The sequence below is a fragment of the Streptomyces sp. NPDC005761 genome, assembly GCF_040630635.1.
Taxonomy (GTDB): domain Bacteria; phylum Actinomycetota; class Actinomycetes; order Streptomycetales; family Streptomycetaceae; genus Streptomyces.
Map to the genome: position 1 here is coordinate 115,008 of NZ_JBEXXX010000014.1, position 51,968 is coordinate 166,975.

General features: G+C 70.4%; 41 protein-coding genes and 1 tRNA gene (1 of these 42 only partly in view). 26 read left to right on the forward strand and 16 right to left on the reverse strand.

What is annotated here, in order from left to right; all coding sequences use genetic code 11:
* Positions 1–874: the 5' portion of a pseudouridine synthase gene (locus ABZ434_RS16120; RefSeq protein WP_359136083.1), read on the reverse strand. The gene continues 62 nt to the left of window position 1, outside the view; the window shows 874 of its 936 coding nt (coding positions 1–874); it begins with the start codon at positions 872–874; its stop codon lies off the left edge, out of view.
* Positions 875–1,086: 212 nt separating this feature from the next.
* Between ABZ434_RS16120 and ABZ434_RS16125 the strand changes: the two genes are divergently transcribed.
* Entirely contained in the window at positions 1,087–2,133 is a 1,047-nt protein-coding gene (locus ABZ434_RS16125) for a rhamnogalacturonan acetylesterase (RefSeq protein WP_359136086.1), read from the forward strand.
* Positions 2,134–2,207: 74 nt separating this feature from the next.
* Here the strand turns inward: ABZ434_RS16125 and ABZ434_RS16130 are convergent, their stop codons facing one another.
* Positions 2,208–5,093: a glycoside hydrolase family 2 TIM barrel-domain containing protein gene (locus tag ABZ434_RS16130; RefSeq protein WP_359136089.1), complete on the reverse strand. Its 2,886-nt coding sequence runs from the start codon at positions 5,091–5,093 to the stop codon at positions 2,208–2,210.
* A 370-nt stretch (positions 5,094–5,463) separates the two neighbouring features.
* A tRNA-Leu gene (locus ABZ434_RS16135) sits at positions 5,464–5,548 on the reverse strand.
* Between the two features lie 183 nt (positions 5,549–5,731).
* Here ABZ434_RS16135 and ABZ434_RS16140 point away from each other — a divergent pair.
* From ABZ434_RS16140 to ABZ434_RS16150, 3 genes are all read left to right on the forward strand, one after another.
* Positions 5,732–7,066 carry a M20/M25/M40 family metallo-hydrolase gene (locus ABZ434_RS16140; protein ID WP_359136093.1) on the forward strand — a complete coding sequence of 445 codons (1,335 nt, stop codon included), beginning with the start codon at positions 5,732–5,734 and terminating at the stop codon, positions 7,064–7,066.
* 151 nt (positions 7,067–7,217) lie between these two features.
* Positions 7,218–7,451, forward strand: coding sequence for a chaplin ChpH (gene chpH / locus ABZ434_RS16145; protein ID WP_123528131.1), 234 nt, complete (start codon positions 7,218–7,220; stop codon positions 7,449–7,451).
* 138 nt (positions 7,452–7,589) lie between these two features.
* Positions 7,590–8,348: a chaplin gene (locus ABZ434_RS16150; RefSeq protein ID WP_359136095.1), complete on the forward strand. Its 759-nt coding sequence runs from the start codon at positions 7,590–7,592 to the stop codon at positions 8,346–8,348.
* Positions 8,349–8,408: 60 nt separating this feature from the next.
* Here the strand turns inward: ABZ434_RS16150 and ABZ434_RS16155 are convergent, their stop codons facing one another.
* Positions 8,409–8,597 carry a DUF5703 family protein gene (locus ABZ434_RS16155; RefSeq protein ID WP_136328229.1) on the reverse strand — a complete coding sequence of 63 codons (189 nt, stop codon included), beginning with the start codon at positions 8,595–8,597 and terminating at the stop codon, positions 8,409–8,411.
* A gap of 47 nt (positions 8,598–8,644) precedes the next feature.
* On the opposite strand from ABZ434_RS16155, the gene ABZ434_RS16160 reads away from it, so the two are divergent.
* The gene (locus ABZ434_RS16160; RefSeq protein WP_359136099.1) at positions 8,645–9,304 is read left to right on the forward strand and encodes a hypothetical protein; all 660 of its coding nucleotides are present in this window, start codon (positions 8,645–8,647) and stop codon (positions 9,302–9,304) included.
* 144 nt (positions 9,305–9,448) lie between these two features.
* Here the strand turns inward: ABZ434_RS16160 and ABZ434_RS16165 are convergent, their stop codons facing one another.
* A complete protein-coding gene (locus ABZ434_RS16165; protein ID WP_359136102.1) occupies positions 9,449–11,668 on the reverse strand; it encodes a helix-hairpin-helix domain-containing protein in 2,220 nt (739 codons plus the stop codon).
* Complete coding sequence (locus ABZ434_RS16170) at positions 11,665–12,648, reverse strand: aldo/keto reductase (RefSeq protein WP_359136105.1); 984 nt, start codon at positions 12,646–12,648, stop codon at positions 11,665–11,667. Before ABZ434_RS16170 ends, ABZ434_RS16165 begins: the two co-directional genes overlap by 4 nt.
* A gap of 140 nt (positions 12,649–12,788) precedes the next feature.
* Between ABZ434_RS16170 and ABZ434_RS16175 the strand changes: the two genes are divergently transcribed.
* Positions 12,789–13,838 (forward strand): LLM class F420-dependent oxidoreductase, encoded by a 1,050-nt coding sequence (locus ABZ434_RS16175; RefSeq protein WP_359136108.1) that lies wholly within the window; start codon positions 12,789–12,791, stop codon positions 13,836–13,838.
* A 243-nt stretch (positions 13,839–14,081) separates the two neighbouring features.
* Positions 14,082–14,870 carry a ferritin-like domain-containing protein gene (locus ABZ434_RS16180; protein ID WP_359136111.1) on the forward strand — a complete coding sequence of 263 codons (789 nt, stop codon included), beginning with the start codon at positions 14,082–14,084 and terminating at the stop codon, positions 14,868–14,870.
* Positions 14,871–14,894: 24 nt separating this feature from the next.
* Here ABZ434_RS16180 and corA read toward each other — a convergent pair whose 3' ends face one another.
* Complete coding sequence (gene corA / locus ABZ434_RS16185) at positions 14,895–15,881, reverse strand: magnesium/cobalt transporter CorA (protein WP_359136114.1); 987 nt, start codon at positions 15,879–15,881, stop codon at positions 14,895–14,897.
* Between the two features lie 233 nt (positions 15,882–16,114).
* Between corA and ABZ434_RS16190 the strand changes: the two genes are divergently transcribed.
* The 5 genes from ABZ434_RS16190 to ABZ434_RS16210 all read left to right on the forward strand — a co-directional run bounded on the left by ABZ434_RS16190 (position 16,115) and on the right by ABZ434_RS16210 (position 22,865).
* Positions 16,115–16,837, forward strand: coding sequence for a histidine phosphatase family protein (locus tag ABZ434_RS16190; protein ID WP_359136116.1), 723 nt, complete (start codon positions 16,115–16,117; stop codon positions 16,835–16,837).
* A 106-nt stretch (positions 16,838–16,943) separates the two neighbouring features.
* The gene (locus ABZ434_RS16195; RefSeq protein ID WP_359136119.1) at positions 16,944–17,534 is read left to right on the forward strand and encodes a DUF3090 domain-containing protein; all 591 of its coding nucleotides are present in this window, start codon (positions 16,944–16,946) and stop codon (positions 17,532–17,534) included.
* Entirely contained in the window at positions 17,498–18,337 is an 840-nt protein-coding gene (locus ABZ434_RS16200; RefSeq protein ID WP_359136122.1) for an SCO1664 family protein, read from the forward strand. Before ABZ434_RS16195 ends, ABZ434_RS16200 begins: the two co-directional genes overlap by 37 nt.
* Positions 18,338–18,474: 137 nt before the next feature.
* Positions 18,475–19,704, forward strand: coding sequence for a cysteine--1-D-myo-inosityl 2-amino-2-deoxy-alpha-D-glucopyranoside ligase (gene mshC, locus ABZ434_RS16205; RefSeq protein ID WP_359136125.1), 1,230 nt, complete (start codon positions 18,475–18,477; stop codon positions 19,702–19,704).
* Positions 19,705–19,814: 110 nt separating this feature from the next.
* Positions 19,815–22,865, forward strand: a complete 3,051-nt coding sequence (locus ABZ434_RS16210) for an NPCBM/NEW2 domain-containing protein (RefSeq protein ID WP_359136128.1) — start codon at positions 19,815–19,817, stop codon at positions 22,863–22,865.
* A gap of 63 nt (positions 22,866–22,928) precedes the next feature.
* Here the strand turns inward: ABZ434_RS16210 and ABZ434_RS16215 are convergent, their stop codons facing one another.
* Positions 22,929–23,963, reverse strand: a complete 1,035-nt coding sequence (locus ABZ434_RS16215; RefSeq protein ID WP_359136131.1) for a PAC2 family protein — start codon at positions 23,961–23,963, stop codon at positions 22,929–22,931.
* Positions 23,964–24,220: 257 nt separating this feature from the next.
* Here ABZ434_RS16215 and ABZ434_RS16220 point away from each other — a divergent pair, with 257 nt between their 5' ends.
* The 5 genes from ABZ434_RS16220 to ABZ434_RS16240 all read left to right on the forward strand — a co-directional run bounded on the left by ABZ434_RS16220 (position 24,221) and on the right by ABZ434_RS16240 (position 30,077).
* On the forward strand, positions 24,221–25,558 hold the full coding sequence (locus ABZ434_RS16220) for an L-fuconate dehydratase (RefSeq protein ID WP_359136133.1): 1,338 nt from the start codon (positions 24,221–24,223) through the stop codon (positions 25,556–25,558).
* Complete coding sequence (locus ABZ434_RS16225; RefSeq protein WP_359136136.1) at positions 25,555–26,334, forward strand: SDR family oxidoreductase; 780 nt, start codon at positions 25,555–25,557, stop codon at positions 26,332–26,334. Before ABZ434_RS16220 ends, ABZ434_RS16225 begins: the two co-directional genes overlap by 4 nt.
* Positions 26,335–26,464: 130 nt before the next feature.
* Positions 26,465–27,505, forward strand: coding sequence for a sugar ABC transporter substrate-binding protein (locus ABZ434_RS16230; RefSeq protein ID WP_359136139.1), 1,041 nt, complete (start codon positions 26,465–26,467; stop codon positions 27,503–27,505).
* A gap of 2 nt (positions 27,506–27,507) precedes the next feature.
* Positions 27,508–29,028, forward strand: coding sequence for a sugar ABC transporter ATP-binding protein (locus ABZ434_RS16235; protein WP_359136142.1), 1,521 nt, complete (start codon positions 27,508–27,510; stop codon positions 29,026–29,028).
* The gene (locus ABZ434_RS16240; protein WP_359136145.1) at positions 29,025–30,077 is read left to right on the forward strand and encodes an ABC transporter permease; all 1,053 of its coding nucleotides are present in this window, start codon (positions 29,025–29,027) and stop codon (positions 30,075–30,077) included. The genes ABZ434_RS16235 and ABZ434_RS16240 overlap by 4 nt, the downstream gene beginning before the upstream one ends.
* Before the next feature lie 97 nt (positions 30,078–30,174).
* Here the strand turns inward: ABZ434_RS16240 and ABZ434_RS16245 are convergent, their stop codons facing one another.
* From ABZ434_RS16245 to ABZ434_RS16265, 5 genes are all read right to left on the reverse strand, one after another.
* Positions 30,175–30,846 carry a FadR/GntR family transcriptional regulator gene (locus ABZ434_RS16245; protein WP_359136148.1) on the reverse strand — a complete coding sequence of 224 codons (672 nt, stop codon included), beginning with the start codon at positions 30,844–30,846 and terminating at the stop codon, positions 30,175–30,177.
* 210 nt (positions 30,847–31,056) lie between these two features.
* The gene (locus tag ABZ434_RS16250; RefSeq protein WP_359136151.1) at positions 31,057–32,670 is read right to left on the reverse strand and encodes a glycerol-3-phosphate dehydrogenase/oxidase; all 1,614 of its coding nucleotides are present in this window, start codon (positions 32,668–32,670) and stop codon (positions 31,057–31,059) included.
* A gap of 5 nt (positions 32,671–32,675) precedes the next feature.
* The gene (gene glpK, locus ABZ434_RS16255) at positions 32,676–34,217 is read right to left on the reverse strand and encodes a glycerol kinase GlpK (RefSeq protein ID WP_359136154.1); all 1,542 of its coding nucleotides are present in this window, start codon (positions 34,215–34,217) and stop codon (positions 32,676–32,678) included.
* A 56-nt stretch (positions 34,218–34,273) separates the two neighbouring features.
* On the reverse strand, positions 34,274–35,065 hold the full coding sequence (locus ABZ434_RS16260) for an MIP/aquaporin family protein (RefSeq protein ID WP_359136157.1): 792 nt from the start codon (positions 35,063–35,065) through the stop codon (positions 34,274–34,276).
* A gap of 230 nt (positions 35,066–35,295) precedes the next feature.
* Entirely contained in the window at positions 35,296–36,078 is a 783-nt protein-coding gene (locus ABZ434_RS16265) for an IclR family transcriptional regulator (protein ID WP_359136206.1), read from the reverse strand.
* A gap of 220 nt (positions 36,079–36,298) precedes the next feature.
* On the opposite strand from ABZ434_RS16265, the gene metH reads away from it, so the two are divergent.
* The 3 genes from metH to ABZ434_RS16280 all read left to right on the forward strand — a co-directional run bounded on the left by metH (position 36,299) and on the right by ABZ434_RS16280 (position 42,588).
* Entirely contained in the window at positions 36,299–39,811 is a 3,513-nt protein-coding gene (gene metH, locus ABZ434_RS16270) for a methionine synthase (protein WP_359136161.1), read from the forward strand.
* 118 nt (positions 39,812–39,929) lie between these two features.
* Entirely contained in the window at positions 39,930–40,631 is a 702-nt protein-coding gene (locus ABZ434_RS16275; protein WP_359136164.1) for an HAD family phosphatase, read from the forward strand.
* Between the two features lie 361 nt (positions 40,632–40,992).
* Positions 40,993–42,588, forward strand: coding sequence for an ABC transporter substrate-binding protein (locus tag ABZ434_RS16280; protein ID WP_359136167.1), 1,596 nt, complete (start codon positions 40,993–40,995; stop codon positions 42,586–42,588).
* 48 nt (positions 42,589–42,636) lie between these two features.
* Here ABZ434_RS16280 and ABZ434_RS16285 read toward each other — a convergent pair whose 3' ends face one another.
* Positions 42,637–43,308 (reverse strand): response regulator transcription factor, encoded by a 672-nt coding sequence (locus tag ABZ434_RS16285; protein ID WP_359136170.1) that lies wholly within the window; start codon positions 43,306–43,308, stop codon positions 42,637–42,639.
* A 9-nt stretch (positions 43,309–43,317) separates the two neighbouring features.
* Positions 43,318–44,163, reverse strand: coding sequence for a PD-(D/E)XK nuclease family protein (locus ABZ434_RS16290; RefSeq protein ID WP_359136208.1), 846 nt, complete (start codon positions 44,161–44,163; stop codon positions 43,318–43,320).
* A 172-nt stretch (positions 44,164–44,335) separates the two neighbouring features.
* Between ABZ434_RS16290 and ABZ434_RS16295 the strand changes: the two genes are divergently transcribed.
* From ABZ434_RS16295 to ABZ434_RS16305, 3 genes are all read left to right on the forward strand, one after another.
* Positions 44,336–45,586 carry a site-2 protease family protein gene (locus tag ABZ434_RS16295; RefSeq protein ID WP_359136173.1) on the forward strand — a complete coding sequence of 417 codons (1,251 nt, stop codon included), beginning with the start codon at positions 44,336–44,338 and terminating at the stop codon, positions 45,584–45,586.
* A gap of 61 nt (positions 45,587–45,647) precedes the next feature.
* Entirely contained in the window at positions 45,648–46,553 is a 906-nt protein-coding gene (locus ABZ434_RS16300) for a tRNA (adenine-N1)-methyltransferase (RefSeq protein WP_359136176.1), read from the forward strand.
* Positions 46,554–46,807: 254 nt separating this feature from the next.
* The gene (locus tag ABZ434_RS16305; RefSeq protein ID WP_359136178.1) at positions 46,808–47,395 is read left to right on the forward strand and encodes a hypothetical protein; all 588 of its coding nucleotides are present in this window, start codon (positions 46,808–46,810) and stop codon (positions 47,393–47,395) included.
* A 40-nt stretch (positions 47,396–47,435) separates the two neighbouring features.
* Here ABZ434_RS16305 and ABZ434_RS16310 read toward each other — a convergent pair whose 3' ends face one another.
* Complete coding sequence (locus ABZ434_RS16310) at positions 47,436–47,747, reverse strand: ferredoxin (RefSeq protein ID WP_350992589.1); 312 nt, start codon at positions 47,745–47,747, stop codon at positions 47,436–47,438.
* 240 nt (positions 47,748–47,987) lie between these two features.
* Here ABZ434_RS16310 and arc point away from each other — a divergent pair, with 240 nt between their 5' ends.
* The 3 genes from arc (at position 47,988) to ABZ434_RS16325 (ending at position 51,842) form a co-directional block, all read left to right on the forward strand.
* The gene (gene arc / locus ABZ434_RS16315; protein ID WP_359136181.1) at positions 47,988–49,754 is read left to right on the forward strand and encodes a proteasome ATPase; all 1,767 of its coding nucleotides are present in this window, start codon (positions 47,988–47,990) and stop codon (positions 49,752–49,754) included.
* Between the two features lie 237 nt (positions 49,755–49,991).
* Positions 49,992–51,503, forward strand: coding sequence for a depupylase/deamidase Dop (gene dop / locus ABZ434_RS16320; RefSeq protein WP_359136184.1), 1,512 nt, complete (start codon positions 49,992–49,994; stop codon positions 51,501–51,503).
* Between the two features lie 120 nt (positions 51,504–51,623).
* The gene (locus ABZ434_RS16325; protein WP_359136187.1) at positions 51,624–51,842 is read left to right on the forward strand and encodes a ubiquitin-like protein Pup; all 219 of its coding nucleotides are present in this window, start codon (positions 51,624–51,626) and stop codon (positions 51,840–51,842) included.
* The last annotated feature ends 126 nt before the right edge of the window (positions 51,843–51,968 follow it).

Sequence of the window (51,968 nt, forward strand, 5' to 3'; positions counted from 1 at the left end):
CCGGGTCGGTGAACTCCAGGAGCCTGGCCAGGAGTTGCAGCGGACGCGAGAAATCGTCCGGCGCACCCTCCGCCTCGACCACGGGGTAGACGGGGTCATGGACGAGCGGCAGCCCGAGGCTGTTCATATGGACCCGCAGCTGATGCGTGCGCCCGGTGGCGGGCAGCAGCCGGTAACGGCCGAGCCCGCCCCGGTGCTCCAGCAGCTCGATCCGGCTCTCGCTGTTCGGCTCGCCGGGCTCCTCGCGGGCGGCGATCACCCCGCGCTCCTTCACGATGCGGCTGCGCACGGTGCGCGGGAGCTCCAGCCGCGGTGCGTACGGTGCCACCGCCTCGTACTCCTTGCGGACCAGGCGGTCGCGGAACAGCGTCTGGTACGCACCCCGCTCCTCCGGTCGCACGACGAAGAGGACGAGCCCCGCGGTCAGACGGTCCAGCCGGTGGGCGGGCTGAAGCTGTGGCAGCCCCAGCTCGCGGCGGAGCCGGGCCACCGCGGTCTCGGTGATGTGCCGGCCGCGCGGAGTCGTCGCCAGGAAGTGCGGCTTGTCCGCGATGACCAGGTGCTCGTCCCGGTGGACCACGCCGACAGGGAAGGGGACGGGCTCCTCCGGCGCGAAGTCCCGGTGGAACCAGAGATACCGGCCCGCCGTGTACGGCTCGTGGCCCGTCACCGCGCCCCGGACGGAGACGAACCGGCCCCCGGCCAGCATGGCGTCGACCCGCTCCGCGCCGATCGCGTCGGCGAAGCGCGCCAGCAGATGATCACGGACCGTCGGCCACCGCCCGTCGGGATCCACCGGGAGCAGTACGCGGACGGGGTCGACCCCGTCGCGCTGGGGCAGCGGCGACGGCGGAGGCTTCGCGCGCCCTCTCATCGGGGCCCGCCGGACGCCTTGGTGCTGGTTCTCATGGTTCCCGGCATCCTTCCACAGCGGCGGGGGCCCACGGGCAGCCGCGGGCGGCAGGGGCCGGGGCGCGAGGAACTTCCCTGGACTGAAAGGATTCAACGAAGTCGGGCCAGGGGTAGAAAGCGCTTGCGGTGCAAAGGGAGCCCGTACCGCACCCGCATCTCCGAAGGAGCCCCGCCATGCCCGCTGCGCGCAGAACCGGCCCTGCCCTGCTGACCGCCGTGTCCGCCGTGGTCGCCCTCGCCGCACCCGCCGCCGCCGGCGGGACCGCGCCCGCCCCCGCCGGCTGCACCGGAACCGCCCCCGTGATCTGCCACTTCGACGTGGCGCCCGGCACCTACCGCGTCACCGCGCGCATCGGCGGCGCCACCGAGGGCCGCACGACCGTCACTGCGGAGACGCGGCGTACCGTGCTCGGCGAGACGCCGACTGCCGCCGGGCGACAGGTGATCCGTACCTTCACCGTCAATGTGCGCGAGCCCGAGGGGGAGCCCACCGGGGCCGGCGGCAGCGCCGGTCTCGACCTGACCTTCGGAGGCCCGGCCCCGCTCCTCGACGGCCTGCGCGTGGCTCCGGGGCCGCGCACGCCGCAGCTCTTCCTGATCGGCGACTCGACCGTCTGTGACCAGCCGGGCAGCCCCTACACGGGCTGGGGGCAGGAGCTTCCGCAGTATCTCCGGGCCGGCCTGTCCGTTGCCAACTACGCCGACTCCGGCGAGAGTTCGCAGACCTATCTCGACCAGCCCCAGCTCTTTCCCACCGTCCGCCCGCTGATCCGCCGGGGCGACACCGTGCTCGTCCAGCTCGCCCACAACGACAAGCAGACGACCGAGGCGGACTATCGTGCCAATCTCACCACCATGATCGACGCGATCCGTGCCGAGGGCGGCCGGCCCGTACTGGTCACCCCGGTCGTCCGCCGCTGGTTCAACGCCGACGGCACGCTGGACAACGGGACCGCCCTGCTGGTCAACGGGCTCGGTGTCGACCTGCCCGCGCAGATCCGACTCCTGGCCACCGAGCACGGCGTACCGCTCGTCGACCTGACCGCGCTCACCCGGCAACGCGTCGAGGAACTGGGCCCCGACGCCTCCAAGGCGCTGTACCTGACCGACGAGAAGCGCGACAACACGCACACATCACAACGCGGCGCGACCGAGTACGCGGCCCTGGTCCGCGACGCCCTGCGCGACCAGCACCTGCTGCCGGGCCGCCTGTTCCGCTGACCGAAGGCCCCTGCCCCGGCCCCGCCCCCGCCCCGGCCGGAGTCGGGGGCTGGGGCTGGGGCCCGGGGCCGGGCTCAGCCCAGCGGCGTGAACACGAACGAGAACTCGGCCGGTGCGGCGCCGAGCCGATACTCCGGCAGTACGCCCGGCCCGCACGACTGCGAGCCGATGCCCTGGAGCGCGTGGTCCAGATTGACCCAGACGTGGTCCCCGGCCACCAGACCGGGCCTGTGCTCCGCCGCGTCCAGCTGCTCGCTCGTCCAGCGCCGCGCGGTGAACCAGAACGGTGCGCCGCCCTCGGCCCGCAGCCCCGCACCGCCGGTGTCCGTCAGCTCCGCCCAGCGGACGTCGGCCCGGGCCCCGTTCTCCTGGGGCCTGACGTACGGGGTCTGGAGCGCGTCCACCGAGCTCTTCCACGTCCCGAGCATCGCGGCGGCCCGGGTGTCCGGGTACGCCTCACCAGGTCCGCCGCCGGACCACCGCGCATCGCCGTACGCCGCGGGCAGCCCGAACCGGATGCCGAGCCGGGGCAGCGGCACCCGCCAGTCGCCCTCCGGCGCCACGGACACCGTCAGCCCGAGCCGGTCCCCGGCGGCCGTCCACCGGTACGTGGTCCGCAGCCCCAGGTCCCACCCCGCCGGGGCCACCCGGGTCCGCACGGTCAGCGCGGCCCCGTCCGTCCCGACGGCATCGGTCCTGTGCCGCATCCGGTGCAGCCCCAACTCCCGCCAGCGCAGCCCGTACCGCTCGTCCGGCTGCCATGGAGCCCCGTTGTCGTTGTCGGTGGGCGCCCGCCACACATCCAGCCGCAGCCCTTCCACCGCGAGATCCCCGATGCGCACCGGCGACCCGGTCGCCGCGTCGAAGACGCCCGGCCCGAGGGTGATCACGCCACCGGAGCGCAGCGGCCGGTCGCCGGCCGCCGGAGCCGGGGCGGCCTGCGCACCCGTCTCCACCTGGCCCCACGCGACCACGTGCCCGCGCTCGCCCCAGGCGGTGTCCTCGGCGAGCACCGCCCGCACCGTCAGCAGGCCCTCGCCCGCCGCGTCGGACGTCACCTCCGCCGAGGCTCCCGGCGCCAGCGGCGGCACCGCCAGGGTGCCCGAGGCCACGACCGTGCCGTCCACCTCGTGCGACCAGGCGAAATCGAGGTGCTCCAGCCCTGTGAAGTCGTAGCCGTTGGTGATCGCGAACGAGCCGGGCACGGAACCCGGGCCGATCCGTACCGGCTCGACGACCTTCTTGTACTCGACGAGTCCGGGGGAGGGCGTGCGGTCCGGGAAGAGCAGGCCGTCGCAGACGAAGTTGCCGTCGTGCAGTTCCTCGCCGAAGTCCCCGCCGTAGGCGAAACCGTGCTCGGGGTGGGCGAGACCGTGGTCGATCCACTCCCAGACGAAGCCGCCCTGGCAGCGCTCGTACCGCTCGAAGAGCCGCTGGTACTCGCTCAGGCCGCCCGGTCCGTTGCCCATGGCGTGCCCGTACTCGCACATGATGAACGGCATCGCGCGCCGCCGGGCGTCGAGCGCAGGGTCGGCCACCGGCTCCTCCGCCCGCTTGCCGATGAGCTCCACCTCGGCATGCGTCGGATACATCCGCGAGTACAGGTCGACGTCCTTGCAGGACAGATCGCCCTCGTAGTGCAGCAGGCGCTCCGGATCCCGCCCTCCGATCCACTCGGCCATCGCGGTCAGGCCCCCGCCCGACCCGCACTCGTTGCCCAGGGACCAGATGATCACCGAGGCGTGGTTCTTGTCGCGCTCGACCATGCGGGCGGCCCGGTCCAGGAGGGCGGGGGTCCAGCGGTCGTCGTCGACGGGGTTGTCGCGCCACCCCAGGTCGACAAAGCCATGTGTCTCCAGATCGCACTCGTCGATCACCCAGAGACCCAGCTCGTCGCACAGGTCGAGGAACGCGGGATGCGGCGGATAGTGGCTGGTCCGTACGGCGTTGATGTTGTGCTGCTTCATCAGCGCCAGATCGTGCCGCATCGTCCGCGCGTCGACGGCCCGTCCGGTCTCGGGGTGGAACTCGTGCCGGTTCACCCCGCGGAACAGCAGCCGGCGGCCGTTGACCTTGATGACGCCGTCCTCGACGACGACCGTGCGGAAACCGATCCGCAGCGGGATGCGCTCGCCGGCCGTCACCAGCTCCGCGTGGTACAGCCGGGGTGTCTCGGCCGTCCACGGCTCGACCGGCAGGGTCACGGACTCGCCCGCGGCGATGTCGACGCCCAGCCCGGGCACCAGGACCCGGCCCTCCGCACCCTCGCACTCCACCCGCAGCGTCCCGGAGCCCTCCCGGTGGTCGTAGCCCGCGTGCACGGAGAAGTCCCGGGGGCAGCCGCGCGGCCGGTGCAGGAGGGTGACCTCACGGAAGATGCCCGGCAGCCACCACTGGTCCTGGTCCTCCAGATAACTCCCCGACGACCACGCGTGCACCCGTACGGCAAGGACGTTCTCGCCGGAGGTCAGCAGATCACCCACGGCGAACTCGTGCGGCAGCCGGGAGCCCTTGAAGTCGCCCAGCTCCTGCCCGTTGAGCCAGACGCGGGCGCAGGACTCCACACCTTCGAACCGGAGCGCGAACTCGCCGTCCAGCGGCCGGTCCCCGGGCAGCGTGAACGTCCGCAGATGGTCACCCGTCGGGTTCTCGGACGGAACGCGGGGCGGATCGACGGGGAAGGGGTAGACGACGTTCGTGTACGCGGGAGCGCCGCCGGCCCCCTGGAGCACCCAGTGGCCCGGTACCGCGACCGTTCCCCACGCAGAGGCGTCGAACCCGGGCCGGGCGAACGATTCGTCCTCCGTGCCCGCCCCGGGGGAGAGCCGGAAGGCCCACTCGCCGTTCAAGGACATCCGCCAGGCATCGGACGTCGCGTACCAGGCCCGGGGCGCGAGCCCACCGGAACCGGGGCTCGGGTCCTCGTACCAGGGCAGCGTGTCGGTGTCGGTGCGGCTCATGGTTCTCCTCGCTAGGGAACGCCCTTCTCGGAGTGACGTTAACTACGAATGAACCGTTTCAACAAGAGTGGGGACGCGGATGGTGAAGCGGTCCGCAATGCCGATGACCAGGACGACGGGTGCCGGTGCGGTCCGGCGTGGGTCGGCCTCCCGGCCGGTCCGGAGCCGCGGCGCCGGGCGGACGGGGCGGTGCCCGGGGGTGGGCGGCTGCTCCCCGCGTCACCGGATCGCCGGGCGGAGTGGCGGTCCGCCCGGTCCGGAGGTCGGCGGTGGGTGGTGCCCGGACCCGGGGCGGCCTCGTCCCGGAGGGCCCCGGGCCCGACAACGCAGAATGCCGATCAGGATCTCTCCTGATCGGCATTCTGTTCTGTGTCCGAGGGGGGACTTGAACCCCCACGCCCGATAAAGGGCACTAGCACCTCAAGCTAGCGCGTCTGCCATTCCGCCACCCGGACAAGGTGTCTGTCTCGCGGGCCCGGCCCGTTCCGACGTGGAAAACCATAGCAAACATCGGGCGGTGCTCGATCACGCCCCCGTCGGTGTGACGGGCGCGTGACGGGGGGTGGGCGGCCTTGGGTGCGCGGGCCGGGCGCGGGAGGATGAGGGGGAGCACCACAGCGACAGTGGAGGGAACCAGCGTGAGCGAGACCAAAGCGGCCAGGACCGGCTCGGGTGAGAGCGCCGAGAACGAGGTCGTCGACCTCTGTCGTGACCTGATCCGGATCGACACCAGCAACTACGGGGACCACTCGGGGCCGGGCGAGCGGGCGGCCGCCGAGTACGTCGCGGAGAAGCTCGCGGAGGTGGGGCTGGAGCCGCAGATCTTCGAGTCCCACAAGGGCCGCGCCTCCACGGTGGCGCGCATCGAGGGCGAGGACCCGTCCAAGCCGGCGCTGCTGATCCACGGGCACACGGACGTCGTCCCGGCCAACGCCCACGACTGGACGCACCACCCGTTCTCCGGGGAGATCGCGGACGGCTGCGTCTGGGGCCGGGGCGCGGTCGACATGAAGGACATGGACGCGATGACCCTGGCGGTCGTACGCGACCGGATGCGCAGCGGCCGCAAGCCCCCGCGCGACATCGTGCTCGCCTTCCTTGCGGACGAGGAGGCGGGCGGCACGTACGGGGCCCGGTATCTCGTCGACAAGCACCCGGACCTGTTCGAGGGTGTCACCGAGGCCATCGGGGAGGTCGGTGGCTTCTCCTTCACGGTCAACGAGAACCTGCGCCTCTACCTCGTCGAGACCGCGCAGAAGGGCATGCACTGGATGCGGCTGACCGTGGACGGCACGGCCGGCCACGGTTCGATGACCAACGACGACAACGCGATCACCGAGCTGTGCGAGGCGGTCGGGCGGCTGGGACGGCACACCTGGCCGGTCCGGGTGACCAAGACCGTGCGCTCCTTCCTGGACGAGCTGTCCGACGCCCTCGGCACTCCGCTCGACCCCGAGGACATGGACGCCACGCTCGCCAAGCTGGGTGGTATCGCCAAGATGGTCGGCGCGACCCTGCGCAACTCCGCGGCCCCCACCATGCTCGGCGCGGGCTACAAGGTGAACGTGATCCCGGGACAGGCGACCGCCCATGTCGACGGGCGCTTCCTGCCGGGGTACGAGCAGGAGTTCCTGGCCGACCTGGACCGGATCCTCGGCCCGCGCGTCAAGCGCGAGGACGTGCACGGCGACAAGGCGCTGGAGACCGACTTCGACGGCTCGCTCGTGGACGCGATGCAGATCGCGCTCAAGGCCGAGGACCCGATCGCGCGCGCGGTCCCGTACATGCTGTCCGGCGGCACGGACGCCAAGTCCTTCGACGACCTGGGTATCCGCTGCTTCGGATTCGCTCCGCTGAAGCTCCCGCCGGAGCTCGATTTCGCGGGCATGTTCCACGGCGTGGACGAGCGTGTACCGGTCGAGGGACTGAAGTTCGGCGCGCGGGTGCTCGACCGTTTCATCGACAACAGCTGAGAAGCCGATACCCCGTCGCAGTAATCGCCAGCGTGTACGCACCTAACCGGAACGAGTGAAAGGGAAGGATCCCTCGTAGCCCCATTACTTCTTCCTCGTTACAGGTGATGCGGTCCGCGGCTGGGACCGCATTTGCCAACTAGGAGGAATAATGATCAAGAAGATCGTCGCCGCTGCGGCTGTCACCGGTGGTCTGGTGCTCGCGGGTGCCGGCATGGCCGTCGCCGACTCGGGCGCCCAGGGTGCCGCCATCGGCAGCCCCGGCGTGCTCTCGGGCAACGTCGTTCAGGTTCCCGTCCACGTTCCCGTGAACGTGTGCGGCAACACGATCTCCGTGATCGGGCTGCTGAACCCGGCCTTCGGCAACACCTGCGTCAACGCCTGACGTTGTGCGTCAACCCGTAAGGGTTTGAGCCCGCTCGGCCCCGGAGCGCACGCCATGTGCTCCGGGGCCGTCGGGTCCTTTGCCCCCGCACGGTCAAGTCCGGGGGTATTCCGGAAGGTAGAAGGCAGGAAACAACCTATGCGACAGGTCACGCGTAAAGGCCTGATCACCATGGCGGCTGCGGGCGGCGTCCTCGCGCTCAGTGGCGGTTACGCGCACGCCGACGCGGGAGCGTCCGGCGGCGCATCGAATTCCCCGGGGGTGCTTTCAGGGAATTCGGTACAGATCCCGATCGAGGTGCCGGTCAACGTCTGCGGCAACTCCGTGAACGTCGTGGGGCTGCTCAACCCGGCGGCGGGCAACGCCTGTGCGAACGTTTCGCACGGTGCGGCCGCCGGCCATCACGGTTCGGCTGCCGGGACCTCGGGGGGCCACGCCTCGGACAACGACCACGGTCGGGGGGCGCGGCCGGGTACCGGGAAGCACCGGGCCGCCGGCAGCGACGACGGGGGCGGAGCGACCGCGGAGGGGACCGCGAAGGGCTCACCCGGCCTGCTCTCGGGCAACCAGATCCAGGTGCCCATCGACATCCCCGTGAACGCCTGCGGCAACAGCGTCACCATCGGCGGGCTGCTGAACCCCGCGCTGGGCAACACGTGCGAGAACGACAGCACGCCGCCGGTCGTTCCGGAGACCCCCGTCACCCACGTGACACCGCCGACGCCCGGACCGCGCACCATCCCGAACGCGCCCGAGCCGCAGACCCTGCCGGCGAGCACGCCGCAGCTCGCGCACACCGGAGGGGGCGGGCTCGACCTGCTCATCCCGGCGAGCGCGGGTCTGCTGCTGGCCGGTGCGGGAACGGTGCTGTACCGCCGCGCGAAGGCTGCTGCCTGACGGCGGCGGACATCACGGCGAAGGGAACGGGCCCCGCGGCTGCGCGGGGCCCGTTCCGTCTCACCAGGTGGCCCGCAGCTGGCGGATGATCCGCCGCCGCAGCCGCACCCGGCGGCTGCCGTCCAGGCGCAGCGTCAATCGGTCCAACTCCCAGTGCCCGTACTCGGCATGGTCGGTCAACAGGCGGGCCGTCTCCTTCCGGGACACCCCGCGCGGCACGTACACGTCGACAAATTCGTATTCCGGCATCGCATCTATTGTGCGGGCAGAGCCCGTGTACGGATAGCGTCTGCCCTATGTCTGATGCTGCGCAGCCCACCGCTGCCGAGGTACGCGCCGCCGCCGATGCGGTCAAAGCCGCGATCGACCACCACCTCGCGGCGGTCGAACGCCGGTCCGGGGACGACGACCCCGCTGTCTACGACGCGTTCAACGCACTGGCCGCTGCGGCCGAGGTCTACGACGAACTCCTCTACGACCGTCATGACGAGGTCACCCCGTTCGAGATCCCGGGGGCGGAGGACTCCCTGCCGCCGTACAGCGGCCCGGAGGAGCCGAACGCCCTCAGTGTGCTGATCCGCCGCGATTACGCGGTGGTGGAGCCGCAGCGGCTGCTCGCGCAGGCGCAGCGCCTCGCCGACGTGGACCCCGAGGACCGCGGCAGCGAGAGCGCGGCCGTGGTCGGCAGCAGCGTGCACGCCGCACTGGGGGTGCTCTTCGGGGAGTACGAGGCGGACGAGATCGCCTCCCGGCACACGGAGTTCGGCCTCGAGGAGGGCGACTCCACGCTCTGGGTCGCGGCCGTGGACGAGCTGCCGGAGCCGGGGGAGTGGCTCGGTGCCCCGTTCGACGACGCGGACCCGCAGCTGGTGGTCTGCCGCTTCGACGTCAGCGCGGTCTTCGACGAGGACGATCTGGACGAGGAGCTGGACGGTCTGACGCGGGACAGGACCTGACGCCCGGCTGCCGCACCTGATCCTCCTCGCAGCCCCTGACGGAGCCGGCCGCCGGGCGGACGCACGACGCGTCCGCCCTGCCCTAGGGGGCGGTCGGGTGCCTCCCGGCCGGGCCGGGGCCGCCCGGCAGCCCTCCGGCCGTCGTCAGCCTTCGGACGCCTCCAGCAGCGTGCGCAGCCGGGTGGTGCGGTCCTCGGCTGGGGACTGGGCCACCGCGCGGGGCAGGGCCTGGTCGACGCCGTGCACCACGGACAGATGCCGTTCCCCCCGGCCGAACGCGGTGTAGACCCAGGGGCGGCTCAGCCCCTGAGCCGCGTCCCCGGGCAGTACGACGACGACCGCGGGCCACCGCATCCCCGCCGCCTGGTGGGCGCTCAGAGCCCAGGCGTGCCGGACAGCGGTCGCGACCCGCTCCTGCGGCACGACGACGGGGCTCCCCGCGCAATCCAGGTGCAGGCCCTCGGCGTCGGCGGACACGACCACACCGGGCACGGTCCTGCCCGGCGCCGGGACATGGGCGACTCGGTCCCCGGGGTCGAAACCGCCGAAGCGTCCCGGGCCCGGGTTGAGCCGCTGCTTGAGCGCCTCGTTCAACGCCCGGGTGCCGGCCGAGCCGCCGTGGCCGACCGTGATGACCTGGGTGTCCGACGACGGCACGCCGATGGCGCGCGGAACGGAGTCGGCGACCAGCTGCACCGTGCGGTGCACGGCTTCGCCCGCGTCCCGCACGGGGACGATCACGACCTCCTTGCCCGGCGCCTCCACCTGGTTCAGCTCCCCGATGCCGATGCCGGAGACCAACTCGCCGATCGGCCCCGGGTCAGGGGTGCGGGAGACGGCCTGGGGGCAGGCGCCGGCGGCCAGCACATCGGCGAACACCCGCCCCGCACCGGCCGACCCCAGCACACCCGGATCGCCGCTGAGCACCAGACGGGTGCCGTCGGCGAGGGACTCCACCAGCATCGCGCCGGTCTCCACATCCAGCTGCGGGGCGTCCAGCACGACGAGCAGGTCGAGGGCGAGCGCCCCCTCCTCGTCCCGCCCGGGGCCCTCCGCGCCCGAGAGCAGCCCGGCGAGTGTGACGGCCGCCGAGGGGTCGCCCACCGCCCCGGCCAGCCGCAGACGGCCGTCCACGCTGTGTGTGGCGCCCAGGGCGCGCAGCCCGAGGCCCCCGGCGGCCGCGATCAGAGCGGCGGGCTCGGCCCTTGCCGCCTCGCCGCCCGTGTGTGCGACGAGGCCGTGGGCCGCGGCGGTACGGATCAGCTCGGCGGCCGAGGGGGAAGGGGCCGCAGCGGCGGCGTCCGCCCAGTCGGCGTCCTTCTCGCAGGCGTTGACCAGCCGGGCGAGCCCGTCGGCGAGGCTCTCCTCCGCCAGCGCGTACCGGTCGAGGCCGAGGAGCACCTGGACCGGCTCGGCGCCTTCGTCGCCCGCGTCCTCCTCGTCGCTCTCCCGGCCCGCCTCCTCGCCGCCGCCCTCGTCCTCCGGGCCGTCCTGGAAGACCAGGACGACGCCCTCGGCGATGGCGTGCTGCACCGCCGCGTCGGGGTCGGCCACCGCCCGCCCGGCGAGCGCGGAGCGCACCTCCTCCGCGTCCAGTGCGGTGTGGCCCTGCAGCGCCGCACGCTCCAGGAGCCAGCCGACCAGGGCCGCGGTGCGCCGCTCGTCGTCGGGCCCGCAGCCGGCGCCCAGCAGCGCCCGGGCGAAGCCGTCGGCCTGCTCCGGGCCGACGCCGGGGAGGGAGAGCAGCTGCCACGGGTCCTCGCGCAGCGCCTCGGCGGCCTGCGCGCCCAGGACGGCGGCCGCCGGGCCCGCAAGGGCCTCCGGAGCTCCGCCCTCGGCCAGCACGGCCGCCACGGCGGCGAGGGCCTCCGGCGACGCGGCCCGGGACGCGCGTACGGGCTCGGCCGACCGTGCGCGCTCCGGCGGGGGTGCGGGGACGGTCCGGCGAGCCGGGGACGGGGCGGGGGAGTCGAAGAACGCGGTGCCGGGCTTCTCCCCGCTCTCCACTGCCCGCACGGCCGCCAGCAGATCGGCGGCCGGGCCGCTCAGCTTCGTACCGGCCGCGATGGGGCCCTCCTTCTCGGCCTTGCGCTTCTCGATCCGCTCCCGCAGTTCGCGCTGGGCGGCCAGCTCCGCCTCGGCCTCGGTGGGCGCCGCGGCAGCGGTGGCGTCGCCTTCCGAGGAACCGCCCTCGGCGGTCTCCGTGCTCGCCCCGGATTCCGTGGAGCCGGCGGACCCGTCAGCGTCCGCGGGTCCGGCGGCCTCCTCGGCGGCTGCGGGCGCGGTGCCGGGTTCGTCCGCGACGGCGCTGTCGTCGTCGGTGGCCGAGGGGCCGGGGGATTCCCCCCGGGGAAGCGCAGTCACAGCGTGCTCCAGTCCTGGTCGGGATAGCGGTGCACGGGCGCCGACACGTCGTCGAGCGCCTGGCAGATCTCGTCAGGAAGACTAAGCGCCTCCACTGACAATGCCTCCGTGAGCTGCCGCGCGTTGCGCGCGCCGATGATCGGGGCCACCACTCCCGGCCGGTCCCGTACCCAGGCCAGTGCCACCTGGAGCGGTGTGGTGGCCAGTCCGTCGGCCGCCGTCGCGACCGCGTGCACGATGCGGCTCGCCGGGTCGTCGAGATACGGCTCGACGAAGGGGGCCAGGAGTTCGGAGGCGCCGCGGGAGTCCGCCGGGGTTCCCGTGAGGTACTTGCCGGTCAGCACCCCCCGGCCCAGCGGGGAGGACGGCAGGAGCCCCACGCCGAGGTCGAGCGCGGCCGGGAGCACCTCGCGCTCCACGCCCCGCTGCAGGAGCGAGTACTCCATCTGCGTACTGGCCAGCCGGGTCCGCACCCCGGGTGCGGCGAGCTGCCAGGTCGCGGCCTTCGCCAGCTGCCAGCCGCAGAAGTTGGACACCCCCGCATACCGGGCGCGTCCGCTGGAGACCGCGATGTCCAGCGCCTGGAGCGTCTCGTCCAGCGGCGTCATGGGGTCGAAGGCGTGCACCTGCCAGAGATCCACGTAGTCCGTACCGAGCCGCGCCAGCGAGGCGTCCAGGGCGGCCAGCAGATGCCCGCGCGAGCCGTCGAACCTGCGGTACGGATCGGCCACGCTGCCGGCCTTGGTGGCGATGACCAGATCGTGCCGGGGCACCAGGCCCGCGACGAGCTGCCCGAGCAGGTACTCGGCCTCCCCGCCGCCGTACACGTCCGCCGTGTCGACCAGGGTGCCGCCCACCTCCCAGAACGCCTTCAGCTGCTCGGCAGCGTCGTGCTCGTCGGTGTCCCGGCCCCAGGTGAGGGTGCCGAGCCCGATCCTGGACACTCGAAGGCCGGTGCGGCCGAGATGCCTCTGCTCCATGGGCGCTGAGATTACTGGCCACGGCCCCACGCGTCGCAGGCCTGTGGACAACCGGTGCCCGGGTGGCCCCTGCCGTATCGCGTTCCCGCGCGCTAGAGTCCGGAACACAGGGACGTTACTGATCAGTAAGGGGAGCGGCTATGCGGCTCGGCATCAATCTCGGTTACTGGGGTGCGGGAATGGACGGCGACAACCTCGCCGTCGCGCAGGAGGCGGACCGGCTCGGCTACGACGTCTGCTGGGCGGCCGAGGCGTACGGCTCCGACGCGCCGACCGTGCTGTCCTGGGTCGCCGCGCAGACCGAGTCCATCGACGTCGGCTCCGCGATCATGCAGATCCCGGCCCGTCAGCCCGCCATGACGGCGATGACCGCCGCCACCCTCGACTCCCTCTCCGGCGGACGTTTCCGCCTCGGCCTCGGGGTGTCCGGTCCGCAGGTCTCCGAGGGCTGGTACGGCGTCAAGTTCGACAAGCCGCTCGCCCGCACCCGGGAGTACGTCGAGATCGTCCGCAAGGCGATGGCCCGTGAGCGGCTGTCGTACGAGGGGCAGCACTGGACGCTCCCGCTGCCGGGCGGTCCGGGCAAGCCGATCAAGCTGACCGTCCACCCGCAGCGCGAGCACATCCCGCTGTACATCGCCGCCATCGGGCCCAAGAACCTCGAGCAGACCGGCGAGATCGCCGACGGCGCCCTGCTGATCTTCCCCTCCGCGGACCACCTCGAGGACACCGCGATGACGCATCTGCGGGCGGGGCGCGAGAAGGCCGGCAAGACGATGGACGGCTTCGACGTCTGTCCTACGCTGCCGCTCGCCGTGGGCGACGACGTCAAGGGCCTCGCCGACATGTTCCGCCCGTACACCGCGCTGTACGTCGGAGGCATGGGCAGCCCCAAGCAGAACTTCTACAACCAGCTGGCCCAGCGCATGGGCTACGAGAAGGAAGCCGCCGAGATCCAGGAGAAGTACCTGTCCGGCGACAAGGCCGGTGCGGCCGCCGCCGTTCCGCACCAGCTGATCGACCAGACCACGCTCCTGGGATCGGTGGAGCGGATCGCCGACCGGATGCAGGCGTACGCGGCCGCCGGTGTCACGACCCTGACCCTGGCCCCCGCGGGGTTCACGCTCGACGAGCGGATCGCCGCGCTGCGGGCCGGCACGGACGCGCTGGAGCGGTCCGGGCTCGCCTGAGGACGTCCCGGGCAGCACTACGGCCGTGGTGGGGGCTCGGGGGTCCTCCCCGCCACGGCCGTCACGGGGAACAACGCGGGCGGGGCGGTGGGGTTACGGGGCGTGCGGAAACGGTTCGCCAGAAAGGTGGCCCGCCGATGGACGGATACCCCGTTCGGCCCAGTGGGGGAGCCCTCCTGTTGCCCGTCGGGAGCGGGCGCATTTGACTGTGGCTCGGCGGACGCCGGCACGGAGGTGACAGTGATGCTCTCGGCAAAGAACCTGTTCCAGGAGATTCTGGACGACGACGAAGCCTTCCGGCTGTTCTGCTCCATCGCGGCCAGCGGGGAGTCCCAGGGCGGCTGGGAGAACGGCCGCATCGCGGCGCTCGTGCCCGCGAGCCAGCGCGCGCTCGCCCCGAAGATCGCCCGGCACGGCGCCGACGAGGACAAGCACGGGCGCATCTTCAACGCCCTGCTGAGGAAGCGCGGCCTGACGCCGGTCCCGGTCCCGCACGAGACCGACTACACGATGCTGCTGGAGAACCACGGCATCGGACTCGCCCATGAGCAACTGGGGCGCGAGGAACCGCTCACCGAGCGCGACATCATCACGTACCTCGCGCACAGCCGGGTGACCGAACAGCGCGCGTCCGAGCAGATGCAGCTGCTGCGCAGGTACTTCGCCGACCACCCCGACCTGGGCCGTGCGGTCAGGATGATCTCGAACGACGAGGACAACCACCTCGCGTACTGCCACGAGGAGCTCCTGCGCTTCGCCGCGGCCGGCCACGGCCGGACGATCCAGCACATCCTGCGCGAGTGCGCCCTCGCCGAGATCCGGGTCTACCGCGACGTCAGCCTTGCCGTGATGGACCACATGGGCCGCGTCCTGGGATGGTCGCGTCCGAAGGCCGCGGTGCTGGCGGCGGGAATCCACGCCGTCCACGCCTACGAGCGGCTCCTGGGCTGGCGGCGCATGGTCAGCCTGGCGCCCCCCGAGCGGCGTGACGCGCTGGGCGGGCCGGCCGTACCGGCACCCGAGTTCGCCTGACGGGCGGCCGCCCCGGGCCGTTCGTCAGAGCCAGCCGCGCCGCTTGAACTGGCGGTACAGGCCGACGACCGCGCCCGCCATCAGCAGCACGACCGCCGGATACGCCCAGACCCACCGCAGCTCCGGCATGTGCTCGAAGTTCATGCCGTAGATCCCCGCCACCATGGTCGGCACGGCGGCCATCGCCGCCCAGGCCGAGATCTTTCGCATGTCGTCGTTCTGCCGCACCCCCATCTGCGCGAGATGCGCCGACAGGATGTCCGAGAGCAGCCGGTCCAGCCCCTCCACCTGCTCGTTGGCGCGCGTCAGGTGGTCCTGGACGTCCCGGAAGAACGGCTGCGAGTGCTCGTGCACGAACGGCACCCCGGCGCTCGCCAGCCGGGCCATCGGTGCGGCCAGCGGGACCGTCGCCCGGCGGAACTCCAGCACCTGGCGCTTGAAGGTGTAGATGCGGGCCGCGGTGTTCTTGGAGTCGCCGGTTCCGGTCGGGGCGAAGACCTGCGTCTCCAGCTCCTCCAGGTCGACCTGGAGCTCACCCGCGACGTCTATGTAGTGGTCCACGATCGCGTCGCTGATCGCGTACAGGACCGCCGTGGGCCCGTGCTTCAGCACATCGGCCTCGGCCTCCAGACGGCGGCGGACCGCGGCCAGCGGCGCACCCTCGCCGTGCCGGACCGTCACCACGAAGGAGTCGCCTATGAACACCATCAGCTCGTCCGCGCTGACCGTGTCGCTCTCGTGCTCGTACACGATCGGCTTGATCACGGCGAACAGCGAGTCGTCGTACACCTCCAGCTTCGGACGCTGGTGCGCGGCCAGCGCGTCCTCCACCGCCAGCGGATGCAGTCCGAACTCGCTGCTGACCAGCTCGAACTCCTTCTCCGTGGGCTCGTGCAGGCCTATCCACAAGAACGCGTCGCCGCTGGCCCGCGCCTCGTCGAGGGCGTCGGAGAAGTCGGCGGGGCCGTCGGTGCGGCGTCCGTCCCGGTAAATGGCGCAGTCCACGATCACGCGCGCATTCTCCCCTGCTTCGGTCCCCGGCGCACCTTGAGGCGGCGGCTCAGGGCCTCTCGTCCGGATCGGGCCGGGGTCGCGGGGTCGCGGGGCCCGGCGCCGCGCCTCGCCGCGTCGTCGGCCGCCGGGGTCCCGTCCGCCATGACTCGTCCGCCGCCCGGCGACGCACGGCACCGGACCCCGCTCCCCGGCCCGGCCCGATCCCGACGGGAGGCCCTACGCTGGCCGGTATGCCGACCCTGATCCTCGTACGCCACGGACGCTCCACAGCCAACACGTCCGGGGTGCTCGCCGGCCGTACCCCCGGCGTCGCGCTCGACGAGCGCGGCACCGAGCAGGCCGCCGCACTGCCCGGACGGCTGGCCGCCCTGCCCCTAGCCGCGGCCGTCAGCAGCCCCCTGCAACGCTGCCGCGAGACACTCCGGCCGCTGCTCGGGGCCCGGCCGGAGCTGGTGCTCCACACCGATGAGCGCATCAGTGAGTGCGACTACGGGGACTGGTCGGGCCGCAAGCTCGCGGAGCTCACCGACGACCCGCTGATGACCGTCGTCCAGCAGCACCCCTCCGCCGCGGTCTTCCCCGGCGGCGAGTCGATGCGGGCGATGCAGGCACGAGCCGTCGACGCGGTTCGGGACTGGAACGCGAGGATCGAGGCGGAGCACGGTGAGAACGCCGTCTATGTGATGTGCTCGCACGGGGACATCATCAAGTCCCTTGTCGCCGACGCCCTCGGCATGCATCTGGACCTCTTCCAGCGGGTCCACGCCGATCCGTGTTCCGTCACCGCGATCCGCTACACGAGGCTGCGGCCGTTCCTCCTGCGCCTCGGCGACACGGGCGATCTCGCCTCGCTGGCGCCCCGCGAACCGGCGCCGGACGCGAGCGCCGGAGCGGGTTCGGAGACCGGCGGCGAAGGGAACGCGGCGGTCGGCGGCGGCGCTGGGGCACCGTGATCGCTCCGCGCAGTAGGGTGGACGCGCCGTAGGCGCCTTCCCGGGGGACTCTCCCGGGAAGGCCCGGCCGACCCTCATATGCCGTCAATTTCAAGGGAGACAGGACGTGTCCCGTCAGGTGTTCCTCTACGACCCCCCGGACCGTTTCGTGGCCGGTACGGTCGGGCTGCCTGGACGTCGTACGTTCTTCCTGCAGGCATCCTCAGGCGGACGTGTCACCAGCGTGGCCCTGGAGAAGACCCAAGTCGCCGCGCTCGCCGAGCGGGTGGACGAACTGCTCGACGAAGTGGTGCGGCGCACCGGCGGCAACTCGCCGGTTCCGGTCGTGGCCCCGACGGACGTCACCGACACGGCTCCGCTCGACGTCCCCGTCGAGGAGGAGTTCCGGGTCGGCACCATGGCGCTCGCCTGGGACGGCGAGGAGCAGCGCATGATCGTCGAGGCGCAGGCCCTGGTCGAACTGGACGCGGACTCCGTAGAGGACCTCGCCGAGGCCGAGGAGCGGCTGCTCCAGGACGAGGAGAACGGCCCGCCGATGCTCCGGGTCAGGCTCAGCGGCGCTCAGGCCCGGGCCTTCGCCAAACGCGCCCTGGACGTCGTGAACGCCGGCCGCCCCCCGTGCCCCCTGTGCAGCCTGCCGCTCGACCCGGAAGGACACGTATGCCCGCGCCAGAACGGATACCGTCGCGGGGCCTGACCGACGACGAGCTGATCACCCTGCTCGGCAAGGGGCAGCTCACGGTCCTCGGGCAGGTCCGCGGGGCGTCCAACGCGGTGCTCTACTGCTCGGTCGCGTACGAGGGCGAGCAGGCGAACTGCGTCTACAAGCCGGTGGCAGGTGAGCAGCCCCTGTGGGACTTCCCCGACGGCACCCTCGCCCAGCGCGAGGTGGCCGCCTACGAGGTCTCCGAGGTCACGGGGTGGGGCCTGGTGCCCCCGACCGTGCTCCGGGACGGCCCGTACGGCCAGGGCATGTGCCAGCTCTGGATCGAGGCGGCCCCGCAGGACGAGGACGCCCCCGGGCTGCTGGCGCTCGTCGAGGACGAGGAGCCGGGCGAGGGCTGGAAGCCCGTCGCCCTCGCCGAGGTGGCGGAGGGGAAGACGGCCCTGCTGGTCCACGCGGACGATCCCCGGCTGCGCCGGCTCGCGGTCCTCGACGCCGTGATCAACAACGGCGACCGCAAGGGCGGCCATCTGCTGCCCGCGCCCGACGGCCGCCTGTACGGCATCGATCACGGTGTGACCTTCAACGCGGACGACAAGCTGCGCACGCTGCTGTGGGGCTGGGCGGGGGAGCCCCTGACGGCGGAGGCCGTCGACGTGCTCGACCGCCTGGCCGCGGAGCTGGAGCCGGGGGCCGCGCTGGTCACCCGGCTGGGGGAACTGATCACCGCTGCCGAGATCGAGGCCCTGCGGGCCAGGGTGGAGGCGCTGCGGGGCACGGGGCTGCACCGCGAGCCGAGCGGCGAGTGGCCTGCCATCCCGTGGCCACCGGTGTGATCGAGCCGCTGTGACGGCCGTGGGGCCTCGGAGCCGGCGGTGCATGCATTTTCCGGGCGGCGGCGCAAGAGTGCCTCTTCGGTCAGGATCCCCCCTCCGGTTCGTATCCGGAAGCCGCGTCCGGTTACGCTCGTGGCATGCATGCCTGGCCCGCTTCTGAGGTCCCCGCCCTGCCTGGCAAGGGCCGCGACCTTCGGATCCACGACACCGCGACCGGCGGACGGATCACCCTTGACCCCGGTCCCGTCGCCCGCATCTATGTCTGCGGCATCACGCCGTACGACGCGACCCATATGGGTCATGCGGCGACCTACAACGCGTTCGACCTCGTCCAGCGCGTGTGGCTCGACACCAAGCGGCAGGTTCACTACGTCCAGAACGTGACCGACGTGGACGACCCGCTGCTGGAGCGGGCCGTGCGCGACGGGCAGGACTGGACCGAGCTCGCCGAGCGCGAGACGGCCCTGTTCCGTGAGGACATGACTGCCCTGCGCATGCTCCCGCCGCAGCACTACATCGGAGCCGTCGAGGCGATACCCGGCATCGTGCCGCTCGTCGAACGGCTCCGGGACGCGGGCGCCGCCTACGAACTCGACGGCGATGTGTACTTCTCCGTCGACACCGACCCGCACTTCGGCGAGGTCTCCAACCTCGACGCCGAGGCGATGCGGCTGCTCTCCGCGGAGCGCGGCGGCGACCCGGACCGCCCGGGCAAGAAGAACCCGCTCGACCCGATGCTCTGGATGGCCGCCCGCGAGGGCGAGCCGAGCTGGGACGGCGCCTCGCTCGGCGCCGGCCGGCCCGGCTGGCACATCGAGTGCGTGGCCATCGCCCTGGATCACCTCGGCATGGGCTTCGACATCCAGGGAGGCGGCTCCGACCTCGCCTTCCCGCACCACGAGATGGGCGCCTCGCACGCCCAGGTGCTGACCGGCGAGCACCCGTTCGCCCAGGCGTACGTGCACGCCGGCATGGTCGCCCTCGACGGCGAGAAGATGTCCAAGTCCAGGGGCAACCTGGTCTTCGTCTCGGCGCTGCGCCGCGACGGCGTGGACCCGGCGGCGATCCGCCTCGCGCTGCTCTCGCACCACTACCGCTCCGACTGGGAGTGGACCGACCAGGTGCTCGCCGACGCCGTGGCGCGGCTCGCACGGTGGCGCGCCGCCGTCTCCCGGCCCGACGGACTGTCCGCCGACGCCCTGGTGCAGGAGGTCCGTGAGGCCCTCGCCGACGACCTGGACGCCCCGGCCGCCCTGGCCGCCGTGGACCGCTGGGCCGAGCGGCAGAGCGCCGAGGGCGGGACGGACGAGGGGGCGCCGGGACTCGTCTCGCGCACCGTCGACGCCCTGCTCGGTGTCGCGCTGTAACTGCCCGCAGGACCGCCGTCCTTTCACCGGCCCCGAACTTCTTGATGAAGTTCGGGGCCGTTTCCGTTTTGTCCATGGTCAAATGCTCGATGCTGCGCTAAAAGCGCTCTATGCAATCATCAACGCGCATCAGAGGGGCAGTAGTTGCAGCGCTGCTGGGTCTGTCCGCCGCCCTCGCGGGGCCGGGCAGCGCTCAGGCGGCGGACCCGGCCGAACCCGTCGGCACGACGGTCGGTGACCTCACCGGCTTCACGGCCGACGGGCCCGTGTACCGGCTGAGTGCGGGGACCGCGAAGGCCCGCGTCAGCTTCGTGTCCGAGGAGACCTTCCGTATCGAACTCGCCCCGGACGGGACCTTCGAGGATCCCGCGGGCGATGCCATCGTCCTGCCGCAGGGCACCGGGCCCCGCACGCGGTGGAAGGAGCGCAGCGACCGCTACGACCTCTCCACGGGCGATGTCACCCTGCGTGTCTACAAGTCGCCTCTGCGGTTCGCCCTGTACCGGGCCGACGGCAGCCAGGTCTGGTCCGAGGCGAAAGGGCTGAGCTGGGACGGCGAGAAGACCACCCAGACCCTGGCACGCGGCGCCGACGAGCAGTTCTACGGCGCCGGCATGCAGAACGGCCGCGGCAACACCTCGCACCGGGACGAGACCGTCGAGGTCGGCGTCGACTACAACTGGGACGACGGCGGGCACCCCAACTCGGTGCCGTTCTACCTCTCGTCGGCCGGCTACGGCGTCTTCCGCAACACCTTCGCGCCGGGCACCTACGCCTTCACCGAGCCGGTGACCACGACCGAGCAGGAACGGCGTTTCGACGCCTACTACTTCGCGGGCGACAGCGCCAAGGACGTCATCGGCCAGTACACGAAGCTGACCGGCAAGCCCTTCCTGCCCCCGGTGTACGGGCTGGAGATCGGCGACGCCGACTGCTACCTGCACAACGCCAACCGCGGTGAGCGGCACACCCTGGACGCCCTCGGGGTCGCCGACGGCTACGTCGAGAACGACATGCCGAACGGCTGGATGCTCGTCAACGACGGCTACGGCTGCGGCTACGAGGACCTGGCGGAGACCGCCGAGGGCCTCCGGGACCGCGGCACGCAGCTCGGGCTGTGGACCGAGGACGGCATCGACAAGCTCGGTGACCAGGTCAAGGCGGGCCAGCGGGTCGCCAAGCTCGACGTGGCCTGGGTCGGCGAGGGATACAAGTTCGCCCTCGACGGCTGCAAGGACGCCTACAAGGGCATCGAGGACAACAGCGACGCCCGTGGCTTCACGTACGCCCCCGAGAGCTGGTCGGGCGCACAGCGCTGCGGTGTCCAGTGGTCCGGCGACCAGTACGGCACCTGGGACTACATCCGCTGGCAGATCCCGACCTACGCGGGCGCCACGATGTCCGGCCTCGCCTACACCACGGGCGACGTCGACGGCATCTTCGGCGGCAGCGCCAAGACGTACACCCGTGACCTCCAGTGGAAGATGTTCCTGGGCACCACGATGACGATGGACGGCTGGGCGGCCAGCGACAAGCAGCCCTTCCGCTACGGGGAGCCGTACACCTCGGTCAACCGCGACTACCTGAAGCTCAAGGAGTCGCTGCTGCCCTACCAGTACTCCTACGCCCACGAGGCGACGAAGACCGGTGTCGGCATGGTGCGCCCGCTGGTGCTGGAGTACCCGGACGACCCGAAGGCGGCGACGGACGCCGCGAAATACGAGTTCATGTCCGGCGAGGACTTCCTCGTCGCCCCCGTCTACGAGGACAGCACCGAGCGCGACGGCATCTATCTGCCCGAGGGCACCTGGACCGACTACTGGAGCGGACGGACGTACGAGGGGCCGGTCACCGTCGACGACTACGACGCTCCGCTCGACACCCTGCCTCTCTTCGTCAAGGGCGGTGCCACCGTGCCGATGTGGCCGGGCATCCGCTCCTACCAGGACCGCACCGCCACCTCCCCGCTCGCCTGGGACATCTACCCGCAGGGCCGTTCGTCCTTCACGCTGTACGAGGACGACGGCGTGACCCGGCAGCACCGCGACGGCGCCTACGCCACGCAGACCGCCGATGTCCGGGCGCCGGCCGAGGGCGCGGGCGACGTCACCGTGAACATCGGTGAGAGCAAGGGGAAGTTCACCGGGAAGCAGAGCAGCCGCCCGTACGAGTTCAGCGTGCACACCGGCTCCGCGCCGAGCGCGGTGAAGCTCGCCGGCAAGCTGCCCCGCCTGGACTCCGCCGCCGCCTTCGCCGAGGCGGAGCAGGGCTGGTGGTACGACCGCGACGACCGGGGCGGCGTGGTGAAGATCAAGACCGTACCGCTGTCCACGGGCAAGAAGTTCTCGGTGAAGCTGGAGAACACCAGCGCGGTCGGCGGTCGTGCCGCCGCGGCGACCGCTGCGCTCTCCGCGCCGCAGGGGCAGGAAGTGGGCGCCGGGGCGACGGGTACCGTCGCCGTCGACGTCACCGCGGGCACGGCCGATGTGACCGACGCCGTGGTCTCGCTCGACGTCCCCGAGGGCTGGCGGGCCGCGCCGGCCGCGGCCGTGGACCGGATCCCGGCGGGCACCACCCGGCGGGTCGAGGTGCAGGTCACCCCGGCGAAGGACGCCAAGGCGGGGGAGACCCGGATCACGGCGCTCACGCGCTACCGGTCGGCGGGCGAGTCCCGCACGGTGCTCCAGCGCTTCGCCACAGCCGTGATGCCGGCGCCACCCACCGGTGAGGCCTGGGCGAGCGACCTGGAGTGGCTGACCTCCACCAACGGGTACGGGCCCGCGGAGCGCGACCGCAGCAACGGCGAATCGGGCGGTGCGGACGGGCACCCGCTGACCCTGGCAGGGAAGGTCTACGAGAAGGGGATCGGCACGCACGCCGACTCCGACATCGAGGTCTACCTCGGCGGACAGTGTTCGAAGTTCACCGCTGATGCCGGGATCGACGACGAGATCAACGGCTACGGCGAGGTGGCCTTCTCCGTCGAGGCGGACGGCAAGGTGCTGTGGACCTCGTCCAAGGTGACCGGGGCGTCGGCGACGGTACCGGTCGACGTGCCGCTCGACGGAGCGCGGCATGTGCGTCTGAAGGTCACGGACACCAACGGGTCCAAGACCGGCGACCACGGGGACTGGGGCGCGGCGCGCTTCGTCTGTTCCTGAATGGTCGCGGCGACACAGGGGAGCCGGGCGGGTTGGCACCCGCCCGGCTCCACGCTGCCCGGATCAGTCCTCCGAGGAGTCGTCCGACGGGTCCTCCGACGAATCCGGCGGGGTGCCGCTGCCAGTCCCGCCCGCCGCCCCGGGGCCGGTCTCCGGCCGGGGAGGCTTCGGCGGCCTGGTCCGGCCGCTCGACGGGTCCCGGAGATACGAGCTCTCGCCGCTCTCCGTGGCGTGCCCGCCCGGTCCCTGGCCGGGCCCGGGATCCCGGCGCCGCAGATAACGCTCGAACTCCCGGGCGATGGCCTCGCCGCTCGCCTCGGGCAGCTCCGCGGTGTCCCGGGCTTCCTCCAGCGTCTGCACGTACTCCGCCACTTCGCTGTCCTCGGCGGCCAGCTGGTCGACCCCGAGCTGCCAGGCGCGTGCGTCCTCGGGCAGTTCACCCAGTGGAATGCGCAGCCCGATGAGGTCCTCCAGGCGGTTCAGCAGCGCCAGGGTGGCTTTCGGGTTGGGCGGCTGCGAGACATAGTGCGGCACCGCCGCCCACAGACTCACCGCGGGCACGCCGGCGTGCGTACAAGCCTCCTGGAGGATGCCGACGATGCCGGTCGGACCCTCGTACTTGGTCTCTTCCAGGTCCATGGTGCGCGCCAGATCCGGATCGGACGTGACACCGCTGACCGGCACCGGCCGGGTGTGCGGGGTGTCGCCCAGCAGTGCGCCGAGCACCACCACCATCTCGACGCCCAGCTCATGGGCGAATCCCAGGATCTCGTTGCAGAACGACCGCCAGCGCATCGACGGTTCGATGCCCCGGACCAGGACGAGATCCCGGGGCTTGTCGCCGCCGATGCGGACCACGGAGAGCCGGGTGGTGGGCCAAGTGATCTTGCGCACCCCACCGTCCAGCCAGACCGTGGGGCGGTTGACCTGGAAGTCGTAGTAGTCCTCGGCGTCCAGCGCCGCGAACACCTCGCCCTTCCACTCCCGGTCCAGATGTGCGACCGCCGTGGAGGCGGCGTCACCGGCGTCGTTCCACCCCTCGAACGCGGCCACCATGACCGGGTCGATCAGCTCGGGAACCCCCTCGAGCTCGATCACCCAGGCCTCCTTCCGAAGTTCCCTTGCGTACGGGACAACCTTACGGCTTCCGGCCACTCCCGCCGCAGCCCTTGCGCACGGTCGGGTGAACCCGGCCGGCAGCAGCACATCACGTCCCGGAGCAGAGCATCCGTACCGCTATACATCCGAGCTGTGTGGGGTCAGTTTCCGCTCAACCCTGGACGTTGGGACCTTCAGGGCGCTATACATCGGATGACCAGAGCAGAGGTCCGATGTTATTTCCCCTGGGGGCGCACATGAGTCAGACCGTCACGGATTTCGAGGTCCACGACATCCGTTTTCCGACCTCGGAACAACTGGACGGCTCGGACGCCATGAACCCCGACCCCGACTACTCGGCCGCCTATGTCGTGCTCCGTACTGACGCCGCGGACGAGGACGGCGGCGGTATCGAGGGGCATGGCTTCTGTTTCACCATCGGGCGCGGCAACGAGGTGATGGCGGCCGCCATCGAGGCGCTGCGGCCCTACCTGACGGGGCGTCCTGTGCCGCGGACCGCGGCCGACCTCGGTGAGCTGTACCGGGAACTCACCCATGATTCGCAACTGCGCTGGCTGGGCCCCGAGAAGGGCGTGATGCACATGGCCGCCGGCGCGGTCCTGAACGCCGCCTGGGACCTGGCGGCCAAGCACGCGGGCAGACCCGTCTGGCAGTTCCTGGCCGGGATGACACCGGAGGAGCTCGTCTCCCTCGTCGACTTCCGCTACCTCACCGACGCCCTCACCCCCGAGGAGGCGCTCGCGATCCTGCGCGCCGCCGAGCCCGGCCGGGCCGAGCGCGCGGAGCGGCTGCGCGCCGAGGGGTACCCGGCCTACACCACCTCGCCCGGCTGGCTCGGCTACTCCGACGACAAGCTGGTCAGGCTGGCGAAGGAGGCCGTGGCCGACGGCTTCACCCAGATCAAGCTGAAGGTCGGCGGCGACGTGGGCGACGACGTCCGCAGGCTCGCGCTCGCGCGGGAGGCCGTCGGCACCGGCGTACGGATCGCGGTCGACGCCAACCAGCGCTGGGACGTCGCCGACGCGGTGGAGTGGATGACCGCGCTCGCGCCGTACGACCCGCACTGGATCGAGGAGCCGACCAGCCCCGACGACGTCCTCGGCCACGCCGCCGTGCGCGCCGGGCAGCCGGTCAAGGTAGCCACCGGCGAACACGTCGCCAACCGCGTCGTGTTCAAGCAGCTGCTCCAGGCCGGAGCCGTCGACTTCGTCCAGATCGACGCGGCCCGCGTCGCCGGGGTCAACGAGAACCTGGCGATCCTGCTGCTCGCCGCCAAATTCGGTGTGCCGGTCTGTCCGCACGCGGGCGGCGTCGGACTGTGCGAGCTGGTCCAGCACCTCTCGATGTTCGACTACGTGGCGGTCTCCGGCACCTGGGAGGACCGGGTGATCGAGTACGTCGACCACCTCCACGAACACTTCGTCGACCCCACCGTGATCAAGGCCGGGCGGTACACCGCTCCGGCGACGCCGGGCTTCTCCGCCCGGATGCACCCCGAATCGATCGCCGCACACCGCTACCCGGAGGGCCCCGTGTGGCAGGCCCGCCGCACCGACGAGGAGGACAGCCGATGACCGGCACACGCGACTTCGAGGGGATGAACGCTCTGGTGACGGGTGGTGCCTCCGGCATCGGGGCCGCCGTCGCGACCATGCTGCTGGAGCGCGGGGCCCGTGTCGCGGTCCTCGACCGGGACACGGCGGGGGCGCCCGAGGGTGCCCTCGCCGTCGAGGCCGATGTCACCGACGACGCGGCCGTCCGCGCGGCCGTCGACCGCGCCGCCGCCGAACTGGGCTCCCTGCACACGCTCGTGTCCAACGCGGGCATCGGATCCATCGGCAGCGTGGAGGACAACGACGACGACGAGTGGACCCGGGTCCTGGACGTCAACGTGCTCGGCATGGTCCGCACCGCCCGGCACGCGCTGCCGCACCTGCGCCGCGCCGCGGTGACGCGTCCCGGAGCCGTCTCGATCACCCATACCTGCTCGATCGCCGCGACCGCGGGGCTGCCGCAGCGCGCCCTGTACAGCGCGAGCAAGGGCGCCGTCCTGTCCCTGACGCTGGCCATGGCCGCCGACCACGTCCGCGAGGGTGTCCGCGTCAACTGCGTCAACCCGGGAACCGCGGAGACACCGTGGATCGGCCGGCTCCTCGGCCGGGCCGACGACCCGGCCGCCGAACGCGCGGCCCTCAACGCCCGGCAGCCGCTGGGCCGGCTGGTCTCCGCCGACGAGGTGGCCGCCGCGATCGTGTACCTCGCCGGCCCCGGCGCCGCCTCCGTGACGGGCACGGCACTGGCCGTCGACGGCGGAATGCAGGGCCTGCGCCTGCGCCCCGCCGGCAGCTGACCCGGGACGCGCGGCCCGGACCGGGACGGCCGGACCGCACCTCTCACAGCATCCGCACCACCTGTACCACGCACCCCCGCAATGCCATCAGATCCTTCGAGCCGGTACTCCACAAAGGAACGGGACACCCATGAGAGTGCGTACGACGAGTGCGGCCGCCTGCGCCGTACTGCTGGCCGTCACTGCCCTGGCGGGCTGCAACCGCGAATCATCGGACGGGGGCGCGGGCAACGAGAAGATCGGCATCGACCTGCCGCGCAGCGACAGCGACTTCTGGAACTCCTACCAGAACTACGTCGAGAAGGGGGTGAAGGACGGCGAGGTCAGAACGCTGCCGCTGACCAACTCCCAGAACGACATCGGCAAGCTCGTCGCCAACGTCCAGACCTTCACCGACCAGGGTGCCAAGGCCGTGGTGATGGCTCCTCAGGACACGGGCGCGATAACCGAGTCGCTCAACACGCTGAACGAGAAGAAGATCCCCGTCATCAGCGTCGACACCCGCCCGGACAAGGGCAACATCTACATGGTGGTGCGGGCCGACAACAAGGCTTACGGGACGAACGCCTGCAAGTACCTCGGCGAGCAGCTGAAGGGCAAGGGCAAGGTCGTCGAGTTCCAGGGCGACCTGTCCTCGATCAACGGCCGCGACCGGTCCGAGGCGTTCAAGGCCTGCATGGACAAGGACTTCCCGGGCATCAAGGTGTTCGAGCTCGCCACCGACTGGAAGGGCGACGTCGCCTCCGCCAAGCTCCAGTCCACCCTGGCCGCGCACCCCGACATCAACGGCATCTACATGCAGGCCGGCGGCGTCTTCCTGCAGCCCACTCTCGCGCTGCTGGAGCAGAAGAAGCTGCTGAAGCCGGCGGGTGCCCCGGGACACATCACGATCATCTCCAACGACGGCATCCCGGAGGAGTTCGACGCCATCAAGGCCGGGAAGATCGACGCGACGATCTCCCAGCCCGCCGACCTGTACGCGAAGTACGCGCTGTACTACGCCAAGGCGGCCCTGGACGGGAAGACCTTCAAGGAGGGCCCCACCGACCACGACTCGAACATCATCAAGATCCCGAACGGCTTCGAGGACCAGCTTCCCGCGCCCCTGGTGACGAAGGAGAACGTCGACGACCCGAAGCTGTGGGCCAACCAGCTGGAGAAGAAGAGCTAGTCATGGACCTGGCACCACCACCTGCCGTACAGGCGGAAGGCGTCGTCAAGCGCTTCGGGCCGACCGTGGCGCTCGACGGGGTGAAGCTCACGGTCCAGCCCGGTGAGTCACACGCACTCGTCGGGCGCAACGGCGCGGGCAAGTCGACGCTGGTCAGCGTACTGACCGGACTTCACAGGGCGGACGCGGGCACGGTCGCCTTCGGCGGGGAACCCGCGCCCGCCTTCGGGGACACCACGGCCTGGCAGTCGAAGGTCGCCTGCGTCTACCAGAAGTCCATGGTCGTCCCCGATCTGACCGTCGCCGAGAACCTCTTCCTCAACCGGTTCGACGACAAGGCCCGCTGGATCAGCTGGGGGAAGCTGCGCAAACGGGCGGAGCAGCTCCTGGCCGACTACGGCGTCCAGGTCGACCCCGACACCCGGGCGCGCGATCTCGGTGTCGAGCAGCGGCAGTTCGTGGAGATCGCCCGCGCGCTGTCCTTCGGCGCCCGGCTGATCATCCTCGACGAGCCGACCGCCCAGCTCGACGCCCGCGGCATCGGCCGGCTCTTCGACAAGCTCCGGGAACTGCAGGACCAGGGGGTGGCGTTCCTCTTCATCTCCCACCACCTGCAGGAGGTGTACGAGCTGTGCACGGCCGTCACCGTCTACCGCGACGCCCGCCACGTCCTGACCGCCCCGGTCGCCGACGTCGCGAAGGACGATCTGGTGTCGGCGATGACGGGGGAGAAGTCCGGTGGCGCCGTCGCCTGGCACGCGTCCGGCACGGCCACACCGGCCGGCTCGACCACGGAGCCCGTCCTGAGCGTCCGGGGGCTCAACCTGAAGGGCTGGTTCGAACCCGTCGACCTCCAGGTGCACCCCGGTGAGGTGCTCGGCCTGGCCGGATCCGCCGCCAGCGGCAACACCGCACTGGGCGAGGTGCTGGCCGGCATGCGCAAGGCGGACGGCGGCACGGTCCTGGTGCACGGCACGGCCGTGCGTCCGGGAAGCGTGCCGCACGCGCTGGACGCCGGGATCGGCTACATCCCCGAGGACCGGCACGCCCAGGGCCTCGTCCTCGGGCGCAGCGTCGCCGAGAACGCCACCCTCACGGTCACCGACCAGCTCGGCCCGTGGGGGACGGTTCTGCCCTCCCGTACCAGGGAGTTCGCCCGGGCCATGATCAGCTCGCTCGACATCAAGACCCAGGGGCCCGAGCAGCCCGTCTCCGGGCTCTCCGGCGGCAACCAGCAGAAGGTGGTGGTCGCCCGCGCACTGGCTCGCAGGCCCAGCGTGCTGGTGGCGGTCCGGCCCACCGCGGGCGTGGACATCAAGTCCAAGGACTCGCTGCTCGGGGTCGTACGGCAGGTCGCCGACGGGGGTGACGCCGCAGTGATCATCTCCGACGAACTGGACGACCTACGGGTCTGTGACCGCGTACTCGCCCTGTTCCACGGACGTGTGGTCGAGACATTCGCAAGCGGGTGGGCCGACGGAGAACTCGTCGCCGCCATGGAAGGTGTGGGGGAAAGGGAATGACCGGCACGGTACGGCCCCCGGCGGCCGAAGACATCGACAGCGCGCTGAAGGGCCCGCTCGCGGGCGACAGCCCGCTGAACCGGCTGAAGCTGATCCGGTGGAGCGACTTCTCTCTGGTGCCGGTGATCCTGGTGCTGATGGTGATCGGCTTCATCGTCTCGCCGGCGTTCCTCACCTCCTCCAACCTGATCGGAGTCGTACAGCAGTCCTCCGAGCTGAGCCTGCTGGTTCTCGGCCAGGCGCTCATCCTGATCTGCGGACGGATGGACCTGTCACTGGAGTCGACGATCGGCATTGCCCCCGTCGTCGCGATGTGGCTGGTGCTGCCCAGCGAGGACGGCCGCTTCGCCGGCCTCGGACTGCTTCCCACCTGGTCGGCGATCCCGCTCTGCCTGCTCGTGGGTCTCGCCATCGGCGCCGTCAACGGCTTCCTGATGCTGAAGGTCCGGGTCAACGGCTTCATCGCCACCCTCGGCATGCTGACGATGCTGCGCGGGCTCCACGTCGGTATCACCGAAGGCAAGTCCATCACCGACGTCCCGGAGTCCTTCCGCTACCTCGGAAAGACCTCCTGGTTCGGTGTGCCCGCGGCGGTCTGGATCTGCCTGGTCCTGTTCGCGATCGGCGGTACGGTCCTGGCCTGGCTGCGTCACGGGCGTTCGCTGTACGCCATCGGAGGCAACCCGGAAGCGGCACGCGCGGCCGGCATCCGGGTCGACCGGGTCACCTGGATCGTGCTGGGCGTGGCTGGTCTGCTCGCGGCGTTCGCCGGTGTTCTCTACACCGGTCACTACGGGGCGGTCTCGGCGACCCAGGGCAACGGCTGGATCTTCCAGGTGTTCGCCGCGGCCGTGATCGGCGGCATCAGCCTCAAGGGCGGGCGCGGCACGCTGTTCGGCGCGCTGACCGGCGTACTGACGCTGCAACTGGTCGTCAACGTGATGACGCTCGGCGGTGTCCCGGCGCTGTGGAACCAGTTCCTGAACGGCGCCATCATCATCCTGGCCCTCGTCATCTCCCGCTACGCGAGCGGCGAGAAGCAGGACTGAACCTCTCGGTTCACTCACGCCGGACGGGCCACTCCAGCCCGTCCGGCGTTTGAGGACCGGGGTCCGGGGCGGAGCCCCGGTAGGCCCCGCCCCGGGGCTAGAGCGTCGACCGCAGCCACTGCTCCACGCTCGCCACATGCACCGTGGCCCAGGCCCGCGCGGCCTCCGCGTCACGGTCCCGCAGCGCCGAGACGATCGCCCGGTGCTCGTGGAGCGTGCGGCTCACCGCGTCCTCCTGGGTCAGACCGCGCCAGACCCGTGCCCGGGTCGTGGGCCCGGAAAGGCCGTCGAGCAGCGAGCAGAGCACCGAGTTGCCGGAGGACTGCACGATGCCGCGGTGGAACTCCAGGTCGCAGGCCACCAGCTCCTCGACCGAGGGGCGCTCGCCCAGCGCGTCCAGCTGGGCGCTCAGCACGTCCAGCTGCTCCTCGCTGATCCGGGTCGCCGCCATCGCGGTCGCGGCCGGTTCCAGGATCCGGCGGACCGCCAGGAACTCCAGGACCGTGTCGTCGCGGTGGAAATCCACGACGAAGCTCAGTGCCTCGAGCAGCAGCTGGGGATCGAGGCTGGTGACGTACGTGCCGTCGCCCTGGCGCACATCGAGGATGCGGATCAGCGACAGGGCACGTACCGCCTCCCGCAGCGAGTTGCGGGACAGGCCGAGCTCCGCGGCGAGTTCGCTCTCCTTGGGGAGACGATCGCCGGGCCGTAGCGCACCCGAGACGATCATTCCCTTGATCTTCTCGATGGCCTCGTCAGTGACAGCCATGGGCGACCTCCAGACATCCGATGTATCGGCCCATTATGCGTCCCCGGAGAGGGCGGGTGCGCCCTTCGGGACCGACCTGTGCCCTTCCTGTTCCTCGAAGCCGCACCGTTTCGCCCGGTTCCGTGCGGCAGAGTCCGAAACAGCCCTTTGTGACCCGGCACACACGAACGGGGGCGGCGTCCCCCCGGACGCCGCCCCCGTTCGCGCGTGTCAGCTCCTGCGGTCGTCCAGCACCGCCTCGACGCCTGCCCGGATCTCGTCCGACGCCAGACCCCGGATCGTCAGCGTCGTCCGGCGCCGCAGCACGTCGTCCGCGGTCTCGGCCCACTCGTGGTCGCGCGCGTAGGCGACCTGCGCCCAGATCTCCGGGGCGTCGGGATGGATGCGCTCGGCGAGCGCCGGGCTCTCGTTGGCCAGCCGGGCGATGTCGAAGGCCAGCGAACCGTAGTGGGTGGCCAGGTGCCGCGCCGTGTCGGCCGACATCCGCGGGCCCGGCGTACCGCCGTCGACCAGCAGCCGGTGCGCCACCGCGTTCGGGTTGGCGATGCCGGGCAGCGGGAGCTTCCTCGGCAGCCGGGCCATCGGCTCCATGTCCTCTGCGAGGGGGTGCCCGGGGAGCGCGGCCAGCTTGTTCATCACGGTGCGGCCGATGTGGCGGAAGGTCGTCCACTTGCCGCCCGCGACCGACAGCATCCCGCCGCGGCCCTCGGTCACCACGGTCTCGCGCTTGGCCTTCGACGTGTCGCCGGGGCCGCCCGGCAGCACCCGCAGCCCCGCGAAGGAGTACGTGATCAGATCGCGCGACAACTGCTGGTCCTTGATCGAGAACGCCGCCTCGTCCAGGATCTGCGCGGTGTCCTTCTCGGTCACCGCGACGTCCGCCGGGTCGCCCTCGTACTCCTCGTCCGTCGTACCGAGCAGCAGCATGTCCTCCCACGGCAGGGCGAACGTGATGCGGTACTTGTCGATCGGCGTGGCCAGCGCGGCCTTCCAGGGGCGGGTGCGCTTGAGCACCAGGTGCGCGCCCTTGGACAGGCGTATGGAGGGAGCCGCGTTCGGGTCCTCCATCTTCCGCAGGTGGTCGACCCACGGACCCGTGGCGTTCAGCACCAGCCGTGCGGTGACGCCGAACTCGGTGCCGTCCGTACGGTCCTGCAGGTCCGCTCCTGTCACCCGGCCCCGCGTGAACCGCAGCCCGGTGACCGCCGCGTGGTTGAGGACGGTCGCTCCCGCCTCGACTGCGGCGCGGACCGTCATCAGCGCCATCCGCGCGTCGTTCATCTGGTCGTCGCCGTACACCGCGACGGCCCTCAGGTTGTCCGTACGCAGCTCCGGCACATCGCGCTGCGCCTTCGCCGGGCTGATCACATGGCCGACACCGTCACCGAAGGCGGACAGCGCCGAGTAGGCGAACACACCGGCGCCGAGCTTCGCCGCGCCGTGCGGCCCGCCCTTGTACACGGGGAGGTAGAAGGTGAGCGGATTGGCCAGGTGCGGGGCCACCTGACGTGATACCGCACGGCGCTCGAAGTGGTTCTCCGCGACCAGCTTCACGGCGCCGGTCTGCAGGTAGCGCAGACCGCCGTGGAGCAGCTTGGAGGAGGCGGAGGAGGTGGCGCCGGCGAAGTCGCCGGCGTCCACCAGGGCCACCCGCAGCCCGGACTGCGCGGCGTGCCAGGCAGTGGAGATGCCCAGGATGCCGCCACCGATCACCAGGAGGTCGTACGTCGCCTTGGAGAGCTGCTCCCGAGTCTCGGCACGGCTCGGGAGGGAGCCGGAGGCCGGGTGCGTCCCGAGGGCGGGGACGCTCTGCAGGGTGGTCATGTTGTCTACTCCTCGTCGTCCAGCCAGCCCATGGTCCGTTCCACGGCCTTGAGCCAGCTCTTGTACTCGCGGTCGCGGGTGTCCGCGTCCATGCGGGGGGTCCACTCGGCGGCCCGGCGCCAGTTGGCGCGCAGCGCGTCGGTGTCGGGCCAGAAGCCGACGGCCAGGCCGGCGGCGTAGGCGGCGCCGAGGCAGGTGGTCTCGGCGACCATCGGGCGCACCACGGGGGCGTCCAGGAAGTCGGCGAGGGTCTGCATCAGCAGGTTGTTGGAGGTCATGCCGCCGTCGACCTTGAGCGCGGTCAGCTCGACGCCGGAGTCCTTGGTCATGGCGTCGCTGATCTCGCGGGTCTGCCAGGCGGTCGCCTCCAGTACGGCACGGGCGATGTGCGCCTTGGTGACGTAGCGGGTGAGACCGGCGATGACGCCGCGGGCGTCGGGGCGCCAGTACGGGGCGAAGAGGCCGGAGAAGGCCGGCACGAAGTACGCGCCGCCGTTGTCCTCGACCGACGAGGCCAGGGTCTCGATCTCGGCCGCGGACTGGATCAGGCCCATCTGGTCGCGCATCCACTGCACCAGCGAACCGGTGACGGCGATCGAGCCCTCCAGGGCGTAGACCGGCTTCTTGTCGCCGATCTGGTAGCCGACCGTGGTCAGCAGCCCGTTGTAGGAGTTGACGGGCGTCTCGCCGGTGTTCAGCAGCATGAAGGTGCCGGTGCCGTACGTGGACTTGGCCTCGCCCTCGGCGAAACACGTCTGGCCGAACAGCGCGGCCTGCTGGTCACCGAGCGCGGAGGCCACCGGCACGCCGTCGAGCACACCGCCCTTGGCGTTGCCGTAGACCTCGGCCGAGGACCGGATCTCGGGCAGCACGGCCGGCGGGATGTTCATGGACGTGAGGATCTTGTCGTCCCACGCCATGGTGTGCAGGTTCATCAGGAGCGTGCGCGAGGCGTTGGTGACGTCGGTGACGTGGACGCCGCCCTCGGTGCCGCCGGTCAGGTTCCAGATGACCCAGGAGTCCATGGTGCCGAAGAGGATGTCGCCGCGCTCGGCGCGCTCGCGCAGCCCCTCGACGTTGTCGAGCAGCCAGCGGACCTTGGGGCCGGCGAAGTACGAGGCGAGCGGCAGCCCGGTCTCGCGGCGGAAGCGGTCCTGGCCCACGTTGCGGCCGAGCTCCTTGCAGAGCGCGTCGGTGCGGGTGTCCTGCCAGACGAGGGCGTTGTGGACGGGCTCACCGGTGTGCTTGTCCCAGAGCAGCGTGGTCTCGCGCTGGTTGGTGATGCCGATCGCCTTCACGTCGGCGGCGGTGATGCCGGCCTTGACGATGGCGCTCGCCACGACCTCCTGGACGTTCTCCCAGATCTCGGTCGCGTCGTGCTCGACCCAGCCCGGCTTCGGGAAGATCTGCTCGTGCTCCTTCTGGTCGACGGAGACGATCCGGCCGTCCTTGTCGAAGACGATGCAGCGGCTGGAGGTGGTGCCCTGGTCGATGGCCGCGATGAACGGCCCGGTGCCGTGGGTGCCGGTGGTGTGTGCGTCGGTCACGGTGTGCTCCCGGAAGTCTGTGTGGTCTTGGGGGTGACGGCTCTGGGCCCTGTGGCTCACGCGAAGGCGAGGTTGTAGAGCCCGCCCGCGATCGCGCCGCCGACGAGGGGGCCGACGACGGGGATCCAGGCGTAGCCCCAGTCGGATCCGCCCTTGTTCGGCAGCGGAAGCAGCGCGTGCACGATACGCGGACCGAGGTCGCGAACCGGGTTGATCGCGTAACCCGTCGGGCCGCCGAGCGAAAGACCGATGGACACGACCACCAGAGAGGTGATCAGGGCGCCGAGCGTGCCGAGGCCGTTGCCGTCGTTGTTGAGACCCTGCGTGAGGATCGCCAGGACCAGCACGACCGTGGCGATGATCTCGGTGGTGACGTTCTGTACGGCGTTACGGATCTCGGGACCCGTGGAGAACACGCCGAGCACCGGACCGGCCTTGGGGGCGGCGGCCTTGTCGACCATGCCCTCCTCACCCGTATGGGCGCTCAGGACCTCCGGATCGGTGAGGTGGGCCCGGAACTGTCCGTAGTAGACCAGCCAGCACAGCACGGCGCCGATCATCGCGCCGAACAGCTGGGAGACGAGATAGAGCGGTACGTCGCTCCACTTGGTGCCGCCCTCGATCGCGAGGCCGATGGTGACAGCCGGGTTGAGGTGCGCGCCGGAGACGCCGCCGACGAGATAGGCGCCGGTCAGCACCGCGAAGCCCCACCCGAAGGTGATGGCGAGCCAGCCGGCGTTCTGTGCCTTCGAGTGCTTGAGCGTGACGGCGGCACAGACACCGGCGCCGAGCAGGATGAGTACGGCGGTACCGATGGTCTCGCCGATGAAGATGTCGGAGCTGGACACCCGCGACTCCTTTGTCCTTCGTCCAGGGAAGCCGAACCCCGGGTCCCTCCGGTGGTCCGCGCCCTCGTGTGAGGGCGTTGCCGGCCTTGGCTCTGCCACACCCTAACGCGTATTTGCGTTAAGCGTTCGACAATGCCGACCGGTGAACGGCAGTGTTTCTCTCAGGTGAATGAGGCGTCAAGGGTTGTGTGTCCTATAACTCGATCGTTACCGAGGGCCCCGCGGGGAGGTCAGAAGCGCCTGGCGCCCAGATCCCGGGAGACCGCGCGGGCGCAGTCCCGTACCGCCGCCACCAGCTCCGGCCGCAGCTCGCCGTCCGCGCACACCCGTTCCACGGCACCGGTCACGGCCACGGCCCCCACCGGCATCCGGCGTCGGTCGTGGATCGGGGCGGCCACCGCGGCCACGCCCTCCCAGGTCTCCTCCACGTCCGCCGCCCAGCCCCGTGCGCGGATCAGGTCGAGCATCGACTCGAACTCCTCCGGGTCGGTGACCGTGCGGGGCGTGAAGGACTGCCGCTCCGCCTCCAGGGCCTCCGTGTGGGCGACCGGGTCGTAGGCCGACAGGACCTTGCCCAGCGCCGTGGAGTGCAGTGGCTGCATGGCCCCGACCTCCAGGACCTGACGGCTGTCGTCGGGCCGGAAGACGTGGTGGACGATCAGTACGCCCTGCTGGTGCAGGACGCCGAGGTGGGTGCTCTCGCCGCTGGAGCGGGCCAGGTCGTCCGTCCAGACCAGGGCGCGGGCCCGCAGCTCATGGACGTCCAGATAGCTGTTGCCCAGGCGCAGCAGCTCGGCCCCCAGCTGATAGCGGCCGGACGCCGCGTCCTGCTCGACGAAACCCTCGTGCTGGAGCGTGCGCAGGATGCCGTGCGCGGTGCCCTTGGCCAGGTCCAGGGAGGAGGCGATGTCGGACAGTCCCAGCCGCCGCTCGCCGCCCGCCAGCAGACGCAGCATCGCGGCTGCCCGCTCCAGGGACTGGATGTTCTTGGCCATCGCGCCGTACTCCTCCACCTCGTTCGACAATGCTGAACACTATCGGTCGATGTCGACCCATGCTCGATCGCCAGGGAATTCTGCGGCACCCCGACACCCCGGACGACCGCCTGAACAGCATGCAGTCCGATTCGTGGGACAGAGTGACGGCTCAGGACGCCGCCCGGCTACCCTGGCCGGGTGCGCCTTCCGCCGAAGCCGCAAAGCCGACAGCCGTCGCATTCCAGGGAGTACATCCATGGCCTCGTTGCCGACCCCTTCCGCCGACAGCCGGAACCGAGCCGCAGCCCTCCGTGAGGCGCTCGCCACCCGAGTCGTGGTGGCCGACGGTGCCATGGGCACCATGCTCCAGGCGCAGGACCCCACCCTCGAGGACTTCGAGAACCTCGAAGGCTGCAACGAGATCCTGAACCTCACGCGCCCCGACATCGTGCGCTCGGTGCACGAGGAGTACTTCGCCGTCGGCGTGGACTGCGTGGAGACGAACACCTTCGGCGCGAACCACTCGGCGGCCAACGAGTACGAGATCGCTGACCGGATCGTCGAACTGTCCGAGGCGGGCGCGCGCATCGCCCGCGAGGTCGCCGACGAGTTCACCGCGAAGGACGGCCGCCAGCGCTGGGTCCTCGGCTCGGTGGGTCCCGGCACCAAGCTGCCTTCGCTCGGTCACATCGCGTACGACGTGCTGCGGGACGGCTACCAGCAGAACGCCGAGGGCCTGCTCGCCGGCGGCGCGGACGCCCTGATCGTGGAGACCACGCAGGACCTGCTGCAGACCAAGTCCAGCCTCATCGGCGCGCGCCGGGCGATGGACGCCCTGGGCATCGACGTGCCGCTGATCTGCTCGCTCGCCTTCGAGACGACCGGCGTCATGCTGCTCGGTTCGGAGATCGGCGCCGCCCTGACCGCCCTGGAGCCGCTGGGCATCGACCTGATCGGGCTGAACTGCTCGACGGGCCCGGACGAGATGAGCGAGCACCTGCGCTATCTGGCCCAGCACTCGCGTACACCGCTGATGTGCATGCCCAATGCGGGCCTGCCCGTGCTGACCAAGGACGGGGCGCACTTCCCGCTCGGCCCCGAGGGGCTGGCGGACGCGCAGGAAACCTTCGTCACCGACTACGGCCTGTCCCTGGTCGGTGGCTGCTGCGGCACGACGCCCGAGCACCTGCGCCAGGTCGTCGAGCGAGCCCGCGATCTCACCCCCGCGGTCCGCGACCCGCGCCCCGAGCCCGGCGCCGCCTCGCTCTACCAGACCGTGCCGTTCCGCCAGGACACCTCGTACCTCGCGATCGGTGAGCGTACGAACGCCAACGGGTCGAAGAAGTTCCGCGAGGCCATGCTGGAGGCCCGCTGGGACGACTGCGTGGAGATGGCCCGCGACCAGATCCGCGAGGGCGCGCACATGCTCGACCTCTGCGTCGACTACGTGGGCCGCGACGGTGTCGCCGACATGAAGGAGCTGGCCGGACGGTTCGCCACGGCCTCCACCCTGCCGATCGTGCTGGACTCCACGGAACTGCCCGTGCTGCGGGCCGGCCTGGAGAAGCTCGGCGGGCGCGCGGTCCTGAACTCGGTGAACTACGAGGACGGCGACGGCCCCGAGTCGCGCTTCGTCCAGGTCACCCGGCTCGCCGCCGAGCACGGCGCCGCGCTGATCGCCCTGACGATCGACGAGGAGGGCCAGGCCCGGACCGCCGAGCACAAGGTCGCCATCGCGGAGCGGCTCATCGAGGACCTCACCGGCAACTGGGGCATCAATGAGTCGGACATCCTCATCGACTGCCTCACCTTCACCATCTGCACCGGGCAGGAGGAGTCCCGCAAGGACGGCATCGCCACCATCGAGGCCATCCGCGAGCTGAAGAAGCGCCACCCCGACGTCCAGACGACGCTGGGCCTGTCGAACATCTCCTTCGGCCTCAACCCGGCCGCCCGCGTCGTCCTGAACTCCGTCTTCCTCGACGAGTGCGTCAAGGCCGGTCTCGACTCCGCGATCGTGCACGCGTCGAAGATCCTTCCGATCGCCCGCCTGGACGAGGAGCAGGTCAAGGTCGCCCACGACCTGGTCTACGACCGCCGCGCCGAGGGCTATGACCCGTTGCAGCGGCTCATGGAGCTGTTCGAGGGCGTCAACATGAAGTCGATGAAGGAGGGCAAGGCCGAGGAACTCCTCGCCCTGCCGCTCGACGAGCGCCTCCAGCGCCGGATCATCGACGGCGAGAAGAAGGGCCTGGAGGCCGACCTCGACGAGGCCCTGCAGACCCGTCCGGCTCTGGACATCGTCAACGACACCCTGCTGGAAGGCATGAAGGTCGTCGGCGAGCTCTTCGGCTCCGGCCAGATGCAACTGCCGTTCGTGCTCCAGTCCGCCGAGGTCATGAAGGCCGCGGTGGCCCACCTGGAACCGCACATGGAGAAGTCCGACGCGGAGGGCAAGGGCACCATCGTGCTGGCCACCGTCCGCGGCGACGTCCACGACATCGGCAAGAACCTCGTCGACATCATCCTGTCCAACAACGGCTACAACGTCGTCAACATCGGCATCAAGCAGCCCGTCTCCGCGATCCTGGAAGCCGCCGACGAGCACAGGGCCGATGTCATCGGCATGTCCGGTCTCCTGGTCAAGTCGACCGTGATCATGAAGGAGAACCTCCAGGAGCTCAACCAGCGCAAGCTGGCCGCCGAGTACCCGGTCATCCTGGGCGGCGCCGCCCTGACCCGCGCCTACGTCGAACAGGACCTCCACGAGATCTACGAGGGCGAGGTCCGCTACGCCCGCGACGCCTTCGAGGGGCTGCGCCTCATGGACGCGCTCATCGGGGTCAAACGCGGTGTTCCGGGTGCCGTACTCCCCGAGCTGAAGCAGCGCCGTGTACCCAAGCGCGACACCGCCGTGACGGAGGCGGAGGAGCCGGAGGAGGGGGTCCGCTCCGACGTCGCAGTCGACAACCCCGTTCCCACCCCGCCGTTCTGGGGGAGCCGGGTCGTCAAGGGCATCCAGCTCAAGGAATACGCGTCCTGGCTGGACGAGGGCGCCCTCTTCAAGGGGCAGTGGGGCCTCAAGCAGGCCCGGGCCGGTGACGGACCCACGTACGAGGAGCTGGTCGAGACCGAGGGCCGCCCGCACCTGCGCGGCTGGCTCGACAAGCTGCACACCGAGAACCTCCTGGAAGCCGCCGTCGTCTACGGCTACTACCCCTGCGTCTCCAAGGGCGATGACCTGATCCTGCTGCACGAGGACGGCTCGGAGCGCACCCGCTTCACCTTCCCGCGCCAGCGCCGCGGCCGCCGTCTCTGCCTCGCGGACTTCTTCCGCCCCGAGGAGTCCGGCGAGACGGACGTCATCGGCCTCCAGGTCGTCACGGTCGGCTCGAAGATCGGCGGCGAGACCGCCAAGCTCTTCGAAGCCAACTCCTACCGCGACTACCTGGAGCTGCACGGCCTGTCCGTCCAGCTCGCCGAGGCCCTCGCCGAGTACTGGCACGCCCGGGTCCGCTCCGAGCTCGGCTTCGCGGGCGACGACCCGGCCGAGGTCGAGGACATGTTCGCGCTCAAGTACCGAGGCGCCCGGTTCTCCCTCGGTTACGGTGCGTGCCCGGACCTGGAGGACCGTGCGAAGATCGCCGACCTGCTCCAGCCGGAGCGGATCGGGGTTCACCTGTCCGAGGAGTTCCAGCTCCACCCGGAGCAGTCGACCGACGCGATCGTCATCCACCACCCCGAAGCCAAGTACTTCAACGCGCGGTAAGGCTCCGTTCCACGCGCGGTAGCAGCACGAGTCGTACACTGGTCGGTCCAGTGCAGGCCGGTCGCCCTTCCTCCGGAAAGGTGGCCGGCCTTCTCGTCCCTCATGGAAGGTGTGCCGGATGACCAGTACGATCCCCGCGTCCCCGACCCGTACGGCCGAGGGTGCGTCCTTGCAGGCCGTCTTTCTCGACATGGACGGCACCCTGGTCGACACCGAGGGTTTCTGGTGGGACGCAGAGGTGTCGGTGTTCGCCGATCTGGGGTACCGCCTGGACGAGGCGTGGAAGGACGTCGTCGTCGGCGGTCCGATGACCCGCAGCGCCGGGTACCTCATGGACGTCACCGGGGCGGACGTCACCCTGGACGAGCTGACCGTGCTGCTCAACGACCGCTTCGAGAAGCGCATCGCCGACGGTGTTCCGCTGATGCCGGGCGCGGCGCGGCTGCTCGCCGAGCTCGCGAGACACGAGGTTCCCACCGCCCTGGTCTCCGCCTCGCACCGCCGGATCATCGACCGGGTGCTGGACTCGGTGGGCCGTCACCACTTCGCACTCACGGTGGCGGGAGACGAGGTCACCCGCACCAAGCCCCACCCGGAGCCCTACCTCACCGCTGCCGGCGGCTTCGGGGTCGATCCCCGGCTCTGTGCCGTCATCGAGGACACCGCGACCGGTGTGGCCGCCGCGGAGGCCGCGGGGTGCCGGGTGGTCGCTGTGCCGTCCGTGTCTCCGATCGCGCCGGCCGCCGGCCGGGTGGTCGTCGGTTCGCTCGAGGAAGTCGATCTCGCATTTCTCCGCGGGCTGGTCACCGGTATGCGGTGATCCGCACACTGAGAGTATTTCTGTGAATGAATGGAAAAACTCTCGCGCAAGACCGTGCCTTTTATGTCGAACCCTGGTGTCGATTAGGCGGGGACATGCCAAATCGCAAGGATGTTCATCGCGTGACCTTCGTCACTCGTCCGGTGATCGAAGGGCTGCCGGAATCTCTCGTGGCGCTCGTCGGGTGCACCCAAGTGTCCCGATTGGTGAATCCGTGTACGAATCATTCCGGGAACGGAAAATCGACTCGCCGTCCACTCGCCGCGCTCCCTGATTACGTGCGGCGCAGTGCCGGTCCGTCCATGACGAGGCGCCTACTAATGTCGTTTTCTCCATGACCGCATGAGGGAGAACGTCCACGATGAACCGCAAGACTCTGGTGCTGCCGGCCGTGGTCGGTCTGCTCGCGCCCGTACTCGCCGCCTGCGGCGCGTCGGACGGCGGGAGCGATGGCAGCGGCGCCATCGTTGTCGGCACTACGGACCAGTTCGTCGCCTCGGATGACACCCCCGCCCCTCTCGACCCGGCCATCGGCTACGAAGCGGGTGTCTGGAACGTGCTGCGGCAGACGGTGCAGACGCTGATGCACGTCCCGCGCGGTGGCGGCCTGCCGGTGCCCGAGGCGGCCGAGAGCTGCACCTTCACGGACACGGCCAACGAGAGCTACCGCTGCACACTGCGCGCAGGACTCGAATTCGCCGACGGCGGCGCGGTCACCGCCGAGGACGTCAAGTACTCCATCGACCGCGTCATCCGGATCAAGTCCACCAACGGACCGGTGGCCCTGCTCAACAACATCGACACCATAGAGACCAAGGGCGACCGTGAGGTGATATTCCACCTCCGGACCCCGGACGCGACCTTCCCGTACAAGCTCGCCACGCCGGCCGCCGGAATAGTCCAGCAGGACAAATACCCGGCGACCTCCCCGCGCAGCGGATTCCAGGTGGACGGCTCCGGCCCGTACACGATGGCGCCGGAAGTGAAGAACGACCAGGTCGTGAAAGTCGTCTTCACCAAGAACCCCCGTTACAAGGGGGATCTCAAGGTGCTGAACGACAAGGTCGAACTCGACCTCTTCCCCGACGCCACAGCCATGGGCAAGGCGCTCGACGAGAAGAAGATCGACATGATGACCCGCACCATGTCGCCCGAGCAGGCGCAGCAGATGCTGGAGAAGCCCAAGGACGACATCAAGCTCACCGAGATGCCCGGCCTCGCGATCAGCTACCTCGGCTTCGACACCGAGGACCCCGCCGTGAAGAACAAGGCGGTCCGCCAGGCCATGGCCCAGATCATCGACCGCGGGCAGATCGCGAGCGAGGTCTACGGCACCACCGCCGAGCCCCTGTACTCACTGATTCCGTCCAGCGTCACCGGGCACACCAACTCGTTCTTCAACAAATACGGTGAGCCCAGCACCGCGAAGGCCGCCGCGATCCTGAAGGACGCCGGGATCCACACCCCGGTGAAGTTCACCCTCCACTACACGACCGACCACTACGGCGAGGCCACCGCCGCCGAGTTCGAGGCGCTGAAGAAGCAGTTCAACGACACCGGACTCTTCGACATCTCCGTGGAGGGCGCCCCCTGGGCGAAGTACCGTCCGGCCGAGGTGCGCGGCGACTACGCGGCCTACGGCATGGGCTGGTTCCCCGACTTCCCGGACCCGGACAACTACACGGCGCCGTTCCTCGACAAGGACAACTTCCTCAACTCGCCGTACCGGTCCACCGCGGCCCAGAAGACCCTCATCCCGGAGTCCCGCCGCGAGGCCGACCGCAGCGCCGCCGCCAAGACCTTCAAGCAGCTCCAGGACATCGTGGCCGAGGACGTCCCCGTCCTGCCGGTCTGGCAGGGCAAGCAGTACGTCGCCTCCCGCGAGGGGCTCACCGGCGTCGAGTGGGCGGTCAACTCCTCCGCCGACCTCCAGCTCTGGGAGCTCGGCCGCAGCTGACCGCCCGGGACACCGTCCCGCCGCCCCGGCCGCCCGCCCCTCACCGGATCACTGGGCGCCGGGGCGCACCAGTCCGCTCTCGTACGCGTACACCGCGGCCTGCACCCGGTCGCGCAGCCCCAGCTTCGTCAGCACATGACCCACATGCGTCTTGACCGTGGTCTCGCTGACGAACAGGTCGGCGGCGATCTCCGCGTTCGACAGACCGCGCGCCACCAGCTTCAGGACCTCCACCTCACGGTCCGTGAGCGTGTGCAGGGTGTCCGGGACGGAGTCCTCACCGGACGGCAGATGGTCCGCGTACTTGTCGAGCAGCCGGCGCGTGATGCTCGGCGCGAGCATCGCCTCACCGCCCGCGACCACTCGGATCGCCTGTACCAGCTCATTGGCCGGGGCGTCCTTCAGCAGGAAGCCGCTGGCGCCGGCGCGCAGTGCCTCCACCACGTACTCGTCGAGGTCGAACGTGGTCAGCACGAGCACCTTCGCCGGGCCGTCCCGGCCGGGGCCGGTGATCTGACGCGTCGCCTCGACACCGTCCATCCGCGGCATCCGGATGTCCATCAGCACCACGTCGGGCTGCAGCGCCCGCACCTGGTCGAGCGCCTGGAGACCGTCACCGGCCTCGCCCACCACCGCGAGATCACCCTCCGCCTCCAGGATCATCCGGAAGCCGGTGCGCAGCAGTGGTTGGTCGTCGACCAGTAGGACGCGGATTGCCACGGGATCTCCTCAATGTCCTTCAAGGGCCGCAGGCCGGCCGGCCTCAGCCTGGACCGGGCCCATTCTGCCCTGGACATCCTGCGGTGATTCCGCCGGGCGCACCGACAGCGGATACACCGGGGGAGTCCCGCCGAATTCGGGACAGAGTGCTTGATGGTCGCACCAGCCGCACAGCTTCGTCGGCCGCGGCCGCCACTCGCCGGTCTCCGTGGCCAGCGAGATGGCGTCCCACAGGGCCAGCAGCTTGCGCTCCACCCGCTCCAGGTCCGCCACCACCGGGTCGTACGTCATCACGTCGCCGCTGCCGAGGTAGACCAGCTGGAGCCGGCGCGGCACCACACCCCTGAGCCGCCAGATCACCAGGGCGTAGAACTTCATCTGGAACAGCGCGCCCTCCGCGTACTCCGGACGCGGCGCCTTCCCCGTCTTGTAGTCCACGATCCGGACCTCGCCCGTCGGTGCCACGTCGATGCGGTCGATGACCCCGCGCAGCCGCAGACCCGACTCCAGCTCGGTCTCGACGAACATCTCCCGCTCGGCGGGCTCCAGGCGCGTCGGATCCTCCAGCGAGAACCAGCGCTCCACCAGCCGCTCCGCCTCCGACAGCCACCGGGCGAGCCGCTCGCCCTCCGGATCCTCGGCGAACAGCTCCGACAGCTCCGGCTTCGACTCCAGCAGCCGGTCCCACTGGGCCGGGATCAGCGACGTGGCCCGGCCCGGCGTGCGCTCCGCCGCGGGATTGTCGAAGAGCCGCTCCAGGACCGCATGCACCAACGTGCCCCGGGTAGCCGCCTCACTGGGTTTCTGCGGCAGCTTGTCGATGACCCGGAAGCGGTACAGCAAGGGGCACTGCATGAAATCGCTCGCCCGCGACGGCGAAAGGGACGAGGGTGGCTGAGGCGGCCGGGGCACTGAGGTCATGACGAAGACCCTACGACCCCCCACTGACACCAATCGGCATACCATCGACCACAGACCCTCGAACACTGCATGATCGTGCCGAAACGGCACCTACCGAAGGGACCTCGTGGACGAGAGCGGCGACAGCGGGCGGCCGCAGCCCGGCGCAGGGGGCAAGGGCCCCGGCGAGGGCCCCGACAAGGGCGCACCGGGACGCAAGGAAGAGCCGGGAGGCGGCATCCTCATGGGCCGCCCCTTCGGGGTGCCGGTCTACGTGGCCCCCAGCTGGTTCGTCGTGGCGGCGCTGATCACCTGGGTCTTCGGTGGTCAGCTCGACCGTGTCCTGCCCGACCTCGGCGCGGCGCGCTACCTGGTCGCCCTCTTCTTCGCGATCGCGTTCTACGCCTCCGTGCTCGTCCACGAACTCGCGCACACGGTCGCCGCCCTGCGCTACAAGCTCCCGGTCCGCCGCATCCAGCTCCAGTTCTTCGGCGGCGTCTCCGAGATCGAGAAGGAATCGGAGACCCCCGGCCGCGAATTCGTCCTCGCCTTCGTCGGCCCGCTGCTCTCCCTCGTCCTCGCCGGCGTCTTCTACGTACCGATGAAGTTCGTCGAGGCCGGCACCGTGCCCGGCGTGCTGCTCGGCGGGCTGATGATCTCCAACCTCATCGTCGCCGCGTTCAACCTCCTGCCCGGCCTCCCGCTCGACGGAGGGCGGATGCTCCGCGCCGTCGTCTGGAAGATCACCGGCCGCCCCATGAGCGGCACCGTCGCCGCCGCCTGGGTCGGCCGCGCCCTCGCCGTCATCACCCTCATCGGCCTGCCCCTCGTCACCCACACCGGCGTCCTCGGGAACAGCGACCGCGAGATCAGCGGCATGGACACCGTCACCGACGCCCTGCTCGCCGCGATCCTGGCCGCCATCATCTGGACCGGCGCGGGCAACAGCCTGCGCATGGCCCGGCTGCGCGAACACCTCCCCGACCTGCGCGCCCGCACCCTCACCCGGCGCGCCGTCCCCGTCGAGGGCGACACCCCGCTCTCCGAGGCCCTGCGCCGGGCCAACGAGGCAGGTGCCCGCGCCCTCGTCGTCGTCGACGGGACCGGCGACCCCAAGGCGGTCGTCCGCGAGGCCGCCATCGTCGCGGTCCCCGAGCACCGCCGCCCCTGGGTCGCCGTCAGTGGCCTCGCCCAGGACCTCACCGACGGCATGAAGGTCTCCGCCGAACTCGCCGGCGAAGCGCTCCTGGACCGTCTCAAGGCCAGCCCCGCCACCGAGTACCTCGTCGTCGAGGACACCGGGGAGATCTACGGAGTGCTGTCCACCGCGGACGTCGAGCGCGCGTTCGTCGCCGCCATGGCCCGCCCCGCCGCCTGAGAGGCGGTCGACCGCCCGGGCGGGCGGTCGGAGCCCCTTGAAACACCGGTACGCTGGTCACATGTCTGAACCGACCGGTGCCGCCCGCCGACGCGGGCCCTTCAAGGTCGGGGACCAGGTCCAGCTCACGGATCCCAAGGGACGCCACTACACCTTCACGCTCGAAGCCGGAAAGAACTTCCACACCCACAAGGGTTCTTTCTCGCACGACGAGCTGATCGGTGCTCCCGAGGGCAGTGTTGTCCGTACCACGGGAAACGTCGTCTACCTGGCGCTGCGCCCCCTGCTCCCCGACTACGTCCTGTCCATGCCCCGCGGCGCCGCCGTGGTCTACCCCAAGGACGCGGGTCAGATCCTGGCCTTCGCCGACATCTTCCCCGGCGCCCGCGTCGTGGAAGCCGGCGTCGGATCCGGCGCACTGTCCACCTTCCTGCTCCGCGCCATCGGCGAGCAGGGCATGCTGCACTCCTACGAGCGCCGCGAGGACTTCGCCGAGATCGCCCAGCAGAACGTCGAGCGCTACTTCGGCAGCCCGCACCCCGCATGGCAGCTCACCGTCGGCGACCTCCAGGACAACCTGACGGAAACCGATGTGGACCGCGTCGTCCTGGACATGCTCGCGCCCTGGGAGTGCCTGGACGTCGTCTCCAAGGCGCTCGTCCCCGGCGGCATCCTCTGCGCGTACGTGGCGACCACCACCCAGCTCTCCCGGACGGTCGAGTCCATCCGTGAGATCGGCTGCTTCGCCGAGCCGCAGCCCTGGGAGTCGATGATCCGCAACTGGCACGTCGAGGGCCTCGCCGTGCGTCCGGACCACCGCATGATCGGCCACACCGGATTCCTCGTGACCGCCCGCCGGCTGGCCGACGGTGTCCAGCCGCCGCCGCGCCGCCGCCGCCCCTCCAAGGGCGCCTACGGCGAGGACTACACCGGCCCGGGCAGCCAGAGCGGCTCCGCCCGCGACTGAACCAGGGGCGCCGCCTTCACCACGCGCCCCGGTGCACCGGCGCCGCCGCCGAGTTCCCGGACCGACCCGGGAACTCGGCGGCGGCGCCTTTTCGTTGCCCCCGAGCCGTGCGGCGAACGGGGAGCGCGATCCATGGCGACCCCACCGTTCCACTGACGTGTGAGGTGTGGCACGATGCTGGCCACCCCCACCCCGCCGCCGACGCCCCGCCCTCCCGGCATTCGGCACCACAGGAACCACAGGAGACATCCCGCGTGCAGACCTCCGCGCTCCCGGACCTCGCGCACACCGACACCACGACGATGCACTGGCTCGCCACCGCAGCAGCCATGGCCGCCGTCGTCGCCGCAGCCGGTCTGCTCCAGCCCGACGCGAGCGCCTCGGCCTCCACCCCCCACCGCACCGCGGCACAGCGCGGCGCGCCCCCCGCCGTCGCCCCCGATCCGGCCCGTGCGGACTTCCCACTGGAATGCGGCGGAGCGGGGCACACCGTGGCGAAGGAGGCCCCCGGCGACCTGGACGGCGACAGGCGTCCGGAAACAGTCGCCGTGGTCCACTGCGCGGCCGGATCCGGCACCCCGCCCAGCGGCGTCTACGTCCTCACGCAGGGGAGCGGGGCCGCCCCCCGGATCGTCGCGACCCTGGTGGACCCCGTGCAGAAAATGAGCGTGGGCGACTTCGCCGTGCGTGACGGCATCGTCTCCGCCACGCTTCTCGGCTACTCCTCGCCCTCGGTTCCCTCCTGCTGCCCCGACGAGCAGGAGAAGGTCACCTGGCAGTGGCAGAACGGCGCCTTCGTGCGCAGCAGCCAGTCGCAGGACCCCGCCGGCGCGGGCGTCTGACCCGCCACCCGGCCCGGCCGCCGACGGGCGGGTAACGCCGTCAGGCGGCTTCGGGACCGAAGACCTCGACCCGGTCCGAGACGCGCCGTACATGGATGCAGTCGCCGGGGCACTCCTTGGCCGAGTCGACCACGTCCTGCAGGATCGGCAGCGGGACGGGCGTGGTCGCGCCCTTGTCCTGGAGCAGCTCGTCCTGATCACTCTTCACGTACGCGAGACCGTCGATGTCCAGCTCGAACACCTCCGGCGCGTACTGCACGCAGATACCGTCCCCCGTACAGAGGTCCTGGTCGATCCAGACCTCCAGGTCCTGCGTCTCGCCACCGGTGGGAGCGTCCTGCTGCACGGTCATTTCTCCTGCCGTTCACTGCGTGTCGGAACCAAAAAAGCCAGCCCTGGCGGGCGTTGAACAGTTCGACGATACAACCGGCCGCTTTCCGATGTTGAAGGGTGGGTATTCCCCTGACACGAGGGAGAGCGCAAGGGTGAAGATCGGACACACCTCAGAGTCTTTGTGATCTAGGGGTTTCAATCATCACCCACCCAGGTAGGGTCAGGAAGCGTCCAGCTCCCCTTGGAGGAGGTGAGGACCGTGGCAGCCCACGACGACGAAATCAACCGCGGCATCCGGCCCGGGCGAGGGTCCGATGACCCAGCCGGCCAGGTCGCCTATCTTGAGCAGGAAATCGCCGTCCTGCGACGTAAGCTCGCCGACTCTCCGCGTCATACGAGGATTCTCGAAGAGCGGATCGTCGAGTTGCAGACCAACCTCGCAGGCGTGTCCGCACAGAACGAGCGGCTCGCCGGCACACTCCGCGAGGCCCGCGACCAGATCGTGGCCCTCAAGGAAGAGGTCGACCGGCTCGCACAGCCACCGGCCGGCTTCGGTGTGTTCCTGCAGGCGAACGAGGACGGCACCTGCGACATCTTCACCGGGGGCCGCAAGCTCCGGGTGAACGTCAGTCCCAGCGTTGAGCTCGAGGACCTCCGGCGGGGCCAGGAAGTCATGCTCAACGAAGCGCTCAACGTGGTCGACGCCATGGAATTCGAGCGGGCCGGGGACATCGTCACCCTCAAGGAGATCCTTGAGGACGGCGAGCGCGCCCTGGTGGTCGGGCACACCGACGAGGAACGGGTGGTGCGGCTCGCCGAGCCGTTGCTGGACATCACCATCCGCCCCGGCGACGCCCTGCTGCTCGAACCCAGGTCCGGCTACGTCTACGAAGTCGTCCCCAAGAGCGAGGTCGAAGAGCTCGTCCTCGAGGAAGTCCCGGACATCGACTACAACAAGATCGGTGGACTGGGCGACCAGATCGAGCTGATCCGGGACGCGGTCGAGCTCCCCTACCTTCACCCGGACCTCTTCAAGGAGCACGAGCTCCGGCCGCCGAAGGGCATCCTGCTCTACGGTCCGCCCGGCTGCGGCAAGACACTCATCGCCAAGGCCGTGGCGAACTCCCTCGCCAAGAAGGTCGCCGAAGTCACCGGCCAGCCGGCCGGGAAGAGCTACTTCCTCAACATCAAGGGTCCCGAGCTCCTCAACAAGTACGTCGGCGAGACCGAGCGGCACATCCGCCTGGTCTTCCAGCGTGCCCGTGAGAAGGCGAGTGAGGGCACCCCCGTCATCGTCTTCTTCGACGAGATGGAGTCCCTCTTCCGCACCCGGGGATCCGGCGTCAGCTCGGACGTGGAGAACACCATCGTCCCCCAGCTGCTCGCCGAGATCGACGGCGTGGAGGGCCTGGAGAACGTCATCGTCATCGGCGCCTCCAACCGCGAGGACATGATCGACCCCGCGATCCTGCGACCCGGCCGCCTCGATGTGAAGATCAAGATCGAGCGTCCCGACGCAGAGGCCGCGAAGGACATCTTCGCGAAGTACCTCACGCCCTCGCTGCCCCTGCACGCGGACGATCTGGCCGAGCACACCGGCTCCAAGGAGGCCGCGGCCCACGCGATGATCCAGTCGGTCGTCGAGCGGATGTACACCGAGTCCGAGGAGAACCGCTTCCTCGAGGTCACGTACGCCAACGGCGACAAGGAAGTCCTCTACTTCAAGGACTTCAACTCCGGCGCGATGATCCAGAACATCGTGGACCGGGCCAAGAAGATGGCCATCAAGGCTTTCCTCGAGCAGGGCCAGAAGGGCCTGCGCGTCTCCCATCTCCTCCAGGCCTGCGTGGACGAGTTCAAGGAGAACGAGGACCTGCCGAACACCACCAACCCGGACGACTGGGCCAGGATCTCCGGCAAGAAGGGTGAGCGGATCGTCTTCATCCGCACACTCGTCACCGGAAAGCAGGGCGCGGACACCGGCCGGTCCATCGACACGGTGGCGAATACCGGGCAGTACCTCTAGAAGGCGGACCGGCTGCGGATGCCCGGCCGGGCATCCGCAGCCGGTTGCTTTCCGGACAGCTCCCACGACACCGCAGTAATGACGTAATTGATCTCCCCACCGGCACAGAGGCGCTCTAGGCTCTGGCATACCGCCCGGTCGCGCAGTGCGGGAACGGGCAAACCGCGCACGCACCGGAAAAGCAGCGGTACTTGAGCGCCGCCCCGGAAGGGAGCGTCGCCGGGCAAGGAGGGCCGCATGACCGTACGGCGAGTAATGGGCATCGAGACCGAGTACGGGATCTCCGTGCCCGGCCACCCCAACGCCAATGCCATGCTCACCTCGTCCCAGATCGTCAACGCCTACGCGGCGGCGATGCACCGGGCGCGCCGCGCCCGCTGGGACTTCGAGGAGGAGAATCCGCTGCGTGACGCGCGAGGCTTCGACCTCGCCCGCGAGACAGCCGACTCCAGCCAGCTCACCGACGAGGACATCGGCCTGGCCAACGTCATCCTCACCAACGGCGCACGGCTCTACGTCGACCACGCGCACCCCGAGTACAGCTCGCCGGAGATCACCAACCCCCGGGACGCGGTCCTGTGGGACAAGGCCGGCGAACGCATCATGGCCGAGGCCGCCGAGCGCGCGGCCCAGCTCCCCGGCGCCCAGCCGATCCACCTCTACAAGAACAACACCGACAACAAGGGCGCCTCGTACGGCACGCACGAGAACTACCTGATGAAGCGCGAGACCCCGTTCTCCGACATCGTGCGCCATCTGACGCCGTTCTTCGTCTCGCGCCAGGTCGTCACCGGCGCGGGACGGGTCGGAATCGGCCAGGACGGCCACGAGCACGGGTTCCAGATCAGCCAGCGCGCCGACTACTTCGAGGTCGAGGTCGGTCTGGAGACCACCCTCAAGCGCCCGATCATCAACACGCGCGACGAGCCCCACTCCGATGCCGAGAAGTACCGCAGGCTCCACGTGATCATCGGGGACGCCAACCTCTCGGAGATCTCCACCTACCTCAAGCTGGGCACCACCTCGCTGGTCCTCTCCATGATCGAGGACGGCTTCATCAATGTCGACCTGGCCGTCGACCAGCCCGTGCGCACCCTGCACCAGGTCTCCCACGACCCGGATCTCCAGCAGCTGATCACTCTGCGCAGCGGCCGGACACTCACCGCCGTCCAGCTCCAGATGGAGTACTTCGAGCTGGGCCGCAAGTACGTCGAGGAACGGTACGGGGCGGACGCCGACGAGCAGACCAAGGACGTCCTGATCCGGTGGGAGGACACGCTCAACCGGCTGGAGAACGATCCGATGAGCCTGTCCCGTGAGCTCGACTGGATCGCCAAGCGGGAGCTCATGGAGGGCTACCGCCGTCGCGACAACCTGGACTGGGACGCGGCCCGTCTGCACCTGGTGGACCTGCAGTACGCCGACGTGCGGCCCGAGAAGGGCCTGTACAACCGTCTGGTGGCCCGGGGCAGGATGAAACGCCTGCTGGACGAGAACGAGGTCGAGACGGCCCGTACGGCGCCTCCTGAGGACACCAGAGCGTATTTCCGCGGTCGCTGTCTGGAACAGTACGCGGACGACGTCGCGGCGGCCTCCTGGGACTCGGTCATCTTCGACCTGCCGGGCCACGACTCCCTCCAGCGGGTCCCCACCATGGAGCCGCTGCGGGGCACCCGTGACCACGTCAAGGCCCTCCTGGACCGATGCCGTACGGCGGAAGAGCTGGTCCGGGTGCTGTCGGGCGGCTGAAAGGGCCCCCGACTGGGAATCATTCCGATGACCTCCGGACGTTGAGACAAGTACCGGGCCAATGTCGGACCTCGTAGGTAGGGTCTGATCAAGTGCTTCGAACCGAGCGGGGTGAGCTATATGGCGACCAAGGACACCGGCGGCGGACAGCAGAAGGCGACGCGCTCCACCGAGGAGGTCGAGGAGCAGGCCACCGAGGCCCAGGGCTCCGAGGACCTCAAGGAGCGACAGGAGAAGCTGAGCGACGACGTGGACGACGTCCTCGACGAGATCGATGACGTGCTCGAGTCCAACGCCGAGGATTTCGTGAGGTCATTCGTCCAAAAGGGCGGCGAGTAACCGGCGCGGCGCCGGGCCGGCGGCGGCGTGCGGTGCGACGATCACCATCGAGCGGAATGGGAAAACGATTGCAATCACGGTAGGAGATCTTGACGACGAAGAGGAAGTGCAGAGAGTCATTGCGCA

Coding starts and splice junctions, on each gene's coding strand:
- ABZ434_RS16235 (WP_359136142.1), top strand. CDS start 27,508: ATGGACCTGGCACCACCACCTGCCGTACAGGCGGAAGGCGTCGTCAAG.
- chpH (WP_123528131.1), top strand. CDS start 7,218: ATGATCAAGAAGATCGTCGCCGCTGCGGCTGTCACCGGTGGTCTGGTG.
- ABZ434_RS16155 (WP_136328229.1), bottom strand. CDS start 8,597: ATGCCGGAATACGAATTTGTCGACGTGTACGTGCCGCGCGGGGTGTCC.
- ABZ434_RS16150 (WP_359136095.1), top strand. CDS start 7,590: ATGCGACAGGTCACGCGTAAAGGCCTGATCACCATGGCGGCTGCGGGC.
- ABZ434_RS16325 (WP_359136187.1), top strand. CDS start 51,624: ATGGCGACCAAGGACACCGGCGGCGGACAGCAGAAGGCGACGCGCTCC.
- ABZ434_RS16230 (WP_359136139.1), top strand. CDS start 26,465: ATGAGAGTGCGTACGACGAGTGCGGCCGCCTGCGCCGTACTGCTGGCC.
- ABZ434_RS16220 (WP_359136133.1), top strand. CDS start 24,221: ATGAGTCAGACCGTCACGGATTTCGAGGTCCACGACATCCGTTTTCCG.
- ABZ434_RS16210 (WP_359136128.1), top strand. CDS start 19,815: ATGCAATCATCAACGCGCATCAGAGGGGCAGTAGTTGCAGCGCTGCTG.
- ABZ434_RS16175 (WP_359136108.1), top strand. CDS start 12,789: ATGCGGCTCGGCATCAATCTCGGTTACTGGGGTGCGGGAATGGACGGC.
- ABZ434_RS16290 (WP_359136208.1), bottom strand. CDS start 44,163: ATGCAGTGCCCCTTGCTGTACCGCTTCCGGGTCATCGACAAGCTGCCG.
- ABZ434_RS16200 (WP_359136122.1), top strand. CDS start 17,498: ATGCCCGCGCCAGAACGGATACCGTCGCGGGGCCTGACCGACGACGAG.
- ABZ434_RS16300 (WP_359136176.1), top strand. CDS start 45,648: ATGTCTGAACCGACCGGTGCCGCCCGCCGACGCGGGCCCTTCAAGGTC.
- metH (WP_359136161.1), top strand. CDS start 36,299: ATGGCCTCGTTGCCGACCCCTTCCGCCGACAGCCGGAACCGAGCCGCA.
- ABZ434_RS16125 (WP_359136086.1), top strand. CDS start 1,087: ATGCCCGCTGCGCGCAGAACCGGCCCTGCCCTGCTGACCGCCGTGTCC.
- ABZ434_RS16190 (WP_359136116.1), top strand. CDS start 16,115: ATGCCGACCCTGATCCTCGTACGCCACGGACGCTCCACAGCCAACACG.
- ABZ434_RS16160 (WP_359136099.1), top strand. CDS start 8,645: ATGTCTGATGCTGCGCAGCCCACCGCTGCCGAGGTACGCGCCGCCGCC.
- ABZ434_RS16180 (WP_359136111.1), top strand. CDS start 14,082: ATGCTCTCGGCAAAGAACCTGTTCCAGGAGATTCTGGACGACGACGAA.
- ABZ434_RS16170 (WP_359136105.1), bottom strand. CDS start 12,648: ATGGAGCAGAGGCATCTCGGCCGCACCGGCCTTCGAGTGTCCAGGATC.
- ABZ434_RS16250 (WP_359136151.1), bottom strand. CDS start 32,670: ATGACCACCCTGCAGAGCGTCCCCGCCCTCGGGACGCACCCGGCCTCC.
- ABZ434_RS16275 (WP_359136164.1), top strand. CDS start 39,930: ATGACCAGTACGATCCCCGCGTCCCCGACCCGTACGGCCGAGGGTGCG.
- mshC (WP_359136125.1), top strand. CDS start 18,475: ATGCATGCCTGGCCCGCTTCTGAGGTCCCCGCCCTGCCTGGCAAGGGC.
- ABZ434_RS16240 (WP_359136145.1), top strand. CDS start 29,025: ATGACCGGCACGGTACGGCCCCCGGCGGCCGAAGACATCGACAGCGCG.
- dop (WP_359136184.1), top strand. CDS start 49,992: ATGACCGTACGGCGAGTAATGGGCATCGAGACCGAGTACGGGATCTCC.
- ABZ434_RS16245 (WP_359136148.1), bottom strand. CDS start 30,846: ATGGCTGTCACTGACGAGGCCATCGAGAAGATCAAGGGAATGATCGTC.
- ABZ434_RS16280 (WP_359136167.1), top strand. CDS start 40,993: ATGAACCGCAAGACTCTGGTGCTGCCGGCCGTGGTCGGTCTGCTCGCG.
- ABZ434_RS16130 (WP_359136089.1), bottom strand. CDS start 5,093: ATGAGCCGCACCGACACCGACACGCTGCCCTGGTACGAGGACCCGAGC.
- ABZ434_RS16225 (WP_359136136.1), top strand. CDS start 25,555: ATGACCGGCACACGCGACTTCGAGGGGATGAACGCTCTGGTGACGGGT.
- ABZ434_RS16310 (WP_350992589.1), bottom strand. CDS start 47,747: ATGACCGTGCAGCAGGACGCTCCCACCGGTGGCGAGACGCAGGACCTG.